The organism is Streptomyces sp. NPDC027189, assembly GCF_055566975.1.
The window spans coordinates 281,324-337,024 of record NZ_JBVHRI010000003.1 but is presented as its reverse complement, the minus strand read 5'-3'; the positions used below and the strand labels follow the sequence as shown (position 1 = coordinate 337,024).

Annotated in this window: 51 protein-coding genes and 3 pseudogenes (1 of these 54 running past the window's edge); 34 read left to right on the top strand and 20 right to left on the bottom strand. The window is 70.8% G+C overall.

The genetic code is table 11. The features are described from left to right. Positions 1-602 carry the 3' portion of a serine hydrolase gene (locus ACZ4RZ_RS09390; protein WP_467743377.1) on the top strand. Its footprint begins 382 nt before the window's first position, so only the last 602 of its 984 coding nucleotides appear in the window; the start codon falls outside the window, past its left edge; its stop codon occupies positions 600-602. On the opposite strand, the gene ACZ4RZ_RS09385 is transcribed toward ACZ4RZ_RS09390, so the two are convergent. Beyond that, positions 523-1,377 carry a DUF4184 family protein gene (locus tag ACZ4RZ_RS09385; protein ID WP_467743376.1) on the bottom strand — a complete coding sequence of 285 codons (855 nt, stop codon included), beginning with the start codon at positions 1,375-1,377 and terminating at the stop codon, positions 523-525. The genes ACZ4RZ_RS09390 and ACZ4RZ_RS09385 overlap by 80 nt on opposite strands. A 290-nt stretch (positions 1,378-1,667) precedes the next feature. Between ACZ4RZ_RS09385 and ACZ4RZ_RS09380 the strand changes: the two genes are divergently transcribed. The 3 genes from ACZ4RZ_RS09380 (at position 1,668) to pgfA (ending at position 4,702) form a co-directional block, all read left to right on the top strand. Further along, positions 1,668-3,347: a lytic transglycosylase domain-containing protein gene (locus tag ACZ4RZ_RS09380; protein ID WP_467743375.1), complete on the top strand. Its 1,680-nt coding sequence runs from the start codon at positions 1,668-1,670 to the stop codon at positions 3,345-3,347. Between the two features lie 143 nt (positions 3,348-3,490). Further along, positions 3,491-3,625, top strand: coding sequence for an SPW_0924 family protein (locus tag ACZ4RZ_RS09375; RefSeq protein WP_369245870.1), 135 nt, complete (start codon positions 3,491-3,493; stop codon positions 3,623-3,625). 84 nt (positions 3,626-3,709) lie between these two features. After that, the gene (gene pgfA / locus ACZ4RZ_RS09370) at positions 3,710-4,702 is read left to right on the top strand and encodes a cell envelope lipid trafficking protein PgfA (protein WP_467743374.1); all 993 of its coding nucleotides are present in this window, start codon (positions 3,710-3,712) and stop codon (positions 4,700-4,702) included. Here the strand turns inward: pgfA and ACZ4RZ_RS09365 are convergent. Continuing rightward, positions 4,692-7,331 carry an ATP-dependent RNA helicase gene (locus ACZ4RZ_RS09365; RefSeq protein WP_467743373.1) on the bottom strand — a complete coding sequence of 880 codons (2,640 nt, stop codon included), beginning with the start codon at positions 7,329-7,331 and terminating at the stop codon, positions 4,692-4,694. The genes pgfA and ACZ4RZ_RS09365 overlap by 11 nt on opposite strands. Positions 7,332-7,458: 127 nt before the next feature. After that, the gene (locus ACZ4RZ_RS09360) at positions 7,459-8,319 is read right to left on the bottom strand and encodes a class I SAM-dependent methyltransferase (RefSeq protein WP_467743372.1); all 861 of its coding nucleotides are present in this window, start codon (positions 8,317-8,319) and stop codon (positions 7,459-7,461) included. A gap of 337 nt (positions 8,320-8,656) precedes the next feature. Between ACZ4RZ_RS09360 and rpsA the strand changes: the two genes are divergently transcribed. Beyond that, entirely contained in the window at positions 8,657-10,153 is a 1,497-nt protein-coding gene (gene rpsA, locus ACZ4RZ_RS09355; protein WP_189187642.1) for a 30S ribosomal protein S1, read from the top strand. 137 nt (positions 10,154-10,290) lie between these two features. On the opposite strand, the gene ACZ4RZ_RS09350 is transcribed toward rpsA, so the two are convergent. After that, positions 10,291-11,253 carry a right-handed parallel beta-helix repeat-containing protein gene (locus tag ACZ4RZ_RS09350; RefSeq protein WP_467743371.1) on the bottom strand — a complete coding sequence of 321 codons (963 nt, stop codon included), beginning with the start codon at positions 11,251-11,253 and terminating at the stop codon, positions 10,291-10,293. Positions 11,254-11,553: 300 nt separating this feature from the next. Here ACZ4RZ_RS09350 and ACZ4RZ_RS09345 point away from each other — a divergent pair, with 300 nt between their 5' ends. The 4 genes from ACZ4RZ_RS09345 (at position 11,554) to ACZ4RZ_RS09330 (ending at position 15,346) form a co-directional block, all read left to right on the top strand. Next, entirely contained in the window at positions 11,554-13,080 is a 1,527-nt protein-coding gene (locus ACZ4RZ_RS09345) for a flavin monoamine oxidase family protein (RefSeq protein WP_467743675.1), read from the top strand. A gap of 199 nt (positions 13,081-13,279) precedes the next feature. Further along, positions 13,280-14,218, top strand: a complete 939-nt coding sequence (locus ACZ4RZ_RS09340) for a PAC2 family protein (RefSeq protein ID WP_467743370.1) — start codon at positions 13,280-13,282, stop codon at positions 14,216-14,218. A gap of 88 nt (positions 14,219-14,306) precedes the next feature. After that, a complete protein-coding gene (coaE, locus tag ACZ4RZ_RS09335) occupies positions 14,307-14,915 on the top strand; it encodes a dephospho-CoA kinase (RefSeq protein WP_467743369.1) in 609 nt (202 codons plus the stop codon). Between the two features lie 50 nt (positions 14,916-14,965). Then, the gene (locus ACZ4RZ_RS09330; protein ID WP_467743368.1) at positions 14,966-15,346 is read left to right on the top strand and encodes a tetratricopeptide repeat protein; all 381 of its coding nucleotides are present in this window, start codon (positions 14,966-14,968) and stop codon (positions 15,344-15,346) included. Positions 15,347-15,353: 7 nt separating this feature from the next. On the opposite strand, the gene ACZ4RZ_RS09325 is transcribed toward ACZ4RZ_RS09330, so the two are convergent. After that, positions 15,354-15,650: a DUF6343 family protein gene (locus ACZ4RZ_RS09325; RefSeq protein ID WP_467743367.1), complete on the bottom strand. Its 297-nt coding sequence runs from the start codon at positions 15,648-15,650 to the stop codon at positions 15,354-15,356. A gap of 51 nt (positions 15,651-15,701) precedes the next feature. Between ACZ4RZ_RS09325 and ACZ4RZ_RS09320 the strand changes: the two genes are divergently transcribed. From ACZ4RZ_RS09320 to ACZ4RZ_RS09310, 3 genes are all read left to right on the top strand, one after another. Then, positions 15,702-16,730 (top strand): acyltransferase domain-containing protein, encoded by a 1,029-nt coding sequence (locus ACZ4RZ_RS09320; RefSeq protein WP_467743366.1) that lies wholly within the window; start codon positions 15,702-15,704, stop codon positions 16,728-16,730. Positions 16,731-16,799: 69 nt separating this feature from the next. Next, positions 16,800-17,489 (top strand): class I SAM-dependent methyltransferase, encoded by a 690-nt coding sequence (locus ACZ4RZ_RS09315; protein WP_467743365.1) that lies wholly within the window; start codon positions 16,800-16,802, stop codon positions 17,487-17,489. Positions 17,490-17,750: 261 nt separating this feature from the next. Beyond that, entirely contained in the window at positions 17,751-18,191 is a 441-nt protein-coding gene (locus ACZ4RZ_RS09310; RefSeq protein WP_467743364.1) for a DoxX family protein, read from the top strand. Between the two features lie 116 nt (positions 18,192-18,307). On the opposite strand, the gene ACZ4RZ_RS09305 is transcribed toward ACZ4RZ_RS09310, so the two are convergent. After that, entirely contained in the window at positions 18,308-18,883 is a 576-nt protein-coding gene (locus tag ACZ4RZ_RS09305; RefSeq protein WP_467743363.1) for an RNA-binding S4 domain-containing protein, read from the bottom strand. Positions 18,884-19,193: 310 nt separating this feature from the next. Here ACZ4RZ_RS09305 and ACZ4RZ_RS09300 point away from each other — a divergent pair, with 310 nt between their 5' ends. Continuing rightward, positions 19,194-20,024, top strand: a complete 831-nt coding sequence (locus ACZ4RZ_RS09300) for a uracil-DNA glycosylase (RefSeq protein WP_467743362.1) — start codon at positions 19,194-19,196, stop codon at positions 20,022-20,024. A gap of 9 nt (positions 20,025-20,033) precedes the next feature. Further along, positions 20,034-20,996: a prolyl aminopeptidase gene (gene pip, locus ACZ4RZ_RS09295; RefSeq protein WP_467743361.1), complete on the top strand. Its 963-nt coding sequence runs from the start codon at positions 20,034-20,036 to the stop codon at positions 20,994-20,996. 149 nt (positions 20,997-21,145) lie between these two features. Here pip and ACZ4RZ_RS09290 read toward each other — a convergent pair whose 3' ends face one another. Next, a complete protein-coding gene (locus ACZ4RZ_RS09290; protein ID WP_467743360.1) occupies positions 21,146-21,823 on the bottom strand; it encodes a GntR family transcriptional regulator in 678 nt (225 codons plus the stop codon). A gap of 152 nt (positions 21,824-21,975) precedes the next feature. On the opposite strand from ACZ4RZ_RS09290, the gene ACZ4RZ_RS09285 reads away from it, so the two are divergent. After that, a complete protein-coding gene (locus tag ACZ4RZ_RS09285; protein WP_467743359.1) occupies positions 21,976-23,448 on the top strand; it encodes an NCS1 family nucleobase:cation symporter-1 in 1,473 nt (490 codons plus the stop codon). Between the two features lie 2 nt (positions 23,449-23,450). Continuing rightward, positions 23,451-24,188 carry an aspartate/glutamate racemase family protein gene (locus tag ACZ4RZ_RS09280; RefSeq protein WP_467743358.1) on the top strand — a complete coding sequence of 246 codons (738 nt, stop codon included), beginning with the start codon at positions 23,451-23,453 and terminating at the stop codon, positions 24,186-24,188. Between the two features lie 103 nt (positions 24,189-24,291). Here the strand turns inward: ACZ4RZ_RS09280 and ACZ4RZ_RS09275 are convergent, their stop codons facing one another. Then, positions 24,292-24,843 (bottom strand): HdeD family acid-resistance protein, encoded by a 552-nt coding sequence (locus ACZ4RZ_RS09275; RefSeq protein WP_467743357.1) that lies wholly within the window; start codon positions 24,841-24,843, stop codon positions 24,292-24,294. Positions 24,844-25,115: 272 nt separating this feature from the next. Between ACZ4RZ_RS09275 and ACZ4RZ_RS09270 the strand changes: the two genes are divergently transcribed. Then, positions 25,116-27,629: a flippase-like domain-containing protein gene (locus ACZ4RZ_RS09270; protein WP_467743356.1), complete on the top strand. Its 2,514-nt coding sequence runs from the start codon at positions 25,116-25,118 to the stop codon at positions 27,627-27,629. Positions 27,630-27,796: 167 nt separating this feature from the next. Here the strand turns inward: ACZ4RZ_RS09270 and ACZ4RZ_RS09265 are convergent, their stop codons facing one another. Further along, positions 27,797-28,090 (bottom strand): NAD(P)H-binding protein, encoded by a 294-nt coding sequence (locus ACZ4RZ_RS09265; RefSeq protein WP_467743355.1) that lies wholly within the window; start codon positions 28,088-28,090, stop codon positions 27,797-27,799. Positions 28,091-28,339: 249 nt separating this feature from the next. On the opposite strand from ACZ4RZ_RS09265, the gene ACZ4RZ_RS09260 reads away from it, so the two are divergent. Both ACZ4RZ_RS09260 and ACZ4RZ_RS09255 read left to right on the top strand, forming a co-directional pair. Continuing rightward, a complete protein-coding gene (locus ACZ4RZ_RS09260; RefSeq protein ID WP_467743354.1) occupies positions 28,340-29,293 on the top strand; it encodes an SDR family NAD(P)-dependent oxidoreductase in 954 nt (317 codons plus the stop codon). A gap of 142 nt (positions 29,294-29,435) precedes the next feature. Further along, the gene (locus ACZ4RZ_RS09255; RefSeq protein ID WP_467743353.1) at positions 29,436-29,777 is read left to right on the top strand and encodes a DUF6228 family protein; all 342 of its coding nucleotides are present in this window, start codon (positions 29,436-29,438) and stop codon (positions 29,775-29,777) included. A 56-nt stretch (positions 29,778-29,833) separates the two neighbouring features. On the opposite strand, the gene ACZ4RZ_RS09250 is transcribed toward ACZ4RZ_RS09255, so the two are convergent. Then, complete coding sequence (locus ACZ4RZ_RS09250) at positions 29,834-30,289, bottom strand: RidA family protein (RefSeq protein ID WP_467743352.1); 456 nt, start codon at positions 30,287-30,289, stop codon at positions 29,834-29,836. A gap of 819 nt (positions 30,290-31,108) precedes the next feature. Here ACZ4RZ_RS09250 and ACZ4RZ_RS09245 point away from each other — a divergent pair. Both ACZ4RZ_RS09245 and ACZ4RZ_RS09240 read left to right on the top strand, forming a co-directional pair. Then, the gene (locus tag ACZ4RZ_RS09245) at positions 31,109-32,293 is read left to right on the top strand and encodes an amidase domain-containing protein (protein ID WP_467743351.1); all 1,185 of its coding nucleotides are present in this window, start codon (positions 31,109-31,111) and stop codon (positions 32,291-32,293) included. A gap of 49 nt (positions 32,294-32,342) precedes the next feature. Beyond that, positions 32,343-32,798 carry a hypothetical protein gene (locus ACZ4RZ_RS09240; RefSeq protein ID WP_467743687.1) on the top strand — a complete coding sequence of 152 codons (456 nt, stop codon included), beginning with the start codon at positions 32,343-32,345 and terminating at the stop codon, positions 32,796-32,798. An 81-nt stretch (positions 32,799-32,879) separates the two neighbouring features. Here the strand turns inward: ACZ4RZ_RS09240 and ACZ4RZ_RS09235 are convergent. Continuing rightward, a pseudogene (locus ACZ4RZ_RS09235) lies at positions 32,880-33,230 on the bottom strand (ATP-binding protein); the annotation flags it as partial. 234 nt (positions 33,231-33,464) lie between these two features. Here ACZ4RZ_RS09235 and ACZ4RZ_RS09230 point away from each other — a divergent pair. Beyond that, positions 33,465-35,336: an FUSC family protein gene (locus tag ACZ4RZ_RS09230; RefSeq protein ID WP_467743350.1), complete on the top strand. Its 1,872-nt coding sequence runs from the start codon at positions 33,465-33,467 to the stop codon at positions 35,334-35,336. Between the two features lie 30 nt (positions 35,337-35,366). On the opposite strand, the gene ACZ4RZ_RS09225 is transcribed toward ACZ4RZ_RS09230, so the two are convergent. Continuing rightward, positions 35,367-36,320, bottom strand: coding sequence for an endonuclease/exonuclease/phosphatase family protein (locus tag ACZ4RZ_RS09225; protein WP_467743349.1), 954 nt, complete (start codon positions 36,318-36,320; stop codon positions 35,367-35,369). 148 nt (positions 36,321-36,468) lie between these two features. On the opposite strand from ACZ4RZ_RS09225, the gene ACZ4RZ_RS09220 reads away from it, so the two are divergent. From ACZ4RZ_RS09220 to ACZ4RZ_RS09205, 4 genes are all read left to right on the top strand, one after another. After that, positions 36,469-37,812, top strand: a complete 1,344-nt coding sequence (locus tag ACZ4RZ_RS09220; RefSeq protein ID WP_467743348.1) for an amidohydrolase — start codon at positions 36,469-36,471, stop codon at positions 37,810-37,812. A 24-nt stretch (positions 37,813-37,836) separates the two neighbouring features. Then, a complete protein-coding gene (locus ACZ4RZ_RS09215) occupies positions 37,837-39,114 on the top strand; it encodes a cytochrome P450 family protein (RefSeq protein WP_467743347.1) in 1,278 nt (425 codons plus the stop codon). An 82-nt stretch (positions 39,115-39,196) separates the two neighbouring features. Next, positions 39,197-39,910 carry a DUF899 domain-containing protein gene (locus ACZ4RZ_RS09210; RefSeq protein WP_467743346.1) on the top strand — a complete coding sequence of 238 codons (714 nt, stop codon included), beginning with the start codon at positions 39,197-39,199 and terminating at the stop codon, positions 39,908-39,910. 116 nt (positions 39,911-40,026) lie between these two features. Then, the gene (locus tag ACZ4RZ_RS09205; protein ID WP_467743345.1) at positions 40,027-40,230 is read left to right on the top strand and encodes a hypothetical protein; all 204 of its coding nucleotides are present in this window, start codon (positions 40,027-40,029) and stop codon (positions 40,228-40,230) included. Between the two features lie 71 nt (positions 40,231-40,301). Here the strand turns inward: ACZ4RZ_RS09205 and ACZ4RZ_RS09200 are convergent, their stop codons facing one another. The 3 genes from ACZ4RZ_RS09200 to ACZ4RZ_RS09190 form a co-directional block, all read right to left on the bottom strand. Beyond that, positions 40,302-42,164 carry an ABC transporter ATP-binding protein gene (locus ACZ4RZ_RS09200; RefSeq protein ID WP_467743674.1) on the bottom strand — a complete coding sequence of 621 codons (1,863 nt, stop codon included), beginning with the start codon at positions 42,162-42,164 and terminating at the stop codon, positions 40,302-40,304. A 283-nt stretch (positions 42,165-42,447) separates the two neighbouring features. Then, complete coding sequence (locus ACZ4RZ_RS09195; protein WP_467743673.1) at positions 42,448-42,813, bottom strand: hypothetical protein; 366 nt, start codon at positions 42,811-42,813, stop codon at positions 42,448-42,450. Between the two features lie 77 nt (positions 42,814-42,890). Then, the gene (locus tag ACZ4RZ_RS09190) at positions 42,891-43,571 is read right to left on the bottom strand and encodes an ATP-binding protein (protein WP_467743344.1); all 681 of its coding nucleotides are present in this window, start codon (positions 43,569-43,571) and stop codon (positions 42,891-42,893) included. Between the two features lie 179 nt (positions 43,572-43,750). Here ACZ4RZ_RS09190 and ACZ4RZ_RS09185 point away from each other — a divergent pair, with 179 nt between their 5' ends. The 3 genes and pseudogenes from ACZ4RZ_RS09185 (at position 43,751) to ACZ4RZ_RS09175 (ending at position 45,793) form a co-directional block, all read left to right on the top strand. After that, positions 43,751-44,611 carry a helix-turn-helix domain-containing protein gene (locus ACZ4RZ_RS09185; RefSeq protein WP_467743343.1) on the top strand — a complete coding sequence of 287 codons (861 nt, stop codon included), beginning with the start codon at positions 43,751-43,753 and terminating at the stop codon, positions 44,609-44,611. Further along, positions 44,612-44,875, top strand: a complete 264-nt coding sequence (locus ACZ4RZ_RS09180) for a DUF397 domain-containing protein (protein WP_467743342.1) — start codon at positions 44,612-44,614, stop codon at positions 44,873-44,875. Between the two features lie 84 nt (positions 44,876-44,959). Continuing rightward, positions 44,960-45,793: pseudogene (locus ACZ4RZ_RS09175) on the top strand (SAM-dependent methyltransferase). A 138-nt stretch (positions 45,794-45,931) separates the two neighbouring features. Here the strand turns inward: ACZ4RZ_RS09175 and pdxR are convergent. Next, positions 45,932-47,341 (bottom strand): MocR-like pyridoxine biosynthesis transcription factor PdxR, encoded by a 1,410-nt coding sequence (gene pdxR / locus ACZ4RZ_RS09170; RefSeq protein ID WP_467743341.1) that lies wholly within the window; start codon positions 47,339-47,341, stop codon positions 45,932-45,934. 41 nt (positions 47,342-47,382) lie between these two features. On the opposite strand from pdxR, the gene ACZ4RZ_RS09165 reads away from it, so the two are divergent. After that, entirely contained in the window at positions 47,383-47,916 is a 534-nt protein-coding gene (locus ACZ4RZ_RS09165) for a carboxymuconolactone decarboxylase family protein (protein ID WP_467743340.1), read from the top strand. A 158-nt stretch (positions 47,917-48,074) separates the two neighbouring features. Here the strand turns inward: ACZ4RZ_RS09165 and ACZ4RZ_RS09160 are convergent, their stop codons facing one another. The 3 genes and pseudogenes from ACZ4RZ_RS09160 to ACZ4RZ_RS09150 all read right to left on the bottom strand — a co-directional run bounded on the left by ACZ4RZ_RS09160 (position 48,075) and on the right by ACZ4RZ_RS09150 (position 51,419). Continuing rightward, positions 48,075-49,562, bottom strand: coding sequence for a glutamate synthase subunit beta (locus ACZ4RZ_RS09160; protein ID WP_467743339.1), 1,488 nt, complete (start codon positions 49,560-49,562; stop codon positions 48,075-48,077). Between the two features lie 236 nt (positions 49,563-49,798). Next, the gene (locus ACZ4RZ_RS09155; RefSeq protein ID WP_467743672.1) at positions 49,799-50,278 is read right to left on the bottom strand and encodes an anthrone oxygenase family protein; all 480 of its coding nucleotides are present in this window, start codon (positions 50,276-50,278) and stop codon (positions 49,799-49,801) included. A 447-nt stretch (positions 50,279-50,725) separates the two neighbouring features. Continuing rightward, positions 50,726-51,419 (bottom strand): annotated as a pseudogene (locus ACZ4RZ_RS09150) (DUF2293 domain-containing protein). A 165-nt stretch (positions 51,420-51,584) separates the two neighbouring features. On the opposite strand from ACZ4RZ_RS09150, the gene ACZ4RZ_RS09145 reads away from it, so the two are divergent. From ACZ4RZ_RS09145 to ACZ4RZ_RS09135, 3 genes are all read left to right on the top strand, one after another. Continuing rightward, complete coding sequence (locus ACZ4RZ_RS09145; protein WP_467743338.1) at positions 51,585-52,217, top strand: nucleoside/nucleotide kinase family protein; 633 nt, start codon at positions 51,585-51,587, stop codon at positions 52,215-52,217. Positions 52,218-52,275: 58 nt separating this feature from the next. Next, positions 52,276-52,689, top strand: coding sequence for a PPOX class F420-dependent oxidoreductase (locus tag ACZ4RZ_RS09140; RefSeq protein ID WP_467743337.1), 414 nt, complete (start codon positions 52,276-52,278; stop codon positions 52,687-52,689). A gap of 144 nt (positions 52,690-52,833) precedes the next feature. Next, a complete protein-coding gene (locus tag ACZ4RZ_RS09135; protein WP_467743336.1) occupies positions 52,834-53,262 on the top strand; it encodes a CBS domain-containing protein in 429 nt (142 codons plus the stop codon). A 99-nt stretch (positions 53,263-53,361) separates the two neighbouring features. On the opposite strand, the gene corA is transcribed toward ACZ4RZ_RS09135, so the two are convergent. Further along, positions 53,362-54,489: a magnesium/cobalt transporter CorA gene (corA, locus tag ACZ4RZ_RS09130; RefSeq protein WP_467743335.1), complete on the bottom strand. Its 1,128-nt coding sequence runs from the start codon at positions 54,487-54,489 to the stop codon at positions 53,362-53,364. 263 nt (positions 54,490-54,752) lie between these two features. Between corA and ACZ4RZ_RS09125 the strand changes: the two genes are divergently transcribed. Next, entirely contained in the window at positions 54,753-55,547 is a 795-nt protein-coding gene (locus ACZ4RZ_RS09125) for a methyltransferase domain-containing protein (protein ID WP_467743334.1), read from the top strand. The last annotated feature ends 154 nt before the right edge of the window (positions 55,548-55,701 follow it).

The window sequence follows — 55,701 nt, the reverse complement described above, 5'->3', positions numbered from 1 at the left end:
TCCGCCCCATGATCACCGAGTCGGACAACACGTCCGCCGCGCGGCTGTGGACCGGTCTCGGGCACGCCTACCTCAATCGCCTCCTCGCCCGCGTCGGGACGTCCCGCACCTCGCTGGGCCCGGACGGCTACTGGGGCCTGACCCGCACCACGGCCGCCGACCAGATGCGGCTGCTGGACGTACTCACCAACGCCCGCTCGTTCCTGAAGACCCGCGCCTACGGCCTGAAGCTGATGAGGCAGGTCCGCAGCGACCAGCGCTGGGGCGTGCCCGCCGGCATGCCGAAAGGCCTCACGGCCCAGGTGAAGAACGGCTGGCTGCCCCGGGCGACGCACGGCTGGCGGGTGCACAGCGTCGGGGCGTTCACGGGCCCCCACCGCACGTACCGCATCGTCGTCCTGTCGCACGACAACCCGACGATGGCGTACGGGGTGCGCACCATCGAGCGCATCGCGCGGGCCGTGCACCGCGGCCTGAACCCGGGACGCGGCGCGATCCAGAGTCCCACCCCGGAGGGCGTGATCAGCGAGGAGCCGGACGGCTCGGCTCCGTATGAGCCGCTGCCGGGCTGGGACGAGCCGGAGCCGGACGCCACACCCTGACTGCTACGGCGTACAGCCCGAGGCCGAGCGCCAGGCCCGCGCCCGCGCCGAAGCACAGCGGCGGCATCAACTCCCAGGGCTTCGCGCGGGAGCCCCAGTAGGCCCACCAGCGCGAAGCCCGCTGCACCGCGCCCACGAGCGCGCAGCACCCGAGAACTGCAGCCGCAAGCCATCGGTCGGAAGCGGACAGCACCGGCACCCCCACGGGTTCGCCGGAGGGCGTCCGGCGCAGCGCGACGACCACGAAGACCGCGATCGCGACGGCCCCCACCGCCGAACTCCCGTACTGCGCGTACAAGGACATCGGCGTGCCCCCGATGTTCCGCCCCAGGGCGGGGAGCAGCCGCACTCCCCACCGCTCGTGATGCGTGAACGCGTCCCACACGACATGTGTCAGCGCGCCGAGCACGGCGGAGCCGTACCACCACAAGGCCGTCGACCTACGGGGGCGTTGGGGTGGCGTCCCGCAGCGCAGCAGCCGAGCCGGACGCCCCTGCCGGGCGGGCGGCAGCAGTGCCACCAGGGGCTCGCGCAGCACCAGCCAGGCGCCCACGAGTGCCCACGCGACGAGCACGTCGATGGTGAACACGCCGGTGAAGGAGTGCGTGAAGGTGCCGAACTCCATCGCCCCGGGCAGCACACTCGCCGCGTAATAGGTCATGTCAGGAGCGAACGAACCGGCGACGAGAACGGCGGGAACCAGCCGGCCACGACCGCTTCCGTCACCGCGCACGGCGGGCAGCACGGCCGCCGCATGGCTGAGAGTGAAGGGCAAGTCGTCCCCCTGCGGCTGATGTCGGGTGGTTATGTCCGCTCCGCTGATCGCTGACGCCCAGTATGAGGGACGTGTGAAAGCAGCCGAGTGAGCCACTCGGAGGCGGCATTCCGCGCACCATCACACATGGCCAACCGGTGAATATCGGGCGCGAACGGGTGACCGCGCGACGGAAGTTGTCGTAGGGTCACACGGGTTACCGTGCCGGGGAGCATGGTCGAACACGAGCAGGAAACGCACGAAGAAGCGCAGAAGCGCAGAAGCGGTCGTCCACGGGAGGGGTTCACTCAATGGCGGCGCATTTCGGCAGGAGGCTGCGCAAGGGGGCGGCTACCACCGCCGTGGCCGCGGCCGCGGTCGCGGCTCTGTCCGCGTCCCAGGCCCCGGGAGTGACCACCGACGACCACGGCAGACAGACGACCGGCGCCGAAGCCACACCGGACGCGAGCGGCGACGACACCGCGACCGGCAACTCGCGCTACTACACGGACCTGCCGCCGCTCGACAGCCCGAGCCCGTCGCCGACCATAGGTACGCCCGTTTCCAGGGGTGACGCCGAGGCGGGCATTCCGGCGTCCGTCCTCGACGCCTACAAGAAGGCCGAGGCGTCCCTGCGCGAGTCCAAGCCGGGCTGCAACCTGCCCTGGCAGCTCCTCGCCGCCATCGGCAAGGTCGAGTCGGGCCAGGCCCGCGGCGGCCGTGTCGACGCGAGCGGCACGACGTACTCGCCGATCCTCGGCCCGGTCCTCAACGGCAACGGCTTCGCGAACATCAGCGACACCGACAACGGCGTGTACGACGGCGACTCCACGCACGACCGCGCGGTGGGGCCGATGCAGTTCATCCCCTCCACCTGGGAGTGGGCGGGCCGCGACGGCAATGGCGACGGCAAGAAGGACCCCAACAACATCTACGACGCCGCGCTCTCGGCCGGCCACTACCTCTGCCGGTTCGGCCACGACATGTCGGTCCAGTCGCAGATGAACGCCTCGATCCTCAGTTACAACAACTCGACGGCGTACCTGAACACGGTCCTGTCGTGGCTGGAGTACTACCGCAAGGGCACCCACGAGGTGCCGGACGGCACGGGCACGCTGCCCTCGCACAACAGCGACGACACCTCCGACCCGAGCCCCAGTCCCACGCCGCCGTCGACCTCCAAGCCCAACACCCCCAAGCCGGGCGGTGGTTCGACGAGCCCCAGCCCGGCCCCGTCCACGCCCTCGACGCCCTCCACACCGCCTTCGACGAGCCCGCCGCCCACCCAGACGCCCACCGAGACCGTGGACCACCTGGAGGACGCGGGCACCGGGAAGCTCACGGCGACGGCAGGCGACACCTTCGCCGAGAAGGTCGCCGTACGGACCGAGACCCGGGCCGGCAAGGCGGTGGCGAAGGTCCGGGTGCGGTTCACGATCGTCGGTGACGGCACGGATGCCACCTTCACCGGGGGCGAGACCGTCGCCACGGTCGTCACCGACAGCGCGGGTACGGCCACCGCGCCCGCCCTCGTCGCGGGCGAGAAGACCGGCGACTTCACGGTGCGCGCCACCGTCGTCGGCCGCGTCATGGCCGGCCTCGACTACACGGCGGCCGTCACCCCGCGCCAGGCCGACACCCTCACCCGCACCAGCGACACCGCGCTGACCTGTGTGCCGGGCGGCGAGTTCGCCGACCAGGTCGAGGTGAAGGCCACCTACAAGGGTGCTGTCGCGGACAAGGTCGCGGCCACCGCGACGCTCATCAAGTCGGCGGACGACGCGACCGAGAACGACAAGGGCCCGTATTTCAAGGACGCGGACGGCAAGACCGTACGCACCCTCACGGACCTCACCACGGACGCCGACGGTGTGCTCAAGCTCCCGAAGCTGTACGCGGACGACACCACCGGCACGTTCCTGCTCCGCATCAACACCACGGGCGGCGCGACGCTGACCGTGGAGCTGAAGGTGGCGGCGGCCACCTCGTAGTCCGTACGCGCGTCCAGGGCGCTCCTCCGCTTCCGGGCGGAGGGGCGCCCTCGTCTATGTGTGCAACGTGTTCTCATCTCGCCCCGCCGTTGCTACGGTGCCGGACCTGACGACCTATCAGCTCCTGGCCCTCGGGAGGCCGCATGCGTGCCCTCATCGCCGCCGCGATCGGTCTCGCCGTGGCGCTCGCCCTGGTGCTGACCATCACGGCCATGGGCTCACCGGCAGGGAAGACATCACCGAAGCCGCTGCTGACCACCGTGCCCAAACACCCGTAGACCGTGCCCCCGCACCCGTAGACCGTGCCCCCGCACCCGTACACCGTGCCCGCACACCCGTAACTCCCAGGGAGGGACGCCGAGATGCGCCGCAAGGCAAGCCTGATCCTGCTCGCCTTCGCCGTGTTCTTCACGGCGCTGTCCCCACTGCTGCGCTGGTACGCCTTCCCGCGCCTGGCGAAGATCCCCGCCAACCAGTACCAGGACATGGTGCTGGAGGCGAAGGACGCGACCCTCCTCGACTACGGCACCATGAAGGCCAGGAAGGTCCCCAAGGTCACCATCGTGCAGACCCTCAAGGGCAACGTCGAGGCCTCCGAGAAGATCGAGAAGACCGCGGGCCGCGACGTCGTCGTCTGGGACTCCCTCTCCTACGTGCAGGGCCCCGACGGCAAGATGGTCTCCAAGATCCCCGAGCGCTACATCTTCGACGCTCACAGCCAAGACCCTGTCCATGCCACCGGCGAGATGGTCGACGGCGACCCCGTCACACGCGAGGGCATCGAGTTCAAGTGGCCCTTCATGACGGAGAAGCGGGACTACGAGTACTTCGACGCGCAGACCCGCACCACCAACCCCATCCACTACAAGGGCACCCAGAACTTCCGGGGAGTCGAGGTCTACTACTTCGAGCAGACCATTCCCTGGACCAAGGTCCACTTCCCCAAGACCATGCCGGTCAAGGGCATCACCCAGGAGTCGCTCGCCAAGACGGGAACGACCATCTGGTACACCACGGTCCGTAAGTTCTGGGTGGAGCCGGTCACCGGAGCGCCCGTCTACGGCGAGGAGCTCCACAAGGAGGAACTCCGCGGCGGGACTCTGCTGGGCGGCCGTGACAAAGTGACCGCCTTCTCCGGGCACGTGAAAATGCGCGAGGACTACATCAAGTACACGGTCGACCTGGTCAAGTCGAACCGCACCCTGGTCCTCCTGATGACCTCGTACCTCCCCTGGGGCTTCCTGCTTCTGGGTGCCGGTCTGCTGTCGCTGTCCTTGTACCTGGAGGCCCGCAGCCGCCGCCCCGGCGACCCGGCGCCGACGGAGGCTGCGGAACCCGAGCCGATCAACGCCTGAGCCGGGCGTTGGTGTGCCGGGTGGGCTCGGCGGTTGCCGGGTCCTCGGGCCACGGGTGCTTGGGATAGCGCCCGCGCAGTTCGGCCCGCACGGCCTTGTAGCCGTCCCTCCAGAACGAGGCGAGGTCGGCGGTGACGGCGGCGGGCCGTCCTGCGGGGGAGAGCAGATGCACGAGCACCGGCACTCCGGCGACGCGAGGGGTCTCGGCCAGCCCGAACATCTCCTGCAGCTTCACCGCCAGCACGGGCCGTTCCGGATCCTGGTAGTCGATCCGGATTCTGGACCCACTGGGCACCTCGATCCGCTCCGGTGCGAGCCCGTCGAGCCGCGCGGCATCGCCGGTGGCCCACGGAAGCAGCCGGCCGAGCCCCTGACCGGCATCGATCCTCCCCAGGTCGGACCGCCGACGCGCCCGCCCGAGCTCCGGCTCCAACCACTCCTCCACGCGCGTGTGGAGGGCGTCGTCACGAACGTCGGGCCAAGGAGCACCGAGCTGCTGGTACAGAAAGGCGAGCCGCTGCCGCAGCAGCTCCGCGTCCCGCGTCCACCGCAGCAGCCCGAGCCCCTCCTCCCGTAGACCCTCCACAAGAGCCTCTCGTACGAGCCCTGAGTCGGCGTCCTTCATCGGGCGCACCGCCAGCTCCACGGCCCCCAGCCGCTCGACCCGCCGCGCGACGACGTCCCCGTCGGCCCAGTGGACCTCGTCCTCCTCGGCATACAGGCTCCCCGCGGCCCGCCGCGCCGTCTCCTCGTCGATGACGGCCCCGAGCCGCACACGCGCGTGCCCGGCGCCCACGGGCCGATCCGCCACCGCGACAGCGAGCCAGGGAGCTCCCCGCAACCCAGTGCCGTCCCCGAGCTCGGCCCGGGTACCGGAAGCCATCAGGTAGGAGCCCCCTTGAGGCCGTGCGACCCGCTCCGGGAAGGCGAGGGCAGCGACGAGACCCACGACGCGGTCGTCCCCGGCGCTTGCCCGCCCACTCGCCCTGGACGTGGCGGAGGCGGGCGTGGAAGGCGCGTTGCCGGTCTGTGGGCCACGGGTGGCGGTGGTGCCGGGGTGCGGTTCGACGGTGGCTGTTGCCGAAAGAGAGTCACCGGTGGGCGGGTGCGAAGAGTCCGTACCGGTGGAGGCACCGGCCCGCAGGCGCCGGGCCTCCGCGCGCCAGCGCCCGGCGTAGGCGTCGCCCCCGCGCCGGGCGGTACGCCACGCCGCGGCGAGGTCGTCGCCGTACTCCCGAGGCGGCTCCTCGCTCAAGAGGGCGACGACCTCGGAGGCCCGCTCCGCACCGACCGAGGGGGCCGCGTCCAGCAGCGCCCGGGCCAGCCGCGGGTGCAGCCCGAGCCGGGACATGCGCGCACCCCGTTCCGTGGCCCGCCCCGCGGAATCCACCGCACCGATGGCCGACAGAACCGAGCGCGCCGCCGCCATCGCCCCACCCGGCGGCGGGTCGAGGAGCGCGAGCCCCGTCGCGTCCGGGTCGCCCCAGCAGGCCGCCTGGAGGGCGAACGCCGTCAGGTCGGCCACCTTGATCTCCGGCGCGGGGAAACGGGCCAGACGCGCGTTCTCGGCCTCCGCCCAGCATCGGTACACCGCTCCTGGCGCCTCGCGCCCGGCGCGCCCCGCCCGCTGCCGCCCCGCCGCCTGCGAGGCCCGTACGGTCGTCAGCGCGCTCAGCCCGCGCGCGTGGTCCACCCGCGGCTCCCGCGCGAGCCCGGAGTCGACGACCACCCGTACCCCGGGAACCGTCAGCGACGACTCGGCCACCGAGGTCGCGAGGACCACCCGGCGCCGTACACCCGGCGACAGCACCGCATCCTGCACGGCGGCCGGCGCCCGCCCGTGCACCTGAAGCACGTCCACCTCGCCTAGGTCCCCCAGCTGCCCGGCGACCCGCGCGATCTCCCCGACGCCGGGCAGGAAGCACAGGACGTCCCCCTCGCGCTCGGCCAGCGCCCGCCGCACCACCGACGCCACATGCGTCAGCAGCGCCGGGTCCACCCGCATCCCGTGCGGCGGCCGTACCGGGCGTACCGGCGGCGCCCACACCACCTCGACCGGATACGAGACTCCCCGCGCCTCGACCACCGGCGCGTCGCCCAGCAGCCGGGCCCACCCCTCGGCGTCCGTGGTGGCGGACGCGGCCAGCAGTCGCAGCTCGGGGCGGAGAGCGGCCCGTACGTCCAGCAGAAAGGCGGCCACCGTGTCGGCGTCCAGATGCCGCTCGTGGCACTCGTCGAGCACGACGACGTCGACGTCCGCCAGCTCCTGGTCCCGCTGGAGCCGCTGCAGCAGGACACCGGTCGTGACGACCTCCACGCGCGCGTGCCGGCCCACCACCCGCTCCCCGCGCACGGTGTAGCCGACGCTCTCGCCGACCTTCTCGCCCAGCAGCCACGCCATCCGCCGCGCGGCGGCCCGGGCGGCGATACGCCGTGGCTCGGCGACGACGACCCGGCGTACCGGCCGCCCGTCCTCCAGCAGACCGGCGAGCGCCAGCGGGACGAGGGTCGTCTTGCCGGTGCCGGGCGGCGCCACGAGCACCGCGCTGCCGCCGCCCTCCAGGGCGTCGTTCAGACCGGGCAGCGCGCCGCGTACGGGCAGCAGGTCCAGGGCGTCGTAACGGATCACGCCCCCAGTCTCGTACGAGCGTCAAACCCGTCCTGTACGCCCGTCGAACTGCCCTCCACGTGCGCGGTGGCCCCTCCACGCGGCGAAGGGGTGCCCACGCACGCGTGGGCACCCCTTCGTCGCGCGATCAGTCCCGCTCGCACACGAAGATTGCCGTCCCGGGGATCAGATTCCCGCGCAGCGGGGACCAGCCGCCCCACTCCTGGGTGTTCCAGTCGGGCCACTCCGGCTCGACCAGGTCGACCAGGCGGAACCCGCCGGCCACCACGTCGCGGACGCGGTCGCCGATCGTCCTGTGGTGCTCGACGTACACCGCGCGGCCCTCTTCGTCCTGCTCCACATAAGGAGTGCGGTCGAAGTAGGAGGCGGAGACGCTCAGCCCCTCGGGGCCCGGCTCGTCCGGGAACGCCCAGCGGATCGGATGCGTCACGGAGAAGACGAAGCGGCCCCCGGGGCGCAGCACCCGGCGCACCTCCCGCAGGACGCGGACCGGGTCGGCGACGAACGGCAGCGCGCCGTAGGCCGAGCACGCGAGGTCGAAGGAGCCGTCGGCGAACGGCAGGGCGCCCGCGTCGGCCTCCACGAGGGGCACGGAATCGCCGATGCGCAGCGCGTGCTGGAGCTGGCGGTGGGAGAGGTCCAGGGCAACCGGACGCGCCCCCTGGCCGGCCAGCCAGCGCGAGCACTGGGCCGCCCCGGCGCCGATCTCCAGGATGTCCTTGCCCTTCAGGTCCTCCGGCGGGCCGAGCAGCTCGGCCTCCACCTCGTCGAGGCCCTCGGGCCCCCACACGAAACGGTCGTCTCCGAGGAACGTGCCGTGCTCGATCTGGTACTCGTCCGCGTTCCGGTCCCACCAGCCGCGATTGGCGCGGGAACTCTCCGTGACGCCCGCGTCGCGTCGGGTGGCTTCGGGCTCGAACGGTTCGGGCTCTTGGATGATCGGCTCCCTCGTCGTACTCTTCCGTCCAACCCGTCTCGGGCGTGTCACGACAGAGGCGCCCTATGGCCTGCGTGGCCTTATGAGACAGGTCTTGTGCCGGGTATGCGGCGATCCGCCCCGGGTGTGCGCCTTCGCGCATTGACCCTGCCCGGCTGCCCCCGTATGCTACAAGTTGCGCTGCGGGCCTGCGCTCCTCAGACGTAGCAGGCTGCGCTCGCATCTGTATGTATGTCCCCTCGGTTTTCGAGGCGCCACTGGGATGTGTTTGTAAAAACACCGTCCAGGCTGGGCGCTTCCTTGGCTGTCCGGCCTTCTGCAGAGCGAAACGGGCTCCCGGCGTAAGCAGTACCTACGACTCACTGTCCGTACCGGAGCCCTTTCCCACATGACGAGCAGCACCGAGACCACCGCCACCACCCCGCAGGTTGCGGTCAACGACATCGGTAACGAGGAAGCCTTCCTCGCCGCGATCGACGAGACGATCAAGTACTTCAACGACGGCGACATCGTCGACGGCGTCATCGTGAAGGTCGACCGGGACGAGGTCCTGCTCGACATCGGTTACAAGACCGAAGGTGTCATCCCGAGCCGCGAGCTCTCGATCAAGCACGACGTCGACCCGAACGAGGTCGTGGCCGTCGGCGACGAGATCGAAGCCCTTGTTCTCCAGAAGGAGGACAAGGAAGGCCGCCTGATCCTCTCGAAGAAGCGCGCCCAGTACGAGCGCGCCTGGGGCACCATCGAGAAGATCAAGGAAGAGGACGGCATCGTCACCGGTACCGTCATCGAGGTCGTCAAGGGTGGTCTCATCCTCGACATCGGCCTCCGTGGCTTCCTGCCGGCTTCTCTCGTCGAGATGCGCCGTGTCCGCGACCTCCAGCCCTACGTGGGCAAGGAGCTCGAGGCGAAGATCATCGAGCTGGACAAGAACCGCAACAACGTGGTCCTGTCCCGCCGCGCCTGGCTGGAGCAGACCCAGTCCGAGGTTCGCCAGACGTTCCTCACCACCCTGCAGAAGGGTCAGGTCCGCTCCGGCGTCGTGTCCTCGATCGTCAACTTCGGTGCCTTCGTGGACCTGGGCGGCGTCGATGGTCTCGTGCACGTCTCCGAGCTCTCCTGGAAGCACATCGACCACCCCTCCGAGGTTGTCGAGGTCGGCCAGGAAGTCACCGTCGAGGTCCTCGACGTCGACATGGACCGCGAGCGCGTCTCCCTGTCGCTCAAGGCGACGCAGGAAGACCCGTGGCAGCAGTTCGCCCGTACGCACCAGATCGGTCAGGTCGTCCCGGGTAAGGTCACCAAGCTCGTTCCGTTCGGTGCGTTCGTCCGCGTGGACGAGGGCATCGAGGGTCTGGTCCACATCTCCGAGCTGGCCGAGCGCCACGTGGAGATCCCGGAGCAGGTCGTCCAGGTCAACGACGAGATCTTCGTCAAGGTCATCGACATCGACCTGGAGCGTCGCCGGATCTCGCTGTCCCTGAAGCAGGCCAACGAGTCCTTCGGTGCCGACCCGGCCTCGGTCGAGTTCGACCCGACGCTGTACGGCATGGCCGCGTCGTACGACGACCAGGGCAACTACATCTACCCCGAGGGCTTCGACCCCGAGACCAACGACTGGCTCGAGGGCTACGAGACCCAGCGCGAGGCGTGGGAGCACCAGTACGCCGAGGCGCAGCAGCGCTTCGAGCAGCACCAGGCGCAGGTCATCAAGTCCCGCGAGGCCGACGCCCAGGCGGCGGCCGAGGGCGGCGACGCGGGTGCGGCTCCGGCCGCCGCCGGCGGCGGTTCGTACTCCTCGGAGTCGGACGACACCTCCGGCGCCCTGGCGTCGGACGAGGCCCTCGCCGCGCTTCGCGAGAAGCTCGCGGGCGGCCAGAGCTGAACCGTGTAGGTTCCGCCAGGCAGTAGCTGGTCGGCGGCCCGCACCCCGTTTGGGGTGCGGGCCGCCGGTCTTTTATGCCGTTGGTGGGGGCTGATCGCGCAGCCCCGCGCCCCTGCGGGGCGCTGCCCCGGATGGCGCTATTGGGTGACCGTGATGTTGGTGAGGCCCCTGCCTCCGGTCACCGTGTTCGCCGCGTAAACGGTCGTCTTGCAGCTCGTGCTGTAGTTGGCCACGTTGATCGCGAGCTGTTTGTCGCCCGTCGCGCCCGTCAGGTCCGAGGTGTTGGAGCGGAACACCGTGCCGCAGCCCCAGCCGGACTGCTGGGTGTGGGTTTCGTAGCCGTCGTTCGTCGTGGACTTGCCCCTGTTGTTCTCCACGAGGACGTCGTTGCCCTTCACGTCGACCCAGGAGTCGTCGTAGTTGGCGCCGGTGAGGCCGCTGCCGTCGAAGGTGTTGCCGGTGATGCGGGCGCCGGTGGTGCCCTCCTTGATGTCGACGTTCTCCCCGCCCACGTCCGGGCCGATCGTGTTGCCGGTGATCTGGATGCGGTCGCTCTTGTCGGAGGTTCCGCCGGCCGTTCCGACGTACACGCCCTCGCCCATGCCGCGCCCGTCGTTGCCGGTGTCGTAGATCTTCGAGTTCTTGATCACGCCGTCCGTGCTGGAGCTGCGGAAGTGGACGCCCTCCATGTCGAGTCCGTGGACGGTGACCGTGTCGACGACGACGCCCTTCGCCGAGTCGATCATGATGCCTTTCTGTCCACCGGTGACGGTGAGGCCCTGGACGGTCCAGTACGAGGCGCCGTTGAGATGGAGACCGTAGCCGCCGCTCGCCTTGAGGACGGCCTTCGAGGACCCGGTGAGGGTGATGCGGGCGCCGGAACTCGCCGCCGTCGACGTCTTGAAGTTGCCCGTGTACGTGCCGTCGGCGAGGCGGATCGTGTCGCCGGGGGATGCCGAGCTGAGCGCGGACTTCAGCTGGGCGGCGGTGGAGACCTCGATGACCTCGGCGGCCTCGGCCGGGGGAGCGGTCAGGGCCGTGCCGACCGTGGCTGCCGTCGCGGCGAGCAGAGGGGTGAGGAGTGTGCGTCGGATACGCATGTGGGGGGACCTTCCCGTCGGTTCGCAGAGAAGCGTGTTCTTGTACGTGAACTTTGGGTGTCCATGTGAACGTAGGGGTGCTGCATGCTCGCGTCAAGGTCTGGACCAGTCCGAGTGTGCGGGGAGGGAAACGTGGCAGATACACGAGTAACTCCCGTGCTGTAACAGGGCGTTGCCAGGATCCCCAGATCATTCAAGATCGTGAGGGGAGCCGAAGTCATGGCAGCACAGCGGCGATCTACCGACGCGAGCCGGCGCGCCTTTCTCCGCAATGTGGGTCTCACCGGTGGGGCGGGCGCGATGTTCGCCACCATGGGCGCCCTCGGCCTCGCGCCCACCGCGCAGGCCGCAGGACGTGAACAGCCCTTCCGTGCACTGAAGTCGAGCGATTTCACACTCACCGGACGCGGTGCCGCCAAGGTCGTCATCGTCGGCGGCGGCATCGCCGGACTCGCGTCCGCGTACGAGCTCGGCAAGGCGGGCTACGACTGTACGGTCCTGGAGGCCAGGGACCGCACCGGTGGCCGCAACTTCACCGTGCGCGGCGGCGATACGACCACCGATCTCTACGGCAACACGCAGACGGCCCGCTTCGGCGAGGGCCACTACATGAACGCGGGCCCCGCCCGCCTTCCGCAGTGGATGATCACTCTCGACTACTGCCGCGAACTCGGCGTCCCGATCGAGGTGTTCACGAACACGAACGCGGACGCGTACATCTACAACGAGTCGACCGGCATGACCAAGCCGATGCGGTACCGCACCGCCAAGGCCGATGTCTACGGCTACGTCTCCGAGTTGCTCGCCAAAGCCACCGACAAGGGTGCTCTCGACAAGGAGCTGACCGCCACCGACCAGGAGAAACTCGTGGAGTTCCTCAAGGACTTCGGCGAACTGGGCGACAAGCTGACGTACGAAGGCGGTGAGCGCCGCGGCTACACCACCGTCCCCGCCGCGGCGGGAACCCCCGGTGCGCTCCTCGGCGACATCCCCACCGCCTCCGAGGTGTTCGCCAGCGGCGTCGGCCGCTACTTCTCCTTCGAGTTCGGCTTCGACCAGGCGATGCTGATGTTCCAACCGGTGGGCGGCATGGACCAGATACCGAAGGCACTGACGAAGGCGATCGGGGCCCATCGCATCCGTACCGGCGCCGCGGTCTCCAAAATCACCGACAAGGGGAGTGGCGTCACCGTCACTTACACCCAGGGCGGCCGTACGAAGTCCATCGACGCCGACTACTGCATCGGTGCCCTGCCGCCCAACATCCTCGCCAAGATCCCGCACAACCTCGGCTCCGGAGTGCAGAGCGCCCTGGAGGCGATCACTCCCTCGTCGGCGGCCAAGATCGGTCTGGAGTACCGTTCGCGCTGGTGGGAGCTTGATCACAACATCTACGGCGGTATCACCGAGACCGACCAGGACGTCACCCACATCTGGCACCCCTCGTACGGCTTCCACGGCGAGCGCGGTGTGCTGATCGGCTACTACAACTACGGCGACAACGCCGACTCGTACGCGAAACTCACCCCTGAGGAGCGCGAGAAGCGTGCGGTGGCCGCGGGCGTGAAGATCTACGGCGAGAAGTACCGCACCGAACTCGCGTCCTCCTTCTCGCATCACTGGCGCCAGACACCCCACCTGGAGGCCGCCTGGCACGAAACCCCCGGCGGGCCCGACGACGCCCGCTACAAGCCGCTGAACGAGCCCGCCGGGCGGGTCTACTTCGCCGGCGACTGGCTCAGCTACACCGACGCCTGGCAGCACGGTGCCTTCACCTCCGCCCGCAAGGCGGTCACCGCGCTGCACGCGCGCGTGCTGTCCTCGTAACACGCGCGTGCTGTCCTGGTAGCCGTCGGTGAATGCCTGGACAGCCCTCTGTGGACGACTCGGCAACTGTCCGCGGATGTCCTTCCAGCCGCTCGTGGCGGCTGAGAAGTCGGCAGGAGGCGGCGGTGCGGAGCGCGGGCGGGAATGCCCGCGCTCCGCACCACGTTGTGCAGTACGAACACGAGGAGGAGCGGTCACAGTGCTTGATCCGCAGGGTTTGTACGCATGGGAGCCGAAGGGCTTGGCCGTTGTCGACATGGCGCTCGCCCAGGAGTCGGCCGGTCTTGTCATGCTCTACCACTTCGACGGATACATCGACGCGGGCGAAACCGGCGACCAGATCGTCGACCGGCTGCTCGACTCGCTGCCCCACCAGGTCGTGGCACGCTTCGACCACGACCGGCTCGTGGACTACCGGGCCCGGCGCCCGCTGCTGACGTTCAAGCGCGACCGCTGGACCGACTACGAAGAGCCCACGCTCGACGTACGCCTCGTGCAGGACGCGACGGGAGCGCCCTTCCTGTTGCTGTCCGGCCCCGAGCCGGACGTGGAGTGGGAGCGCTTCGCCGCCGCAGTCCAGCAGATCGTGGAGCGGCTCGGCGTCCGCCTTTCCGTGAACTTCCACGGCATCCCCATGGGCGTCCCGCACACGCGCCCCGTGGGCCTCACCCCGCACGGCAACCGCACCGAGCTGGTGCCCGGCCACCGCAGCCCCTTCGACGAGGCGCAGGTCCCCGGAAGCGCCGAGTCCCTAGTCGAGTACCGCCTCATGGAGGCCGGACACGACGTCCTCGGCGTCGCCGCGCACGTGCCGCACTACATCGCCCGTTCCCCGTACCCGGACGCCGCGCTGACCGTTCTGGAGTCCATTACGGCCGCGACTGGCCTGGTTCTCCCCGCCATCGCGCACTCGCTGCGCACGGAGGCGCACCGGACGCAGACGGAGATCGACCGCCAGATCCAGGAGGGCGACGAAGAGCTCGTCGCCCTCGTCCAGGGCCTTGAGCACCAGTACGACGCCGCGGCGGGCGCCGAGACGCGGGGCAACATGCTCGCTGAACCGGTGGACATCCCGTCGGCGGACGAGATCGGCCTGGAGTTCGAGCGGTTCCTGGCGGAGCGGGAGGGCGACGCCTAGCCCTGTTCCAGGGCAGGGCGACGCCTAGCCCTTGTTCCAGGGCTCCCTGTCGAAGGGCCTGTCAGTGGCAGGCCCTAAGCTGCTGGGCATGCTGAAGGTGGGCCTGACCGGTGGTATCGGCGCCGGCAAGAGCGAAGTGTCGCGGCTGCTTGTCGGGCACGGCGCGGTGCTGATCGACGCGGACAGGATCGCACGGGAGGTCGTCGCGCCCGGAACTCCCGGGCTCGCGGCGGTCGTCGACGCCTTCGGCGAGGACGTGCTCGCGCCGGACGGCAGCCTGGACCGGCCCAAGCTGGGCTCGATCGTCTTCGCCGACCCTCAAAAGCTCGCCGTCCTCAACTCGATCGTGCACCCTCTGGTGGGCGCCCGCTCCCGCGAACTCGAAGACGCCGCCTCCGACGAGGCCGTCGTCGTACACGACGTGCCCCTGCTCGCCGAGAACGGCCTCGCCCCGCTGTACGACCTCGTGATCGTCGTCGACGCAAGCCCCGAAACGCAGCTCGAGCGCCTCGTAGGGCTGCGCGGCATGACCGAGGACGACGTCCGTGCCCGTATGGCCGCCCAGGCCCCGCGCGAGAAGCGCCTGGAGATCGCGGACATCGTCATCGACAACGACGTACCCCTGGAGGAGTTGGAGCGGCGCGTACGGGATGTATGGGCCGATCTCGTCCGTAAGGCCCACCGGCCCCAGGAATAGCGGCCCCCTGTGGGGGCGTTGAACCCTTGGAGTGAGGGAAGGAGTCTGCCGTGCCCGAGACCAGCGGTTCGACCGGACGTACTCCGGAGACGCATGTCATCGACTTCCGCGCCGCCGAGCGACTGCTCGCCGCGCGGGATCCGCGGGGCGCGGTGAAGCTGCTCGACTCAGTCATCGCCGCGCATCCGGAGAACACGGCAGCCCGGCTGCTGCGCGCGCGTGCCTTCTTCGCCGCCGCGCAACTGCGCCCCGCCGAGCTGGAGTTCACGATCGTCCTGGAGCGCGAGCCGGACAACGCGTTCGCGCACTTCGCGCTCGCCCGCACCTATGAGCGCCAGCGCCGCCCCGAGCAGGCGAAGCGGCACTTCAGGCTGGCGGCGGCGCTCGACCCGAAACCGCAGTATCTGGAAGCGGCGCGTTTCGAGACGTGACGCTCGGTTAAGGAAGCCGGTGCTGCCTCGGCCGGTACGGCGGGGGGCGGCTGTCCGGCGGCGAGTAGGGCGGGACGTCGGGGCCCGGCTGGTAGTGCGGCCCCTGGTGGATGTGCCGCAGGATCATGGTCATGTCCACGGTGACGATGAGCCACAGCACGCCGCACGCGGCCGCCCATCCGGGCCGCCCGGCCAGGGCGAACGCGGTCGTCCCGAAGATCGCCCAGATCAGACCCCAGAGGCTCAGCCAGAAACGCAGCCGCAGAGCACTGCGCGCTGTCGTCGGTTCACTGCCGGTACGCATCGGGATCACTACTCCTACTGGGAAACGTACTCTTCGTGGTGCACGTTCACCATGGGAGAGCGGTCGGACCGACGACCGACGGGGGAGGCGACGGTGCTGCTGGAGGCACTGCGGGCGGACGCGAGGCTCGCGGAGTGGCTGAGGGACCTGGAGAGCGAGGGCGCGCCCCGGGTGGAAGCGGTGCTTCCGGCCGCGGACGAGCTGCCCGACGTCCTGCTCGACCTGACCGTGGCCCACGAGCACATCAATGAACTTGTCGCGCTGCGCGCCCGGTTCGCGGCGGACCCGGAGGCGATGACGCTCCTCTCGCGCTGCGTCGGACGCTTCGTACGGGACATGGGAGAGATAGGAAAGGGCTGGGAGCCGCCCGCGTTCCCCGCGTCGACGGGGGCGCTGGGGCGCTGCTTCCATGTGTACGTCTTCATCGCGGCGCTTCCGTATGTGCGCGCCTATCACCGGGAGCGCGGCGTCCCGGAGGACGTGTCCCGACGCACCCTCGCCGACCTCGGCCGGCATGTGGCCGTGCACTACAGACGGGTCGGTTCGCCGGGGTTGCTGTTCCCCTGGTGGATCGCCCTGCACTTCCATGGCGAGCTCTTCCAGCTGGGCCGACTGCAGTTCCAGCGGGCGCGACTGGGCCGGCACACGGGTGCGGCCGTCGTGGCGGCGGGCCTGGGCCTGGGCCCCGGCGACCCCTGCCTGAGCCTGCACATCACCGACTTCCGCGGCCCGCTGTCACCCGCCGCCTGCGACCGGTCGCTCGCGCTGGCACGGGAGTTCTTCGCCCGCCACTACCCCGACGAGCGCTACGACGTCGCCGTGTGCCACTCCTGGCTGCTCGACCCGCAGCTCAAGCGGTATCTGTCGGCCGAGTCCAACATCATCCGCTTCCAGGACCGCTTCGAGGCCGCGTACGGGGAGAAGACCCCGGACGACGGGGTGCCGGTCGGTTTCGTCTTCGGTGATCCTGAGCTGCCGGTGGACGAGCTGCCCCGGCGCAACAGCGTCGAGCGGGCGGTGGGGGACCATCTGCGCGCGGGCGGGCACTGGTACGGCGGGCAGGGATGGTTCGCACTGTAGCTCGCCACTCGAACGGGTGAATGGCTGTGGGATGGGAACGGGCCGAAGAGGGCGGTCCGTTGGACGGATATGAGGATCGAGAAGCGTCAGGGACACGAGGGAACCGGACCCGGTGCCATCACACCGGACGGCTGCGCGGTCGAGCTCTACGCGCGCCTGCCCATCGGGGACGAGCCGGACATCATCACTGCGGCAGTGCCCGCGGGCGCGCGCATCCTGGAACTGGGCAGCGGGGTGGGACGGATGACCCACCCACTCCTGGAGCGCGGGTTCACGATCACCGCCGTGGACGAGTCCGCCGAGATGCTGGAGAGGGTCCGCGGAGCGCGCACGATACGCAGCACGATCGAGGACCTCGATCTGGGCGAGACGTTCGACGTCGTGATGCTCGCGTCGTTCCTCGTCCACACCGCAGACACCGCGGTACGGCGGGCGTTGCTGGAGACGTGCGCCCGCTATGTGGCCGAGGACGGCTGCGTGTTGATCCAGCGTGAGGGGGCGGACTATCACACGAACGTGCCCCGCGAGCGGGTCGACCCCTCCGGTTTCACCGTACGGATCGTGTCGGCGGAGCCGGTGGACGACGGGGTGAACTCGGTCCGCGCGGAGTACGAGTTCCCCGATGCCACGTGGACCCAGACCTTCCAGGCCCGGCCCTTGACGAAGGACGAGTTCGAGGAGGCGCTGGGGGAAGCGGGGCTGAGGGTGGATCGGTACTTGACGGAGGACGGGGTGTGGGTGAGGGCGGTGAGGGGGTGAGCTGTGTGGTGACGGGCTGACTGGCGCGGTGAAGGCGGTGCGTGGACGGGCCGAACCATTGAGCCAGGGCTGGGATCATCGAGCCCGTCCGGCGTTTGAGGACGAGCGCGAAGCGCGAGGGGGGTTCGGGGGCCCCTCCAGGTACGGGACGGGTAGGGGCGGAGGGCGCGAAACAAATCCCGCCCCGCACCGATGAGTTCCGCCGGCCCGCCCGGTCTACCTCTGTGAAAGCAACAGTTACCGCTCACACAGGAGACCCCCATGTCCGACACCACCGCCCCCGTCACCGCCGTCTCCCCCGCCACCGGCACCCCCCGCATCCGCCGCGCCCGCATCTCCCTGACCGCGCTGCAGATCGTCCTCGGTCTCTTCTACGCGATCGCGAGCGCGCTGCCCAAGCTGATCGCGCACCCGTCGGCCGTCGAGTCCTTCGACAAGCTCGGCTGGGGCCACACGGGCATGTACATCATTGGCGCACTCGAACTCGCCGGAGGCATCGCCCTGCTGGTCCCGCTGCTGGACTCCGTGGCGGCGGTGGCGCTCAGCGCGCTGATGGTCGGCGCGTTCATCGTGAACGTCACCGTCATCCACGGCCCGTACGTGGCGACCCCGCTGATCCTGATCCTGCCGCTCGCCCTGATCGCGTGGGCCCGGCGGAGTCACACCACGGAACTGCTCCGCCTGGTACGCCGACGGGCGTGACGGCCGTAGGCAGTGCAGGCCGGAGGGCTCCCCCCGTATCGATCAGGGGGAGCCCTCGACGTCGTACGGCTGCGGAATCGGCGCTCCGGCGCCTCGACGTCCCGGCCGCCCGTACTTCAGGCGCCGCCGGGACCACGCTCGCGGCCGGAGGAGCGAGACGAGCCGGAGGAGCTAGAGGACCCAGAGACGCCGGGCGGGCCGGCGGACCCGGAGAAGCCGGAGGACCCGGCGGCCAGCCCCCGCAAGCGTTCCAGCTCACGCCGGTCCCGCTTGGTCGGGCGCCCCGCACCCCGGTCGCGGATACCGGCAGGGGCGACGGCCTCGCGCGGCGGGGGCGGCGGGCTGTTGTCGACGTAGCACTCGGCGGCGATGGGCGCGCCGACCCGCTTGCGGATCACCCGCTTCACGACGACGACCCGTTCCCGGCCGTCGTGCCGCAGCCGTACCTCGTCCCCGACGCGCACGGCGTACGCGGGCTTGACGCGCTCGCCGTTCACCCGGACATGACCGCCCCGGCAGGCGGTGGCGCCCATCGAGCGGGTCTTGACGAGACGGACGGACCAGATCCAGCTGTCGACGCGCACGCTCTCGCCGCCCGCCGGACCGGCGGCCTCGGCCACCGCGTCACCAGAGCTACGCGCACCTCCGGCACCCGTGCCCTTCTTCTCCCCGTCAGCACCCTGAGAAGCCATGCCCTCGACTTTAGTCCCCGCGGCCCGGGACGCCGGGTGGATTTTCCCTCGCACGAAGCACGGCAGGGATCGCCGCACGGCCCCCCCGCACGGACCACCGCGGACGCGACGGCCCTCGGAGCCCTGAGACTGTCCCGACGACAGCGGTGACCGTCGCCGGTGTGGTTTTGGCCAAGGTCGGCTACGACAAGTACCTGAGCTTCATCTGGCCGCTCCTCGCGATCCGCTTCCTGCTGATCTGCGGGTTCGTGGCGGCGGGGGCGGTGATGACGTAGTCGTGCCCGTGGCTGTCCGGTCGTACGGTGAAGCCATGGACAGCAGGGGTCTGGACGGCAGCGGCCTGGAGGGCAGGGGTCTGGACGGCAGCGGCCCGGAGGGCAGGGGTCTGGACGGCAGCGGCCCGGAGCGCAGGGGTCTGGACGGCAATGGTCCGAACGGCAGGGGCCTCGCCGAACTGGACGCGCGGATCACCGGGTGCCGGGCCTGTCCGCGCCTCGTCGCATGGCGCGAGGAGGTGGCCCGCACCAAGCGCGCCGCCTTCGCCGACCAGACGTACTGGGGCCGCCCGGTCCCGGGCTTCGGACCGGCCGACGCCTCGCTGCTCATCGTCGGACTCGCACCCGCCGCGCACGGCGGAAACCGGACCGGGCGGATGTTCACGGGGGACCGGTCCGGAGCCGTGCTCTACGCGGCGCTGCACGACGTGGGTCTCGCGTCGCAGCCCACGTCGGTGGCCGCCGACGACGGCCTTGAACTGTACGGCGTACGCGTCAGCTCGCCCGTGCACTGCGCCCCGCCCGCCAACAGGCCGACGCCCGCGGAACGGGACACCTGTCGGCCCTGGCTCGTACGGGAGCTGGAGCTGCTGAGGCCCACGTTGCGGGCGGTGGTGGTGCTCGGGGCCTTCGGGTGGCAGGCCGCGTTGCCCGCGCTCGCCGAAGCGGGATGGACCGTGCCCCGGCCACGGCCCGCCTTCGCGCACGGAGCCCATGTGTCCCTGGACGGGCTCGAACTCTTCGGGTGCTTTCACGTGAGCCAGCGGAACACCTTCACCGGGCGGCTGACTCCCGCCATGCTGCGGGACGTACTGAGTACGGCGGCTCGGGCGGCCGGGCTGACGACACGGACGTGCGCGGGCTAGCCTCGCGCGATGGGCCTCTATCCGGAGATCGAACCGTACGACCACGGAATGCTCGACGTCGGCGACGGCAACCGCGTGTACTGGGAGGTCTGCGGCAACCCGCGCGGCAAGCCCGCGGTGATGCTGCACGGCGGCCCCGGCTCGGGGTGCGGTGCCTGGTACCGGCGGTACTGCGACCCGGAGGCGTACCGCATCGTCCTGCTCGACCAGCGCGGAGCCGGCCGCTCCACACCCAGCGCGAGCGCGTACGAGACGGACATGAGCGTCAATACGACGGCCCATGTGATCCGGGACCTGGAGCTGCTGCGTGGCCACTTGGGCATCGACCGGTGGCTGGTGTGGGGGGTCTCGTGGGGGTCGGCGCTGGGGCTGCGGTACGCGCAGACGCATCCGGGCGCCGTGTCCGAACTGGTGCTGACCGGGGTCACCACCGGTTCGAACGCCGAAGTTGCCCTGCTGACCAGGGGACTTGGCCAGATCTTCCCCGAGGCCTTCGAGCGGTTCCTCGCCGAGCTGCCCGAGGACGAGCGCGACGGGAACCTCGCGGCCGCGTACAGCAGGCTGATCGAGTCGCCCGACCCGGAGGTGCGGGCCCGGGCGGCACGCGCCTGGACCGACTGGGAGACGGCGATCGTTCCCGCGCCGCCGCGGTCCGTACAGCGCTACGAGGACCCGGCTTTCCGCATGGGCTTCGCCCGCACGGTCACGCACTACTGGGGCAACGACCACTTCCTGGGGGACGGCAACGACGAGGGCGTGGTCCTGCGCGACGCACCCCTGCTCAAGGGCATCCCCGGCACGCTGGTCCAGGGCAGCCTCGACTTCGGAAATCTGCTGGGCATCGTCTGGCGCCTCCACCATGCCTGGCCCGGCAGTGAGTTGGTCGTCGTCGACGACGTGGGCCACAACGCGGGGGCTCCGGGGGTGGTGGACGTGCTCGTGGCGGCTACGGACAAGTACGCGGCTCGTTGACGAGGGCGTATGCGCGGCTCTCCGACGAGGGCACGTGAGCAGCTCTCTGACCTAGGCATGTGCACCGCGGCTTGCTGACCAAGGCCTGTGCGGGGCTCGCTGACGAGCACATACGCGATCCGCTGACGGGAGCAGGTGCGCGCGACCCATCAGGGGAGTTGTGCGTCCCCGAAGAGGTGTCGCACCGTCGAGCGGTAGTTGGCCTGGACGTGCGCGAGCGCGTGCGCGCGGGCCCGCTCCGGGTCGCCGGACGCGATGGACTCGTACAACTCTCGGTGTTCGGTGAGAAGTTGGGGCCACTCCTCGTTCTGCCGGGTGAGCCAGCGCAGTCGGCCGTCGACCGGCTCCATGACGGAGATCAGCAGGTTGTTGCCCGCCATGGCCAGGATGCGGTCGTGGAAGCGGGTGTTGATGTCGGTGATCGCCTCCGCGTCGTCCGCGTGGGTGGCGGTCGCCGCACGGTCGAGCAGCTCTTCCAGTTCCGCGAGGGCTTCCGCCGTGGCGCGGGACGCGGCGAGTCCGGCCGCGTAGACCTCCAGGGCCTCGCGCAGTTCGAAGAGTTCCTTGACGTCGGTCGGAGTCAGGCGGCGTACGACGGTGCGACGCGGCGTCTCGAAGAGAACGAATCCCTCGGCGACCAGCGCACGGATCGCCTCGCGGACCGGTACCCGGGAGACCCCGTAACGCTCGGCCAGCTCGCGCTCCACCAGGCGGTCGCCGGGGCGCAGCCGCCCGGCGATGATCTCCTGCCGCAGCGCGGCCAGGACGCGCTCACGCACTGCGCCGAGGGGCTCCCGTTCCGCGCCGAGGGGTTCGATCTTCGTCATGGGGCCATCTTCGCCGACTCCGGGGGTGTTTTACGGAGCCGTAACTGCACGGACATCGGTCAGAACGGTTGACGGAGGGACCATGAGAGCAGTTTGGTATACCAAACACGCTCCATAAGGCCGCCCCCCGTCCCCTCGCCCATGGAGGCCCCGTGTCCCTCGCCGACAGTGCCGAAGCCACCGGCGCACCAGCGTTCGTCCCCGACCCCCGGCTCACCAACGAAGACCTCGCGCCCGCCGAGAAGCGCAACTGGAAGGTCTTCGACCTCTTCGCCATGTGGATGTCCGACGTCCACAACCTCGGCAACTACACCTTCGCCGCAGGTCTGTTGGTCCTCGGCATGAACGTCTGGCAGATCTTCACCTCGCTCCTCGTCGGCTTCGTGCTCATCTACGGCGGCATGAACCTGATGGGCCGCATCGGACAGCGCACCGGCGTGCCCTTCCCCGTCGTGAGCCGCATCAGCTTCGGCGTCTGGGGCGCCAACATCCCCGCGCTGATCAGGGCGATCATCGCCATCATGTGGTACGGCATCCAGACCTATCTGGCCTCGGTCGCCGTCAACGTCATGCTGCTCGCCGCCTGGCCGGGCCTGGAGTCGTGGACCCACCACTCCTTCCTCGGCCTGGACGCGCTCGGCTGGACGTCCTTCCTCGCGCTGTGGCTGATCCAGGCGATGATCATCAGCCAGGGCATGGAGTCGGTCCGCAAGTTCCAGGACTTCTGCGGTCCGGCCATCTGGCTCGTGATGATCGCGCTGGCCATCTGGGTCCTCGCCAAGGCCGGCTGGAGCATCTCGCTCACCTCGACCCCGCACCCGGTTTCGGTGGGGGAGCAGTGGCGGCAGTGGTTCGGCGCGGTCGGGCTCATCCTCGCCACCTACGGCACGCTGATGCTCAACTTCTGCGACTTCTCGCGGTTCGCGCCCAGCTACAAGACGGTCAAGCGCGGCAATTTCTGGGGCCTGCCCATCAACTCCACGGCCTTCGTGATCGTGTCGGTCATCGTCACCGCGGGCTCCATCGAGGCGTTCGGCGAGGCCATCACCGACCCGGCACTGCTCGTCGCCAAGGTCGGCAACACCTGGATCCTGGTCCTCGGCGCCCTGACCTTCGCCATCGCCACCATGGGCGTCAACATCGTCGCCAACTTCGTCTCCCCGGCGTACGACCTCGCCAACGTCTGGCCGCAGAAGATCACCTTCAAGGTCGGCGGCATGATCAGCACGGTCGCCGCACTGGTCGTGACCCCCTGGAACCTCTTCTCCAACCCCACCGTCGTCAACTACTTCCTCGGCGGCCTCGGCGCCTTCCTGGGACCGCTGTTCGGCGTGATCATGCTGGACTACTACTGGGTCAAGCGTGGCCGCGTCGACGTGGAGCAGCTCTTCAACGCCCAGCCGGGATCGCGGTACTACTACCGCAAGGGCGTCAACCCCAAGGCGCTGTGGGCCTTCCTGCCCTCCGCGGCGGTGGCCGCGGTCCTCGCCCTGGTGAAGGCCTTCAGCGACGTGGCCCCGTACTCCTGGTTCATCGGGACGGCGCTGGCGGCCGGACTGTACGCGGTGCTGTGCCGCGCAGAGCGTGCCGCCCTGCAACCGGTCCCCGTCCCTGTGGAGGGCTGAGCGTGCGCATCGTCGTCACCAACTGCAATACGACGCAGGGGATGACCGAGGAGATCGTACGAGGTGCCCGGGCCGCCGCAGGCCCGGGCACCACCGTGCTCGGACTCACCCCGGCCTGGGGACCGGAGTCCGCGGAGGGCTGGCTCGACAGCTATCTCTCGGCGGCGGCCGTCCTCGACACCCTGCGGACGTACGAGGGTCCGTACGACGCCGTGGTCATGGCCGGGTTCGGAGAACACGGACGCGAGGGCGCACGGGAGTTGGTGGACGTCCCCGTCGTCGACATCACCGAGGCGGCGGCTCACCTCGCGTGCCTCCTCGGCCGCCGGTACGGCGTCGTCACCACGCTGGAGCGGTCGTGCGGGCAGATCGAGGACAGCCTGGAGTCGGCCGGGGTGGCTCGCAACTGCGCCGCCGTCGTCGGCACCGGCCTCGGCGTCCTCGACCTCGGCGACGCGCAACGCACGGAGGAGGCGTTCGTCGCGGCTGCCGAACGCGCGGTGGAGGCCGGCTCCGAGGTGCTCGTCCTGGGCTGCGCGGGGATGACCGGGCTGCAGCGGGCGGTGGGGGAGAAGCTGGGGCTGCCCGTCGTCGACGGGGTGGCCGCGGCAGTCAAGCTCGCGGAGTCGCTGGTGTCGCTGAGGCTGACGACGAGTCGGGCGGGGGGGTATGCGCGGCCGTTGGCCAAGCGGCGGACTTGGGGTTCCCTCGGGGCCGGGCGCTCACCCCGGTCGGGGTGATGCGACCGGGGGATCGCCTCCGTCGGGAAGCCTGGCCGGACCTCACGTGAGGTCCGGCCAGGTGTGGCAGGCGCGTCGCGGGCCGCGTGCCGTGTCGTCCGGTTCAGACGCTCACAGGACCGGTACCGCCGACGTCCTTGAGGACGCGCCGCGCCTGGAAGGACGCGAAGATGCCCGAGATGCCGTAGACGATGCTGAACAGCCCGAAGACGGTGGCCAGGGAGACCGCGCCTATGTCGGGCCGGACGAACAGCACGAAGGCCAGCGCGACCGACACCAGGCCGCTCAGCACGAACAAGGCGCGCTCGCCCGGCTTCTCCCCTCGCTGGAACGCCAGACCGATCTCCATGGCACCGGTCGCCAGCGCCCACGCACCGATCCAGATCGTGAGGGCGAGGGCCGTGACGCCGGGCCAGGCCAGCGCGCCCACGCCGGCCGCGACCGACAGCAGGGCCAGCAGTAGCCAGCCGAGGACCGGGCCCACCCGGTCACTGCTGAAGGCCCGCGCACCGTCCGTGGCAGCGGCGATGAACGCGTAGACGGCGAAGAGGATGACGACGGCACCGATGGTGATGCCAGGCCACGCGACGGTGACCATTCCGATGGCGACCGCCAGCAGACCTTGCCAGAGCAGCGTGTTGGGCGAACTGAGCATGATGACCTTCCGCAGGTGGGTGGCGCCTCGTGCCTGACACGAGGCGAGGGATGCGCGGTGGCGTGCCCGACCTTGTCCGATGGCCGTGTTGTGCGACTCGAACGCTAGAGCCGCCGTCCGGAACCGCGATCCGTCATCCGACTGCCTTCCGTACCTCAGCTGCGGGACGCCGCCCCGCGGTCCGGGTCGCTGGCGTGCCCAGGCACGGTCTGTAGAGCGATGCAGTCATCTGACGCAAGCCCGGACCGTGCCGTCGCGGGAGGATGGATGCTGTGAGGGAACGACTGGGCATCCCCCTGCCCTCGGACGCCGTCGACACAGTGGCAGACGCGGCGGCGCCGGTGATCGATGCGCCGCCTGCGCGTGACGTGCGCAGGGCGGCCGACCTGTGGTGGCTGCTGGTGTCCACCGCCGTGCTGGTGGTGACGGTTCTGCTGGCGGTGGCGACGCGCCAGTTCGCGCGGACCGTGCAGCAGGGGCTGCTCACCGCGGCGACCGCGCTGCCGGGGGGCCTGCGGGACGGCCTCGTCGGGACGGTGCAGGTTGTCGCCGTGCTCGCACCAGCGGTGGCCCTGGTCGTCCTGGTCGTACAGCGGCGGATCGACGCGATATTGCGGATCGTGCCCGGGACGGTCCTGGGCGCGCTGATCGCGTGGTTGCTCACCCATGTGGCCTTCGCACACAGCAGGCCGGAGCTGTGGCCGGAGGTGCTGGCCGGCCGGGGCGGGCTGGTACACGCAGGCTGGCCGTCGGCGGTGTACCTGGCGGCATGCACGGCGGCGGTCGTCACCGCCGGTCCCTGGCTGGGACCGCGGTGGCGGCCGGCGTTGTGGTGGCTGATCGCCGCGTGCGCGGGATTGAGCGTCGCGGCCGCCGCCCTGGTGCCGCTGGACGCGGTCGCCGCGCTGGCCATGGGCGGCGTGGCGGGTTCGGCCGTGCTGGTGCTGGCCGGAGGCCCGGCGGACCGCCCGGTGCCCCAGGCGGTCGCCGACGCGCTGGTCGCCTGCGGGATTCCGGTCGCCGCCTTGCGTGAGATGTCCTCGGCCGAGCAGCTTCCCGGCGAGGGGATCCTCTACGCCGCCGAGACCACTGCCGGTGCGCGGCTCACGGTACGGGTTCTCGCTGCCGAGGACCGGGGCCGCGATCTGTTCCACCGGCTCGCCGGGCGGATTTTGCTGCGGCACCCGGCCGACGCGGGTGCGCAGTCACCGCTCGGGGCGGTCGAACACGAACTGCTCATGCTCGTCTTCGCGGCCCGCACCGGCGCCTGGGTCGCCGAGCCGGTGATCGCGTACCCGGTGGCCGGGAGCGGCGCGCTCCTGGTCACCATCGAGCGGGACGCCCGGCCCCTGTCCGCGTTCGCGGATGAGGAGATCACCGACCAGGTGCTCACCGGAATGTGGACCTCCGTGGCCCGCCTCCAGGAGCACCGGCTGGGACATCGGGCGCTGCGCCCGGAGCACGTCCTCGTCGAACCGGACGGTGCCTCCCGGCTCACCGCTTTCGCAAGTGCCCGGCTGGGCGCCCCGCCCGACGTGCTCGGTGGTGACATCGCTCAGCTGCTGGCCACGACCGCGACACGCGTCGGCCCGCACCGCGCCACCGAGAGCGCGCTGGCCGGCCTCGGCCCGCAGCTGCTGGCGACCGCCCTGCCCTACCTGCAACCGCTCGCGCTGCTCGGCCCCGCCCGACGCCAGGTCGCACGGTACGACCAGGCCGCCGCGCGGGCGGCGCAGCAGGAGGGCAAGCGGCGCACGCTCCGCCCCGGCGGCCGGCCGAGCCTGTTGCGCGATCTGGCCGCCGAGGTCACGACGGCCGGTGGCGCACCACCGACTCCGCCGGCGCACCTCGCGCGCTTCACCTGGAAGAGCGTCCTGGGCCTCGTCGGAGCGTTCCTCGTGCTCCATCTCGTGCTTCCGCAGCTCGCCGGCTTCCCGGCGGCGGTCGATGCGTTGCGCGACGCCAACTGGTGGTGGGTGCTCGCCGTGCTGCCCGTCACCTTCATCTCCCAGGCGTTCTCGACCTGCCTGCAACTGGGCACGATCCCCGGCCGGCTCCCGTTCCGGCCCACGTACGTGGTGCAGTTCGCCAGCTCGTTCCTCAACCGGATCACCCCGAGCAATGTCGGCGGCATGGCGCTCGACCTGCGGTATTTGCAGAAGACGGGGATCGAGACCGGGGCTGCGACGGCCTCCGTCGGGCTCCAGAGTCTGGCCGGTGCGGTCTCCAACGTCATTGTCGCCGCCGTGTTCTTCGCGTGGGCGGGACAGCACCATGCCGGAGTGCATCTGCACCTGCCCACGGGCCGGTATGTGCTGCCGACCATCACCCTGACGCTCGCGGCAGGGGGGCTGCTCGGACTCACCCCGCCCGGCCGGCGCTTCCTGCGCGACAAGGTGTGGCCATTCCTGCGCGCGGCCGCGTCGACCGTGGCCGGGATCGCGTCCGACCCCGCCAAGCTCACCGTCGGTGTCATCGGCGCGCTGGGCCTGCCCCTCATCCAGATCGTCGGTCTCGCGCTGAGCGTCCACGCGCTGGGCGGCGAGCTTCCCTTCGTCCAGGTCGGCGCCGTCTACATGGCGGCCCGCCTCGTCGCCAACGCGGCTCCCGTCCCCGGTGGACTCGGTGCCCTCGAAGCCGGCCTCATCGCCGCCCTGACCGCGCTCGGCGTCGCAGCGGGCGCGGCCACCTCGGCCGTACTGGTCTACCGGCTACTCACCTTCTGGCTGAATGTCCCGCTGGGCGCCCTGGCCCTGGGCTTCGTGCAGCGCCGGGGTTATGTGTGATGCCATGGCCGCCCACGTCGGCCCGGTGCAATCTTGGCCTGCCACGGCCGGCCTGACCGGCGGTGGCAGGCCGTGTCCGAGAGTGCCGCACCGCCCAGCGGTGCCCGACTCAATGGCAGGTGAATGACTTGTGGGCGGGGTCCGTGCTCAGCGTGCAGGTTGGCCCTTTACCTTGCCGTTCTTCTCATGGAAGGCGACGCTCCAAGTCCCGTCAGATCGGGCTTGCCGGCGATCGCGGTCATCTGGTGCACGATCGCGTCCGGCCGGGCCACGGCCACGGCCTCACCGACCGACACCGCATCGAGCCCGTCCATCACGACAGCCTCCGCGCCCAGCTGCTTCAGCAAGTCCACCTTGGCCGCGCTCGTCGTTGTAGCCGTCACCTGGTGGCCCCTGGCCACGAGCTGCGGCACCAGCCGCCGCCCCAGGACCCCGGTCCCGCCTGCCACAAACACCCGCACAACCATCACCTTCCTGATTCCAGAATCGACTCTCACCCTTGAGACGAGACGGCCCCGGACATTTGTGACATGCGGAAGAACGCACCCACCCGCCGGGTTGTCGACGGACTGTCGGGGCTGTCGGCGAGTTGTAGGTGATCTGTCGATCGCCGCTGCGACCTTGGGCGAGGGGTTGAGGCGGGGCGCACGCCCGAGGAGCGCGTGGGCGCCGTTCACCCGTCCCGTCGTCCCGTGCACCAGGAGCCGCGCATGTCGTCATCGGTATCCCAGCCTCCGTCGTGGGACGTTCATCGTCTGCCGCGTGCTGATGCCAGTACCTTCCTGGTCACCGGCGGCAACGCGGGCATCGGCTATTTCGTCGCGGAGCAGCTCGCCGGGTCCGGTGCCACGGTCGTACTGGGCAGCCGGGATCCGGCGAAGGCCCAGGCCGCCATGGCCTCGATCCGGTCCCGCGTCCCCGATGCCCGAGTACGTCATCTTCAGCTGGACCTCGCCGACCTGGCGTCCCTCAGAACCGCGGTGGACTCGCTGGGGCTGGACCGCCTGGACGCCGTGGTCCACAACGCCGGGGTGGCCCTCGACGACCCACCGCGGCGTGAGACCAAGGACGGCCACGAGGTCATGTTCGGGACGAACCATCTCGGCCACTTCGCGCTGACCGGGTGGCTGGCGCCTCTGCTGTCGGCCTCACCGGCGGGCCGCATCGTGACGGTCGGCAGCTTCGCGGCGCGTTCCGAGCGACTGGACCTGAACGACCTGCAGTCCACCCGGGACTACCAGCCCAAGCGCACCTACGGGCGCTCGAAACTGGCGCAGATGTCCTTCGGATTCGAGCTCGACCGCCGCCTGCGAGTGGCCGGCAGCACCGTGGTGAGTCTGGTGGCGCATCCTGGCGGCGCGCTGGACTCTCTTACCCCCTCCCGGCTGCCGGTGCACGTGCGAAGTGCCGCCGACCGCCTGTGCGGCCTGCCTGCCGGCCTGCTGGTTCAGGGCAAGGACGCCGGTGCATGGCCCGTGGTGCGGGCCGTCCTCGACCCGGGGGTGAGGGGAGGGCAGCTGTGGGGACCGCAGGTCCTCGGCCTGCGCGGCAAGCCGCGGCTCGAGCCCGTCCGGGGACACTTCGCCGACGCCGTCACCGCGGCACACCTGTGGGGTGCCAGCTGCGAGATGACGGGCGTCCACCCGAGCTTCGAGCCACGGTAGAGCCACGCTGGCCTAGCATTTCCGCCCATGAGTTCCCCAGAACACGGCATTGACGATGAGCCTGGCGTGACCATCCGTTGCCGGGACAACTCGTCCGTCGGCGTGAGATTCTGCCGACCGCTTCAGCTTTGACGAAGACTCTGTGCACTGTGCCGTCGAACTGCGGGCTCCTGGCCTGACCGCTCGCGCCGGCGAGGTGGTGGCCTGGGCCCGGGGCAGCAGTCTCGCCCGGTTCCTGGAAGAACTGGCTTCGGACTACCGGGGATGGGACGGCGAACGGAGCTGGGAGACCGACGACAGGGACCCGGCGGTGTCGGCCGTCTTCCGGTCAGGCGGTTACATCGGGCTGACGTGGATGCTGCGTCCCTGGCCAAGCGCCGCCGGGGGTTGGGCCGCCTCGGTAACCAACTGGCTGGAGGCAGGTGAGCAAATGACTTCCCTCGCGGCCGATGTCCGTCACTTCCTCAGCGGGGAGCCGCGGTGACGACCGACATGCGCGTGACCGACCTCTGGTCCGCCCGATGAGCCAAACGAAACTGCCTAGGCGCGGTCGGGCGCGGACACGTGCGCGAGCTCGGACACGTGCGCCGGCTCGGGCACCGGCACGACGGCGGTTGCCGTGATCTCCACGAGCTGACCGGTGTACCCGAGGCAGGCCACCCCGATCAGCGTCGACGAGTGCGGGCCGATGCTGAGCCCTGACGCCTCGACGACATCCCAGACCGCGGAGAGGACCGCCGGCTCACTGCCGACGACGTACACGTCCGTCGACACGACGTGCGCCATGTCGCTGCCGACCGCCCGCAGTTGCTCGTCGAGATTGGCCAGCACCTGCTCGGCCTGCCGTACGGGATCGCCCTCGCCGACTATCTTCCCGTCGGCGTCGAGGGGCACGGACCCGGCGAGGAACGCCAGCTTGGTACCGGCCTCGACGACGGACGCATGGGAGTAGACGGGCGGAGTGAAGAGGCTGGGGACGGTGACGCGCTGGACCATGACGGCTCCTGGGGGTCTTCGACTTCGGGCCTGGCTGCAACCTGCTGATGATGCGGGTGGGGTGACTGGCCCTGCATCTGAATTTCGCACCGAGCGCGCCGAGCAGGCCAAGGACGCCGAGCGCGCGCCGAGCACGCTGAGCACGCCGAGCGCGCGTCGAGCGCGTCGAGCGCGTCGAGCGCGTCGAGCGCGCCGAGCGCGCCGAGGACGGACGCCGAGCGCGCCTAGCGCGTGTAATGCTGCCGGGGCGTCGGTGAGTCCGAAGAATCGCCGTCGGGGGTCGGTGGACATTGACTCGACACCGCCGCCGCCCACCCCCATCCTCACCCCCTGCGTACCAAGCACTGAGGACGTTTCAGCGCCGCGGACTTCTACCGGGCCACGCCGGAAATTCCGGCGGCCCCGCGGAGGTTCGTCGTGTCCCGCACCGTCCACCACGTCGCTAACCGACATCGCATCACGCCCCTTACTGGTCATCGGGCCTGCCGGGCCCCGTCACCGCCCACACCCGCACCGAACTCCGGTGCAGCGAAGCCGGGCACCCTCCTCGACGCGGCCGACGCCCTGGATCACACGCCGACCCGTCACCGCCACCGCAACCAGGGCGGTCCTGCGCGCGGCGGTGCTGGTCCGGGCGGTCGGCAGAGCCAAAGCGGGCGCTTCTCGATGCTCATTCGGAACTGCTGACCGCCGCGGCTCGACTACAGGGAATCGGACATTCCGGGATCAAGAAACCGCCACACGGGAACGCCTCGTTCGAGTGGGATCTCTGACACGCAGGCTGACCCGACCAGTCGGCTCGTGAGCACAGGGGGTTCCATGCGCATCGCGCACCACAGACACGTCGTCGTCGCGGCCACAGCCGCGGCGACTCTCGCGCTCGTCGGTATACCGGCCGGCGCCCAGCCCGCTTCCGCTGCCGTGCCGGCCTCGGCGAGCGCGGACACCTCGGCACTGGCCGGGCTCGTCGAGGGCTATCTGCAACAGCGGGCCGACATGCTGACCACGTCTCCGCCCACGGCTCGGGCCGCGCTCGCCCACGTCCGGGCCACTGGGGCCATGGCCGCCCAGACGCGGGACGACCTCGCCGCGCTCGCCGAGAAGGGCAGGCGGTACAAGGAGGTCGACGGCGGCTACACGCAGGCGCAGGTCGACGTGAAGGTCGACGACACGACCGTCGACGGCGGGACGGCGACGCTTCGGCTGACCGAACACACCCGTCTCCGGTTGCCGTTCACGGCCCAGGAGGTCGAAGAGGGCGCGCCGGAGTACGAGGAACTCTCGCTCCCGCACACCGTGAAGTTCACCCAGGGATCCGACGGCGCGTGGCTGCTGTCGTCGGACAACGCCGACGTGGAGGGCGGGCCTACTCCGACGACGCAGGTGGCCGACACGGACGCCGAGTCCGCCGCCGACGACGGGGGCGGCGCACCGGATGAGGACGAGGGCGGCAAGGACGACGCGGCCGACACCACCCCGCTGCCCGACAGCGGCGCGTCCGACACCGTCAAGCCGGGGATCTCGGCCGCCTACAGCTACAACAAGATGGTGGCCTACGCCGACAAGTACTGGGACCACCACAACGGCGCGTACCGGACCTACGGCAACGACTGCACGAACTTCATCTCCCAGGCGATGCTGGCCGGCGGTTGGGGCCCCAAGGGGGGCGCCCTCATCCAGCGGACCAGTAACAAGTACTGGTTCTACGGGCCGGCGAAGGTCTTCACCAGCTACACCTGGGCGGGCGCCGAGAACTGGTACTGGTTCGCGAAGAAGCACGCGAAGAGAACCAAGATCCTGGGCAACGTGTGGCAGCTGGCCAAGTCGGACGTGCTCCAGGCGGACTGGACCCGCAACAACAACATCGACCACTCGATGATCGTCACGAAGAAGTACCAGGGCACGCCGTACCTGACCTACCACACCGGCGACACCCACAACAAAAGCCTGCGCAAGCTCCTGTCCGACCACCCTCGTGCCTGGTGGTACGCACACCGCACCTGACAGGCTGCCACCCCCACAGGAGAACCCGCAGATGAACAAGGAGCGCGCTGTGGAACGTCGACGACTCTTGGCCGTGCTGGCCGCCCTGGCCGTCGCCACCGGCTGCTCGACCCATGACGACAAGGCCGAACCCTCCCACTCGGCATCCTCCGACGGGGCACGCGACGCCGTCGAGGCCTACGTGGACGCCCTCAACTCCCGCAGCGCCACCGGTCTGATCAAGGTTGGCGGGGTCAAGGACGAGGGCTGGTCGCGACAGGAGGCCGCGCAGATCCTCGCGGACAGGGGCGGGCGGGAATGGAAGATCAAGGACGTCCAGATCGACCACGACATGGGTCCTGACACCGGGTCGGCCCGCCTTCTCGCCGAGGGCAAGGCGGGCAAGTCCCTGCGCGACACCTTCACGGTGACACGGGAGAAGGGGGTGTGGCACCTGGCCGTCTTCACCCACCAGCCGAACGGGAAGGGCAAGGAGTCCTCCTCGACCGACAAGCCCGCTTCCTGACACCACGGAAGCAGCCTCCCCGCGCCGTGTTGAGGCTGTGCCCGCCGGCGCGGGGAGGCGCACCTCCGCCCACACGGTCTTGCCGGGGGCGGCGCGGCGCGGGGCGACACCCCAGTCGTCGGCGAGGGCGTCGACGAGGAGGAGGCCGCGGCCGGACTCCCCGTCCGGGCTCGGCGCGCCCGGGGCGGTGAGTCGCTCGGCCAGCGTGTCGGTGACTTCGACCCGTAAGACGCCGCCGGTCGCGGCGAGGCGGAGGTGGAAGTCGCGACCGGGGACATGGCCGTGCCGGACGGTGTTCGCGGTGAGCTCCGCCGTGATCAGGGTGACGGTCCCGTTGGCGGGTGACGTGTACGGGTGGCCCCACTCGTGCAGGCGGTGCGCGATGAGGCGGCGGGCGAGTCGTGCGCCGCGTGGGGTCGATGTGAACCGCATCGCGATTTCGTGGGCGACCACTGTGCGTTGCGGCTGAGGGACACCCGGCCCCGGTCCTGCCTGATCGGGCACGCCCTTGATTGCGTTCATAAAGAAAGCGGCATCCCTGCCAAGCGTCACACCGCCGAAATACACACGCCCCGTTTTCTCCAGATCCTCGATCTAACGTGGACACCACAGCCCGGCCGACGTCGCCCGAAGGCACTCCGCCCGCCCTCGTCCGACTGGAGCCCCGTGTCACTCCCCAGCGTCGCCGTACCGCCCTGGCTCGCCCATGCCCTGCGCGCGCAGCGCGGGCCTGTGCCCTGGAGTGCGGTGGTGCGCGGTGCGCTGGCCGCCGGGCCGTTGCTTCTCGCGGCTGTGCTGAGCGGTCGTACCTCCCTCGGAGTCGTCGCCGCGCTCGGTGCCATGCTCGCCGGGATCAACGACCGGCCGGGGAGTCGGCGGGCTGCCGTCCGGAGGCTGGGGGTGCCCGCCCTCGCCGGGGCCGCCGGGCTGCTCGTCGGGGCGTATGCCGGACAGCATGTCACTGCCGTGGTGCTCACCCTCCTCCTCACCGGACTCGGGCTCGTCGCCGGAGCCGTCAGCGCCGTCGGGCCCGTCGCCTCCGGGGCCGGGACGCAGTTGCTGGTCGCCTCGGCCATTGGGGCAGGGATGCCGCTTCCCGAACCGGGCTGGCAGCGTGCGGTCTTCTTTCTCTCAGGGGCGAGCTGGCTCCTTGCGCTGCGGCTCGCGCTGCCGACGACCGGGGTCACCGCCGGGGACTATCGGTTCGACGGGGAGCGGGACGCCGTCGGGGCCGTGTACGACGCCATCGCCGAGTTGCTGGTAGCCGCCGGGGGGCCGGACGCGAGTGTGCGGCGCGTCGCGCTGACCGCCGCGCTCGATCACGCGCAGGACGCGCTCGCCGGGCCCCGGCTGCGGCGGTACGCCAGTTCCGCCGCCGAGCGGCGGCTGCACGCGCAGTACGCCGCCGCGTTGCCGCTCGCCGAGGCCGCGACGGCGCTCGCCTGGGCGGGCGAGGCGGTGCCCGCGCGGGCGGCGGAAGGGCCGCGGCGACTGGCGGTCGCCGTCCGCACCGGCACCCACACGGGGCCGGTGCCCGCGCCCTCCCGGTCCGCCCCCGCGCTGCGCGCCCTCGACGACGCGCTGCTGCACGCAGCCGACACCTTCGACCGGGGCGGCGCCTCGGACGCCCTGCACACCCGGCGCCGTACCGCCGCATCCCTCATACGTACCGCGCTCGGCTCCGGAGGGCGCGAGTACGGGCTTCGGGTCGCGCTGTGCTTCGGCGCCAGCGCGGCCGTGGCGCAGGCCCTGCATCAGGCCCGCTGGTACGGGAACCACTCGCACTGGTACTGGCTCCCCGCCACCGCCGTCTTCCTCGTCAAGCCCGATCTCGGGCCGCTCGCTTCGCGTGTGCTCTGCCGGGCGGCGGGGACCGTGCTCGGCGCGGTCGTCTTCGCGGGGCTCGCGGCGCTGCTGCCGCGGCCGGCCGGACTCATCGCGCTGGTGGCGGTCTGCGGCGCCCTGATCCCCGTGGCCACGCGGCACTTCGCCGCGCAGACCGCCGTCGTCACCGTCCTCGTGCTCGCGCTCGTCATGGTGGGAGGGGAGCCGCAGGCCTCCTGGAGCCGGATCGGCGAGACGCTGCTGGCCTGCGGGATCGTGCTGCTCGTGGGGCATCTGCCGGCGCTCGGGCAGCCTGGCGGGACGGTGCGGGCGCGGCTCGTGCGTGCCGCGGAGGCCGCGGACGCCTATCTCGCACATGTGCTGAGCGACGGTACGGCGGAGGACCGGGCCGGCCGCTGGTTGCTGCGTCGCGAGGCCTATCGGGCGCTGGCCGAGGCCCGCGCCGCGATCGACCTCGCCGCCGCCGAACTCCCCTCCCTGGCAAGGCATGCCGAGGGCACGGGCGAGGTCGCGGCCACCCTCGAAAGGCTCGTGGACACGACCACCGCGTGCGCCGTCCAGCTCGACGACACCGGGCGGCTCACACCCCACCACACCGAGCGGATCGCCGAACTCCTCGACGAGCTCGCCGAGCGCCGGGAGCGGGCGGGGCTGATGATGTCCAGGTCGCCCCAACTCCCCATCGCCGTCTGACCCGCACGGGCTCGCCCGCACCAACGGAATCTACGGCTGCACTCGCACCCACACCGGCGCATGGTCCGACCCCGCCGCCCCGCGCCGCTCGCCCGGATCCGCACCGACCGACGGCAGCGTCAGCTGCTCCGCGCCCGGCAGGCCCGTACCTGCTGCGGTGACGCGGTGGACCAGACGATGGCTGACCAGGATGTGGTCGATCAGTTCGCGGCGCCCCGAGTTGACACGGGAGTAGCGCTGGTCGGCCGGGATGAGCGGGGCCACGTCCCACAGGCGCATCGCGTCGCCGGAGTCGGGGCGGTCGTACCCGGGCGTGCCGATCTCGGAGCCGGGCGGGCCGAGGAGGATCTGGGTGGTCGCGGCCTGCACCTCGTCGTTGAGGTCGCCGAGCACCGCCACGTCACGGGTGCGGCCCTCGCCGGCCAGGAGGTCGTCGGCCAGCGCGCGCAGCGCCGTGGCCTCTGCGGCCCGCCGGTACAGGGCGTACGCGCCGTAGCGGGCCCGCTCGCCCTCGTCGCGCGGCTGGAAGCGGCCGCCGGGGTACGACAGCAGCTTCGACTTCAGGTGGCAGACGGCCACCTCGAGAGTCAGCGCCCGGGTGGATATCTCCACGGCCAGGAAGCCGCGGCCCGCGTGCGACACGGTGGTCCCGGTGTCGTCGGCCTGTACGGGGCGCAGCAGCTCAGGGAAGACGTTCGTGTCGGCGAGTATCCGCGGCACCACTCGGCTGAGGAAGCCGACCCTGATCCCGCGGTCGTCCGGATGACCGGAGAGCGTGACCTGCCAGTCGCCGTCCAGCATTCCGGCCAGGTCCGCGAGCGCGTCCGGGTCCCCGACCTCCTGCACGCCCAGCAGCGTCGGGTCGAGTTCCGTGATGACGGCGGCCAGGGCGGCGAGCTTGGTCTCGTACGCGGCCTTGTCCTTCGGCCCGAAGGGGCCGCCGGGCCGGTACAGGTTCTCCAGGTTCCAGGTGCCGAGGAGCATGCCGGCTCCTTCCAGAAGGCGGGTCGGTGACGTCGGAAGGCGCGCTTCGTGACGCCAGGGTGCTCGCGCAACCGGCCCGGCGACAGGGCTGGGACGGGATGCGCGGTTCACCTCCCCCCGCGGCACGACACCGTCGTACGGTGACGCAATGACGCAGTCTCCCGCTGATCTCATCATCACCGGATGCACCGCCCTCGTGCACGACGGTCATGAGGAGATCGGGTTCGTCGAGGACGCCTCGATCGTCGTACGAGGCGGGGTCATCGAAGCGATCACCGAAGACGTCCGAGACCTGGACGCCGTCGAGCGCATCGACGCCCGCGGTCAGGTGGCGATGCCCGGACTGATCAACTGTCACACCCACTCGCCGATGGTCGCCCTGCGCGGTATCGCCGAGGATCTGCCCGCCGAGGAGTGGTTCAACGACTTCATCTGGCCCATCGAGTCCAACCTCACCGAAAAGGACGTGGAGTTGGGCGCGCGGCTCGCCTGCGCCGAGATGATCCGCGGTGGCGTCACCTGCTTCGCCGACCACTACTTCTCCATGGACACCGTCGCCGCCGTGACGGCCGAGAGCGGGCTGCGCGCGCACCTGGGGGAGGCCTTCTTCTCCTCGCAGGGCGCCGCAGGGAGGGAAAAGTCCCTGGAGTTCGCGTTGCGGCACCGGGGCGGTGCCGGCGGGCGCATCACCACCGCTCTCGCCCCGCACGCCCCGTACACCGTGGCCGACGCCGACCTGTCCGCGACCGCCGAACTCGCCCGCGAGCACGGACTTCCCGTGCACCTGCACGCCTCCGAGAGCCGCGCCCAGACCGACAACAGCCTTGCCCGCCACGGCCGTACGCCGATCGAGATCCTGGAGCGCACCGGACTCCTCGACACGGAGATCCTCATCGCGCACGGCACCGGAATCATCGAACGCGACCTGCCCGTACTGGAGCGCGCGACGGGACATGTGGCGGTCGCGACCGCACCGCGCGGGTACTTGAAGTTCGCCTGGGGCCCGACACCGGTGCGAGCCCTGCGCGAGATCGGCGTCCCCGTCGGGCTCGCCACGGACGGAGCGGCGTCGAACAACTCCCTGGACGTGTGGGAGTCCATGGCTCTCACCTCCCTCGTGCAGAAGTCGGCCGAGGGCGACCCGCGTTGGCTGACGTCCCGTCAAGCCCTGCACCACGCGACGCTCCAGAGTGCCAGGGCGGTCGGCCTGGGCGAGCGGATCGGCAGTCTCGCGCCGGGGCGGCGGGCGGACATCATCCTGGTCGACCTCACCGGCCCGCACACCCAGCCGGTCCACGACCTCGCCGCCACGCTCGTGCACAGCGCCCGCGCCGGCGACGTACGGACGACGATCGTCGACGGGCGGGTGCTGATGCGGGACCGGCGCCTGCTGACCCTTGATCTGCCGTCCACCGTAAGGGAGTTGGGGGAGCGGCTGCCCGCGCTCGTCGACCGTGGCCACGGGCGGCGGATCCAGGAGTACGACACCTGATCCACTCTGCCTAGGGTGGAGCCCATGCCCTTGGACCACGAATCCGCAGAAGGCCTCCAGGACCCTACAGATGACCTCCAGCACCCGGCGGCAGGCCGACAGGCCCCCGCGGCAGGCCCGGAGGACCCCGCAGCCGGCCTCATCGACGACCCGTACGCCGTCTACGCCCGTCTCCGCGACACCGCGCCCGTGCATCGCGTCGCCGGACCCGACGGCAGCCCCGCCTGGCTGGTCACGCGGTACGACGACGTGCGCGAGGCCCTGACGAACCCGCTGCTCTCGCTGGACAAGAGGCGTGCGCTGCCCGGGAGTTACCAGGGCTTCGCCCTTCCGCCGGCCCTCGACGCCAACCTGCTGAACATGGATCCCCCCGACCACACCCGCATCCGGCGGCTGGTCGGTCGGGCCTTCACACCGCGCCGCATCGAGCAACTGCGGGCGCCCGTCCGGGAGACCGCCGACCGGCTTCTCGACGCGCTCGGTGCGCACGGCCGTACGGATCTGATCGCCTCGTACGCCGCGCCCCTGCCGATCACCGTCATCTGTGACCTGCTCGGCGTTCCGGACGAGCACCGGCGGGACTTCCGGGCCTGGACGGACGCGCTCGTCGCCCCCGATCCGGCACGTCCCGGTGCCGCGAAGGAGGCGATCGTGGCGATGGTCGGGTTCTTCACCGGGCTCCTCGCGGCCAAGCGCAAGGAGCCCGCGGACGATCTGCTCTCCGACCTGATCGCGGTGCGCGCGGCGGAGGGCGACCGGCTCGCCGAGGACGACCGGCTCACCGAGGACGAGTTGATGTCGCTCGCCTTCCTCATCCTCTTCGCGGGGTACGAGAACACGGTGCAGCTCATCGGGAACGCCGTCCTGGGGCTGCTCACCCACCCTGGCCTGCTGTCCCATCCCGACCAACTCTCCGCGGCAATAGAGGAGTTCGCCCGTCTCGACGGTCCCGCGCTGCTCGCCATCCGGCGCTTTCCCGTCGAGGACGTGACCATCGGCGGGGTCGCCGTGCCCGCGGGCGAGACCGTCCTGCTGTCCCTCGCCGCCGCCAACCGCGACCCGCGCCGTTTCCCCGACCCCGACCGCCTCGACCTCGGCCGCGACGCCTCGGGGCATCTCGCGCTCGGCCACGGCATCCACTACTGCCTGGGCGCTCCGCTGGCCCGCCTGGAGACCGAGACCGCCCTGTCCGCGCTGATGGAACGCCTCCCGGACCTCGCGCTCGACGTGGACCCGGCCGAGCTGCGGTGGCGGCCCTCCCTGCGCGCCCGCGGCCTGCTTGCGCTTCCGGTGACGTACTGAGAAGAATCTCGCCGATACGCCGATGAGTTCTGCTTCTGCGGCCGGTCACCACACAGAAGGCACCATTCCGTAGGAGGAGCACATGACGCTTCCGCAGATCGTCTCGCGTGAGGAGTGGCGCGCCGCGCGCGAGGAACTGCTGGCCAAGGAGAAGGCCGCCACGCGCGCGCGTGACGCGCTCAACGCGGAGCGGCGCGGGCTGCCGATGGTCGAGATCGACAAGGAGTACCTGTTCGAGGGCGGCGGCGGGAAGGCGACGCTGCTCGACCTTTTCCGGGGGCGGAACCAACTCGTCGTCTACCACTTCATGTTCGCGCCCGAATGGGATGCCGGCTGCCGCAGCTGCTCGGCGTTCCTCGACCAGATCGGGCACCTCGCGCATCTGCGGGCCCGCGGGACCGAGTTCGCCGCCGTGTCCCGGGCGCCGTACACGAAAATCCTGCCCTTCAAGGCGCGCATGGGCTGGACGGTGCCCTGGTACTCGTCGTACGACAGCGACTTCAACTTCGACTTCCAGGTGTCCTTCATGGGGAGCGACGAGGGTGACGAAGAGGGCGGCGGCGAGCCCTACGAGCGTCCGGGCGTCAGTTGCTTCCTGCGGGACCGCGACCGGGTCTTCCACACGTACTCCACGTACGAACGCGGCCTCGACGGCCTCGGTTCGACGACCAGCCTCCTCGACCTCACCGCACTCGGCCGGCAGGAGGAGTGGGAGGAGCCCACGGGACGCGCATCCGCGCTGGGGGCGCCCGCGGGCAGCGAGCGGATCCGGTACCACGACGAGTACGAGGACTGACACGGTGGGTAACCGGAGCTGAGAGTTCCCTCACAGCGAACCCGCGGCCAAGTGTCGACTACGTCTCAGTACCGTCACTTCGCGAGCCGTTCACCCCATGGAGGGCGTTTAACTCTATGAGAGCAAGTGCTACATGGAGGTGCAGGGTGAACGGGCGAACGGTGCTGGAGCGCTTTCCCGCCGGTGGGCCGCGCGGTTCGTGGCCCGCGGAGGAGTTCGCACAGGCGCGCCGCCAGGAGGGCCAGGCCGCTGAGGTCGTCATGGACCTCTCCACGGACGCGTTCCTTGTGGTCGTACGCGGTGTCGACGTCGTCGAGTGACACTCGGGCGAACGGTCGGGTGAGACTCGGGGTACTGCCGAGCGGCACAGGGTGCGAACCGCCGAATGAGGTCAACTCGCCTTCGGCGACGGCGGATGCGTCGTGAACTGCTCCGCCTGCAGTGAGTACAGCTCCGCGTAGATGCCGCCCGTGGCCAGGAGCTCGTCCGGGCTCCCGGATTCCATGAGGCGGCCCTGGTCGAGGACGTGCACGAGATCGGCGTGGCGTACGGACGCCAGCCGGTGCGTGATGAGGATGACCGTCTGGCCGGTGCCCGCCAGGGCCCTTATCTTCTCGAAGACCTCCAGCTCGGCCCGGGCGTCGAGCGCGGCCGTCGGCTCGTCCACGATCAGGATGGCCCCGCGCCGGTACGCGGCCCGTGCGATGCCCAGGCGCTGCCACTGGCCGCCCGACAGCTCGTGCCCGCCGCTGAAGCCGCGGGCGAGGAGGGTGTCCAGGCCACGCGGGAGATCCGCCACGACGTCCTCCGCCCCGGCCTCGGCGACCGACGAGGTGAGGCGTTCGTCCGTCAACGGAGCCGAGGTGCGGCCGACCGCGACGTTCACGCGTGCCGTGAACGGCCACCGTTTGAAGTCCTGGGCCACCATCGCGATGCGCTCGGCGAGTTGATGCCGGTCCGCGGTCGCCGCGTCGACGTCGTCCCACAGGATCCGGCCGCGTTCGGGCGCGTAGAGGCCCGCGAGCAGTTTCACCAGGGTCGTCTTGCCCGAGCCGTTCTCGCCGACCAGCGCCACGATCTTGCCGAGTGGCACGCTGAGGGTGACGTCCGCGAGCGCGGGCCTGGTCGAGGTGCCCGGATAGGTGAACGTGACGTTCTCGAAGCGGATTTCACTCGGGTCGTCGGGGAGCGGATCGCCGCCCACCGGGATCGCGCGCTCGGCGGCCTCGACGTACAGGCGCTGCAGGTCGCCGACGAACAGGGCTTCCTCGTGCAGGGAGTTGACCTCCAGGACGAGCGTGTCGAGGCTCGCGGAGCCGGTGCGGATCGCGATCACGGCCGTACCGGCGACGGAGAGCGCCATCGCGCCGGCCAGCAGCAGTCCGCCGAGAGTCGCGTACGTAGCCACGGTGGCAAGTCCCGTCCAGGCGGCGGCGATCAGACCCGTGCGGGCGGAGAGCCGGGCCAGCCGGGCCTGTTCCGCCTCGGCGGTCTCCGACATCGAGCGGAAGTGGCGCAACAGGAAGGGCCCGACGCCGTGCACGCGGATCTCCGGGGCCGCGGCGGGCTCGGTGAGCAGACTGCTGATCAGATGCCCGGCGCGGGCGTGCTGCACCCAGGTGTGGAACGACTCGTAGCGGCGCCGCGCGATCGTCAGCGCGCTCCAGGCGCTGGGCAGTGTCATCGTGACGAGCAGCGGCAGCAGTGCGGGGTGCAGCACCGTCAGGACGCCCGCCGCCGCGCACAGTGAGATCATCGCGTTCACGACACGGGTGGCGATGGTGATCATGCGCCGGGCCGACTGGGCGCCGTACTGGGCGGTGTCGAGCAGTTTGTGAAAGGCGTCGTCCTCGATCGCGGCCAGCTCCACGGCCGCCGCCCGCTCCAGGTACAGCTCGGTCGCCACCCGCTCCACCTTCGGCTCCAGGCGTCCGGTGGCGTACGTCGACGCGGCCCGCAGCAACGCGCCGACCAGCATCACGGCGGCGACGGTGACCAGCGCCGGGAGCGCGCCGCGTAACCGGTCCTCGACCGGGCCGCTCGTCATCAGCCGCCCGAGCACGCTGTTGACCGCCAGCAGGCTGACCGCCTGGGCTGCGCCGCGGGCCAGCTCGGAGACCAGCACGACACGGGCGGCGCGCGGGTCCGCCTTCCAGGCGAGGCGGAAACTGGACGCGAGCAGTGACGGCAGCCGGGTCACCATCGCGCGAAAGTTCAACTCCAGGAAGGCGTCGGCGTGTTGGGACCAGCCCATGTCGTAGCGGAGCGGGCCGCCGAAGAGCAGGTGTTCCGAATCGGATGGCGGCGGCCTGTCGTCGCCGCGCTTCTTCCCCACCGATTTTCGTGCGGTCGTCCCCGCCGGCTTTCGTGCGGTCTTCCCCACCGTTGGCCTCCCCCAGGAATGGACGAACGGTCCATTCCCCAGGAACGCGGCGCTCCACGCGTGGCGGCAGCGGGGATTTGCGGCGACCGGCGCACCGACGGGCTCACTTCGGGCACTCCTGCGGCGCCGTCGGCCCCGCCCCCGACCGGAGGCCCTATGCGCTGATGGGACGCGACCAAGCGGGTGTGGTGCCGGTGACCCGGCACAGGGCCAGGTAGAGAGGGATCGGCGGGGTGTACGGAAGCGTGCCGTCCGGTTTGTGGATGAGTCCGGGTGCGTCGGGCGCGTCCGGTACGACCGCCCCCGTCGCGTAGCGCGCGGGCGCCGGCCACTCCAGGGCGACGTCGGAGTCGGAGGGCACGATCCACCACCAGTGCGCCCCGTCGGCGTAGACACAGCCCACGCGGGGCAGCCGCGGCAGCAGCAGCGGTCCGAACCGGGCGGGCACCGACACCGCGTCGCAGCCCAGCGGCACGGTCATGCCCTCGGGTACGAGGAGACGCCTCAACGGCCCCGGCATCCGCTGCCCGCGCTTCAGACGGACCAGCCTGTCGAGGCTCAGGACCTGCGCTCCAGGTCCCGCCGCCGGCGTACCCCTCACACCCTTCCCCGATCCCGGCCCCGCTGGGCCGGGGGGACCCCGGTGGTCCGCGTTCCCCAGAACGCCTCTGTCCCGGCGCCCCGGCCGTCGGCCGGTGGCTTCTTCGCGCTCCATCCCAGGTCGGACCGTGCTTCGGTGTCCGTCGCGCTCCAGACCGGGTCCGAATGGGTTCCGGTGTCCGAGTCGGGCCCGCCGGCTGCGCGCTCCAGCTCCGCCCAGACCAGCAGACCGGGCCCGGTGTCCTGGGCCCCCCAGGCCCTGGACACGGCCGCGACGAGGAGCAATCCCCTCCCGTGCTCCTCCTCGGGCCGCTGCGGCGAGGGGTGCGGCTCACCCGGAGCGCATCCCTCGTCACGTACGGCTATCCGTACGACGTCGTCGCGGTCGCGCAGCTCGCACACGACGCGCTCGCCCGCGGCGTGCACGATCGCGTTGGTGACCAGCTCGGAGATGACGAGGGCCGCCGTGTCGCAGGTGTCCTCGCACACCGCCCAGCCGGACAGCCGGCCACGCGCCAGACGTCTTGCCTGAGCGACGGATCCCGGGTGTGCGGCCAGCTCGAAGCGGAACCGGCGCTCGGCGGCCGCGCCGGGGCGGAGCCCTGCGGCGGCACGGAGACCAATCCGGTCTTCGGCGGCGTCTGTTCCTAACGGCGCGGACGGAGTCACGCTTGCCACTATCGCCCCGCCGTGAACACTTGGCAAGTGTCACTCTGAAAAATGCAGAGTGCCGTGTGACTCCGTGAGGGCGCGTGGCACACTGCTCGCAACAGCCCGTCGAGCGGCGCCAGTTGGGACAGTCGAAAGAGACCCCGAACGGCGCCGCGCGGGCTGTCCGGACTCAGTGGAGGTGGGACGTGAGCGAACCGCGGTCCGCGCCGACGGTCGGCCAGGTCGTCCTCGGCCGGCGCCTGCTGGACCTGCGGGAACGCGCGGGTCTCAAGCGTGAGGAGGCCGCGCGTATCCTGCGTGTCGCGCCCGCCACGGTCCGCCGTATGGAGATGGCCGAGGTCTCCCTCAAAATCCCCTACCTCCAACTGCTGCTGAAGTCGTACGGCGTCAGCGACGAGGAGGCCGAGGCCTTCGTCCAACTGGCCGAGGAGGCCAACAAACCCGGCTGGTGGCAGCGGTTCCACGACATCCTGCCGGACTGGTTCTCGATGCACGTGAGTCTGGAGGGCGCGGCCGCGCTCATCCGCTCGTACGAGCCCCACTTCGTGCCCGGGCTGCTGCAGACCGAGGACTATGCCCGCGGCGTCCTGAAGGCGGGCGCCATCGGCCAGACCAGGCCCGAGGACATCGAGCGGCATGTGGCACTGCGCATGCAACGCCAGAATCTGCTCACCCGTGAGGGCGCGCCCCGGATCTGGGCTGTGATGGACGAGACGGCCCTGCGCCGCCCCATCGGCGGTCCCGAGGTGATGCGGGCCCAGATCGACAAGCTGCTCCAGGCCACGAAGTTGCCCAATGTGACGCTGCAGGTGATCCCGTTCTCCTCGGGTCCGCACCCCGGCACGTACGGGCCCTTCGTGCTGTTCCGCTTTGCCGTGCCGGAACTCCCGGACATGGTCTACAGCGAGTACCTGACCGGCGCCGTCTACCTGGACGCGCGCTCGGAGGTGGCGACCCACCTCGAGGTCATGGACCGCATGGCGGCTCAGGCCGCTACGGCACATCGCACGAAGGAGATCCTCCGGGATCTCCGCAAGGAGCTGTGAATGGAACGCATCAAGCCGCGGATACGCAATGTGCACATCTACAACGGAATGCCTGCCCGCGAGCTGGGCAACGAGGGCTGGCACAAGCCGTGGAGCGGCGGAAACGGCGGCAACTGCCTGGAGGCGATGAAGCTCGCCGACGGGCGCATCGCGGTCCGCCAGTCGGCGGATCCGGACGGACCCGCCCTCATCTACACACCGGGCGAGATGACCGCGTTCATCCAGGGCGCGAAGGCGGGAGAGGCGGACTTCCTGCTCTCCTGACCCACTTGCGCTTCCTTTTTCCCACTTCCCTGATTTTGGCAGTGACTTGAACACTTACCGCGGCACGGACTTACGGAGACGGTCATGACCGGCCAGCCCCCCACCGAGATCGACACGAGCAAGCCGCATCCGGCGCGGATGTACGACTGGTATCTCGGCGGCAAGGACAACTACCCCGTCGACGAGGAGATGGGGCGGCAGATGCTCGACCTCGACCCGAGGGTGCCTGTGATGGCACAGGTCAACCGCGCGTTCATGCACCGTGCCACACTCCCCCAGCGCTGAACGCCTGGGGGGACCGCCAGGCCGGCCGAGAACGGCGTACGGCAGTTCCTGGACACCGGCACCGGCATCCCGACCGAGCCCAGCCTGCACCAGATCGCCCAGCGCGTCGCGCCCGACGCGCGCGTCGTGTACTGCGACAACGACCCGATCGTGCCGGCCCACGCGGCGGCCCTGCTGCGCAGCACGCCCGAGGGGGCGACCGAGTACCTGCAGGCCGACGTGCGGGACCCGAACGCCATCGTCGACGGGGCGAAGAAGGTCCTGGACTTCAGCCGGCCGGTGGCGCTCTCCCTCGTCGCGCTGCCGCACTTCGTCTCCGACGAGGACGGCGCGCACACCCTGGTCGACCGGCTGCTGTCCGAACTTCCCTCCGGCAGCTATCTGATGATGACCCACGCCACCGCCGACTTCACACCGCAGGAGTCGGCAGCCGCCATCGAGAAGCTCAAGGCGGTCGGCGTCACACCGGCACTGCGCTCGCGCGAGGAGTTCGCCCGCTTCTTCGACGGCCTCGACCAGGTCGAGCCGGGCGTCGGGGTGCCTCATCAGTGGCACCCCGAGCTGGGCGAGCCGGTTCCCGGGCAGGACGACGGGGTCATTCCCGGGTACGGGGCGGTGGGTCGCAAGGCCTGACCGGTCAGAACCAGGACCACATGCGCCGGGGGGAGGGTCCACCAGGCGGCTCACGGCCACCGCCGGAATCGGCGGCTGCTCCCGCCAGTGATGCGCGATGCCGACGGGTTGTGCCGACGTTCGACGAACGTCAGACGGTCAGCCCGGTGGCAGCACCCCGCACAGCGCGTCGAGCGCCGCCCCGTAGGCATGCTCCGTGGGCGTCGCATAGCCGACCACCAGCCCGTCGGGCGCGGCCATCACCGCCGCCGGGTGCCGGAACTCGGCGAGCCCGTCGAGCGCTACGCCCTGCCACGCGGCGGCCTTGACCGCCGACTGCTCGGTCCCGGGCGGCAGCCGCAGCACCGCGTGCAGCCCGGCCGCGATCCCGGTGACCTCGATGTGCGGTGCCCGCGCGGCGAGCGCGGCGACGAGCCGGTCCCGCCGCCCCCGGTACCGCTGCCGCATGCGCCGCACGTGGCGGTCGTACGACCCGGAGACGATGAAGTCCGCGAGCGTCAGCTGGTCCAACACACCGGCCCAGGCCTCCCGTTCGCCCTTGACGGCGAGTACGCCGTCGACGTACCGCTCCGGAAGGACCATCCAGCCCAGCCGCAGCGCGGGCGACAGGCTCTTGCTGACCGACCCGATGTGGATGACCCGCTCGGGGTCGAGGCCCTGCACGGCACCGACGGGCTTGCGGTCGTAGCGGAACTCCCCGTCGTAGTCGTCCTCCAGAATCACCCCGCCACGCGCGCGTGCCCAGTCGATCACCGCGGCGCGGCGCTCGGGATGCAGCGGACCACCGGTCGGAAACTGGTGCGCGGGCGTGAGCAGTACGGCCCGCTCCCTGCCCAACTCGGCCACTTGGGCGCCGTCGTCGTCCAGAGGCAGCGGTACGGTGCGTACGGACGCGGCGGCCAGCAGCTCGCGGTGGAAGCCGAGGCCGTACGACTCGACAGCCAGCGGGCCCCGCAGGACGGCGGGGAAGAGCAGCCGCAAGGCGTGTGCGAAGCCGGAGCAGATCACGATCCGTCCGGGCGCCGTGCGTACGCCACGCGCGCGTGCCAAGTACTCGGCGAGCGCCTCGCGCAGTTCGACCCGCCCCGCCGGATCGCCGGGCCCGAAGGCCTCGTTGGGCGCCTGCTGGAGGGCCCGGCGGTACGACGTGAGCCAGGCGGCGCGCGGGAACGAGGCGGCGTCCGGAGTGCCCTGCCGCAGGTCGTGCCGGGGTCCACGCGCGCCTGGTGGCGCCTTTTTGGGTACGGGCGCGGGGGCGCCGGGCGGCGCGACCCGCTCGGCGACCCGCGTGCCCGAGCCCTGGCGGGCGGTCAGCCAGCCCTCGGCGACGAGTTCGGCGTACGCGTCGGCGACGGTGTTGCGCGCGACGCCCAGGTCGGCAGCGAGTGAGCGGTACGGCGGCAGCCGGGTGCCGGGCGCGAGCCTGCCGCTGCGTACGGCCTCGCGCAGCGCGCGGATCAGCGCGGCCCGCCGCCCGCCCGAACCCGACAGCTCCAGGTGCAGGTCGGCGCCGATGCGCTCCGCGTAATTGACCCATGATTCCGCCACAGAAATGCACCCTACAGCCGGTCTTTCCGGCCCGTAGATTCATGGTCATGACGATGCACACGATGCACACGACGGCTGGTACCTCCTCCTCCGCCTCCGCTGCTGCGGGCGTGACGGCCGTGGCGGAAAACCCCCGTCTCGACTTCGCGAAGTCCGCCCCGAAGGTCTTCCGGGCCCTCATCGGCTTCGACGCGGCGGCCCGCGAGGGGCTCGACCCGGCCCTCGTCGAACTGATCCAGATCCGCGCCTCGCACCTCAACCACTGCGCGTACTGCCTCCACATGCACACCAACGACGCCCGCAAGGCCGGCGAGAGCGAGGACCGGCTGCACATGGTCGCGGTGTGGCGCGAGGCCCGGCACTTCTTCACTCCCCGGGAGCAGGCGGCCCTCGCGCTGACGGAGGCGGTCACGCGTGTCGCCGACGCGGGCGTGTCCGACGACGTGTACGCGCAGGCCGCCGCGGTCTTCGACGACCAGGAACTGGCTCACGTCCTGGCCCTGATCTTCACGATCAACACGTGGAACCGCGTGGCGCTGTCGACGGCCAAGGTGGCGGGCACGGACGAGCGCTAGACCACGCTGCGCGCCGAGATCTGCGACCGGGACCGACGGGGCGGCAACTACGTTCCGACGCAACGGCGAGGCACCACGGCGGACCGGTTCGGCGGTGCCGATCCGGTCCGCAATCGCCGGCATCCCGTGGCATCCGGTGGCATTCGGCGGCGGGATTCCTAAACCCTCATGGGGCGGTCGTACGGCCCGATCGGCGCCGGCAGGCGAGACACTCCCGAAAGGGCGCGGTCCACCGCGGCGGCCACCGCGCGGCCCTCGGCGATGGCCCAGACGATCAAGGACTGGCCGCGGGCCGCGTCCCCGGCGGCGTACACCCCGGGAACGTTGGTCGCGAAGTCCGCGTCGCGGGCGATCGTGCCGCGCGGTTCGAGGGTGAGGCCGAGCTGGTCGATCAGGCCGTCATGGCGGTCGGGGCCCGAGAAGCCGAGGGCGAGCAGCACGAGGTCGGCGGGGAGGGTCCGCCCGGAGTCGGGGACCGGCCGGCGCCGCTCGTCGACCTCGACGAGGTGCAGTGAGCGCACATGCCCGTCCGCGTCCCCGGTGAAGCGGAGCGTGGACGCCGCGAAGAGCCGGGCGTCCGCATCTGCCGCGGGCGCCGTGCCCAGCACGCCGGCCTCCTCGTGCGCGGCCGAGAGCCGATAGATCTTCGGGTACGTCGGCCACGGCTCGACGTCCTCGTCGCGCTCCGCCTCCGGCTGGGCATAGATGTCCAGCTGGGTCACGGACGCCGCGCGCTCCCGTACGGCCGTCCCCAGACAGTCGGCGCCGGTGTCACCGCCGCCGACGATCACGACGTGCCGGCCGGCCGCGGACAGCGGCGAGACCTCCAGATCCCCCTCGCACACCCGGTCGGCCAGCGGCAGATATTCCATCGCCTGATGGATGCCGGCCAACTCCCGCCCAGGTACGTCGAGTTCACGCCACGCCGTGGCGCCTACGGCGAGTATGACCGCGTCGTAGCGCGCTTTGAGGTCGGCGGCCCGGATGTCCGTGCCGATGGCCGTCGACGTGCGGAACTTCGTTCCCTCCGCCCGCATTTGCTCGAGCCGCCGGTCCAGGTGCCGCTTCTCCATCTTGAACGCGGGGATCCCGTACCGCAGCAGCCCGCCGATCCGGTCGGCCCGCTCGTACACCGCGACGGTGTGTCCGGCCCGCGTCAGCTGCTGGGCCGCGGCGAGCCCGGTGGGCCCCGACCCGATCACCGCGACGGTCCGTCCGGAGAGCCGGTCCGGGGGGCGCGGTGGCGTGAAACCGTCCTCCCAGGCGCGGTCCGCGATGGCCACCTCGACGTTCTTGATGGTGACCGCGGGCTGGTTGATCGCGAGCACACAGCCTGCCTCGCAGGGCGCCGGACACAACCGCCCGGTGAACTCGGGGAAGTTGTTCGTGGCGTGCAGCCGGTCGCTCGCCGCCCGCCAGTCGTCCCGCGAGACGAGATCGTTCCACTCGGGGATCAGATTGCCCAGCGGACAGGCGTCGTGGCAGAAGGGGATCCCGCAGTCCATGCAGCGATCGGCCTGTCTGTTGATGATCGGCAGCAGCGCCCCGGGGACGTACACCTCGTTCCAGTCCCGTACGCGTTCCTCGACGGGCCGGCGCGGGTACTCCTCGCGCGGTGTGGTCATGAATCCCTTGGGATCGGCCATGGCCGTCTCCCTTGCGTACGCGACGGGCAGGGGGCCGCGCGGCCGTCGGACGTCATCGGGCCACGGCCGTCGGGCGACACTCCTTTCCCGCCACGATACGTCGCCTCCGTGGGCGTCGCCGCTCAGCTGAGGGGTCGCTTCCGCGGAATGTGCTCGTCGCGGATGCGCCGCCCTCAAGTGAGGCGAGTGTGCGCCCCGGGTGTTCCAGCTCCGCGCCCTCGGGGCGGTCGTGTGCCTCAGATGAGGGCGAGCGTGTACGAGATCGCCGCGGCGGCCGACGCGACCGTGCGGACATGGTTCCACGTCGTCCACTCGCGCACGTACCTACGCCAGTACACGGCGGTCTCCGGTGTCCCGGGGTCCATCTTGAGCAGCGCCTCGTTGCGCGGCACGTTCGCGACGACCGTCACCCCGAACGACCCGACCAGATACAGCGCGCTACCCAGCAGCAGCTCCACCGTCCCGTCGTCTGGCAACAGTACGAACGTCACCACGGCGAGCACCGCGCACAACCCCGCCGAGCCGACGAACACCAGCATGAACGCCGGGCGCAACGCGGCGACATTGATCGCGTTCATCGCGGCGACCCCCTGCGCGGGCGGCAGCTCGGCGAGACCCCTCATCACGAACGTCGAGAACCCGCAGAACACCCCGGCCACCAGCCCGCAGCCGAGCACCCCCAGCAACGTCAGCACGAAATACGGCCCATCGATCATGACAACCCCCGCATCGATCCCCGAGATCAAAGATCCTGCACGGCGCCCTACCGTCACCACAAGTGAAATCCCGTACGGGGACAGTGACCATGGTCGAGGGGCGCTGGTGCATACGCGAGCGTCCAGCCGGGCGTGTCCGGGCGATGCCGACCCCGCCGTGGTCGGGCGACGCCGGCATGATGCGGCCGGGTGATGCCGCCCCCGGCGTGGCCCGGCGCTGCCGCCCCGGCAGGTCGGCGCGGCCGAAGCGGCCGACGGCGCCCGGTCACGTAGGTGTCGGGTGATGCCGCCCCCGGCGCGGCCCGGCGCTGCCGCCCCGGCAGGTCGGTGCGGCCGAAGTAGCCGACGGCGCCCGGTCACGTAGGTGTCGGGTGATGCCGCCCCCGGCGCGGCCCGGCGCTGCCGCGCCGGCAGGTCGGTGCGGCCGAAGTAGCCGACGGCGCCCGGTCACGTCAGCGCACGCCCGGCGTACCACCCCCGCAGTGCGGCGTCCACCGCCCCGGCGATCCGCCGCCGCGCCTCGTGCCGCGGCACACCGCTCATCAGCAGCTGGTCGTACGGAGTGTCCGTGTGCCGTACGGAGGCGCGGACCGCCGAGGTCACCGCGGCCTCGGACAGCGCACGACCCGCGGCGCTGCGCCCGACCCGCCCGCTGCCGCGCACCGAGGCGTGCGCGGCGATCGCCCGTGCCCGGTCGGCCGGGCAACCGGGAAACAGCCGGCGTATCTCCCGCGCGAACGCGTCCGTGAACCCGCAGATCCTCCGCCTCCCGCCGCCGCGCGTCCCGCACCCGGCGTCGCCGTCGCGCCTCCGCGTCCGCCAGGCAGCGCTCCTCGGCCCGGGCGAGCGCCGCCTCCTCGACAAGAACACCCTGCCGCTCGTACCTGCTCCGCCGCCGGTTGAACCGCACCACCACCGCCGACAGCGCACTGCCCTCCCTCGACCTCCGCGTCAGCGCCGTGTCACCGCGCGGCAGGAACACCAGATGCCCCAGATCCGCGCAGTCCAGACACCGTGGCAACCCCTCCTCCAGCGCCAGCAGCGCCAGCGGCCCGGTCCGGCACTCGGCACAGTGCCGCTTCTTGAGCGGCTGGATGACGAGAAGTCCGGTGCGGTGCGGGGGAGTTGCGATCGGTGCCATACGCGGTTCTTTCCCCCGTCCGCTCCGGGATCTACGCCGCCGGTGAACCGAGCGCGTCAGCCGTCGTCGGCAGTCGTCCTCGGGGGCAGCCGGCTGCGAGCCTCCTGAGCTCCTCGCGCCCGCCACCCCCACGAGAACGCCTCGCGATCGCGGCATCATGGGCCCGTGCGACTCGAAGCGATCACCTGGGAACGGCTCGGCGACCTCCTCGCCGAGCGTCTGCTCGACCTGAAACCGGACGACGGCAGCCCCTGGCCGCGCATCGCCTTCGACGGAGCCCCGGCCGCCCGCCCCGGCGAGCTCGCGCACCGGGTCTCGGAGGCGCTGCGCATACGCGGCCGGTCCTCGCTCGTGGTCGGTGCGGAGGACTTCCTGCGTCCCGCGTCGCTCCGGCTGGAGTACGGCCACCAGGACGTCGAGGCCTATTACGACGGCTGGGTCGACACCGGCGGCCTCTGGCGCGAGGTCTTCGGTCCCCTCGAAGCGGGCGGCAACGGCCGCGTCCTGCCCGACCTCTGGGACCCGGTCACCGATCGGGCCACCCGCAGCCCCTACGTCCAACTCCCGCCCGGCGGCCTCCTGTTGCTGCACGGCCCCCTCCTTCTGCGCCACTGGTTCCCCTTCGACCTCAGCGTCCACGTGCTGCTCTCCCCAGGTGCCCTCCGCCGCCGTACCCCCGAGGCCGAGCACTGGACACTCCCCGCGTTCGAGCGCTACGAGGCCGAGGTGGACCCGGGTGGCACGGCCGACGTCCTGGTGCGTGCCGACGATCCCCGCCACCCGGCGTGGAACGGCTGACTGAAAGTGCCGCTCCCCAGAGGTTTTATATGCACGCGCATGTAGTTAGCCTGAGTTCATGACGATCTCCGCCGACAACCCGGCCGCCTTCGACGACTCCGTCCGCACCCTCCTCGACGGCAAGAACTTCGCCAGTGTCGCCACCCTCGGCCCCGGCGGCGCTCCCCAGAACTCGGTGGTCTGGATCAAGCGCGAGGGCGACACCGTCCTCTTCTCCTCGACCGCCGGACGCCAGAAGGTGCGCAACCTCCAGCGGGACCCCCGCATCAGCCTCTCGGTCTTCGACCTTGCCAACCCCTACACCTCGGTCGAGATCCGCGGCACCGCCGAGGTCCTCCCCGACGACGCCAAACGCCTCCCGTACGAGCTCTCGCACAAGTACCTCGGCATCGACCCTCCGGCGGAGAAGGACGACGAGGTCCGCGTGATCATCCGTGTCGTCCCGCAGAAGATCGTCGGGTTCTCGGCCTGACCCCGGGCGGACCGGCGTGGCGGGCAACCTCGGTAACCGCGTACTTCCGGGTGCGCATCCCTGGGGACACGGCAAGAATGTAGGGCGCCGGGACTAGCGGTGTGTTCCGCGCCGCGCCGGCCGTCCGGCACCGGGAGGTACTTCATGACCACCGCCGGAGACATCATGCACCGTGGTGCCCAGTGGATTCCCGCCCACGAAACCCTGGACCGCGCCGCCCAGCTGATGCGCGAGCTCAACGTGGGCGCCCTGCCCATCAGTGACGAGAACGAACGACTCTGCGGCATCCTCACGGACCGCGACATCGTCGTCGGCTGTGTGGCCATGGGCCACGACCCGGCGCGAATCACCGCGGGTGAGATGGCCCAGGGCACACCGCGCTGGATCGACTCGGGCGCCGATGTCGGCGAGGTGCTCCAGGAGATGAAGGGGCACCAGATCCGCCGGCTTCCCGTGATCGAGAACAAGCGACTGGTCGGCATGATCAGCGAGGCCGACCTGGCCCAGCACCTGACGGACGAACAGCTCGCAGCCTGGGTCGAGAGCGTCTACGCGAGGAGCGCGACGAGCTGATCCGGCTCGTCCTTCCTGCCCTCTGGATCCGCCTGTCCCACTGTCCAGCCGTTGTCTGGTACGCGCTCGTCCGGCCGGCCGTGCCGGGCGAGACGCGTGTCAGAGCCAGCCGTTGCGCCTGAATCCCCGGTACAGGACGAGGCAGGCGACGGATATCACGCCTATGACGAGGGGGTAGCCGAACCTCCAGTGCAGTTCCGGCATGTTGTCGAAGTTCATGCCGTACACCCCGCAGACCATGGTCGGGACGGCGATGACCGCCGCCCATGCCGTGATCTTCCGCATGTCCTCGTTCTGCGCCACCGTCACCTGTGCGAGGTGCGCCTGCAGGATCGAGTTGAGCAGCTCGTCGAAGGCGGCGATCTGCTCGGTGACCCGCAGCAGATGGTCGGAGACGTCCCGGAAGTAGGCCTGTATCTCCGGGTCGACCACCCGTATCGGCCGGGTGGAGAGCTCCTGGACCGGGCGGGCGAGCGGGGCCACGGCCCGCTTCAGTTCGAGGAGTTCGCGCTTGAGCTGGTAGATGCGTCCGGCGTCCGTCCGCGCGCCGTTCTCCGCGAACACATCGGCCTCGACCTGGTCGATGTCCGCCTGGACCGAGTCCGTGACGTGCACATAGTCGTCGACCACGTGGTCCGCGATCGCGTGCAGTACCGCGGCCGGTCCCTTGGAGAGCTGTTGCGGGTCGGCCTCCAACTCCTCGCGCAACGGGCCCAGGGAGCCGTGCCGTCCGTGCCGCACGGTGATGACGAAATCGGGACCGACGAAGACCATGATCTCGCCGGTGTTCACCACCTCGCTGTTCGCCGTCAGTTCCTTGTGTTCGACGTAGCAGACCGTCTTGAACACCGCGAACAGCGTCTCGCCGTACCGCTCCAGCTTCGGGCGCTGATGGGCCTCCACCGCGTCCTCGACGGCCAGCGGGTGGAGGTCGAAGAGCTCGGCGATGCCGGCGAACTCCCGGTCCGTCGGCTCGTGCAGGCCGAGCCAGACGAACCCCTGGTCGTTCTTGCGGATCCGCTCCACGGTGTCGACCAGATCGCGGCCGCCCGGGACGCGGGCGCCGTCCTGGTACGCCACGCAGTTCACCACCGCGGAGCCCAGCGGAGACCGGGCGGGGTGACTCAGGTCGACACGGGCGCGCCGCCGCGTCAGCCGCGCCACCTTGCGGAGGCCGCCGACTGCGCCGAGGGCCGTGACCTTCCGCAGATTCCCTGCCATGGACATCTGGATCTCCTTGCGTGGATCCCCTCGCGCCGCACTTTGCGCCTTGGCGCGCCAGTCTGCCAGGCCTGATCGAGCACTGGAAAAGCCTGTGGGAACGGAATATTCCGTTCCGATGTGCGTGTTTGAGCGCGGAGACGGTGCTCGTCCGAGCGTGCGGGCTGCGCTCGCCCGAGTGTGCGGGCCGTGCTCGCCCGATCGCGCGGGTGATGACAACGGGAGCGTCGGCGATTCCGGACAAGCCGGTCAACTGGGATGATCGCCCTATGACGCGATCCGACGGGTATCTCCTCGACAACCAGCAGAACGAGGCGGGACAGCGCTTCGACGCCTTCGCCACTCTCTTCGACCCCACGACCTTCCGGCACATGGAGCGCCTCGGCATCGGCTCCGGCTGGCGCTGCTGGGAGGTCGGCGCGGGCGGCACGTCCGTGGTGTCTTGGCTCGCCAAGAAGGTCGGCCCGACCGGGCGGGTCATCGCGACCGACATCGACACCTCGTGGGCGGACTCCGCCGCCCGCTCGCCGGTCGAGGTCCGCGTCCACGACGTGGGCGCCGAGGAGCCGCCGGGGGAGGGCTTCGACCTCGTGCATGCCAGGCTCGTGCTGGTCCATGTGCCGGACCGGGAGCGGGCGTTGCGGTCGATGGTCAAGGCCCTGCGGTCCGGCGGCCGGCTCCTCGTCGAGGACGCCGACCCCGCGCTGCAGCCCCTGCTCTGCCCCGACGAGTCCGGCCCCGAGCAACAGCTCGCGAATCGGCTGCGCAACGGCTTCCGCAGCCTGCTCGCCGAGCGTGGCGCCGACCTCGCGTACGGCCGTAAACTCCCGCGGCTGCTCCGCCAGGCGGGGTTGTGTGGCGTGGAGGCCGACGCGTACTTCCCCGTCACCTCGCCCGCCTGCGACGCCCTGGAGACCGCGACGATCCGTCAGATCCGCGACCAGCTCGTCACCGCGGGCCTGGCCACCCAGCAGGACATCGACCGCCACCTGGCCAACGTCGCCTCCGGCTCCATGGACCTGGCGACGGCACCGATGATCTCGGCGTGGGGGCGCAAGGGGTAGACCGGTAAGGGGAGTTGGCGCGGGGCGCCATGGGTGATGCCGTCCACCCAGGTGTCGGCCCAGCGGCTGGTGGCGCGGGCCGGCCGGCCCGCCGGCCGATCGGCTGCGGTCGCCGACGCGGCCGCCGCCTCGGCCCTGCTGGCCCACCCGCGTG

What these genes read in the sequence shown, in the direction of transcription:
- ACZ4RZ_RS09380 (WP_467743375.1), top strand. Translation starts at nt 1,668, where the DNA reads ATGGCGGCGCATTTCGGCAGGAGGCTGCGCAAGGGGGCGGCTACCACC.
- ACZ4RZ_RS09375 (WP_369245870.1), top strand. Translation starts at nt 3,491, where the DNA reads ATGCGTGCCCTCATCGCCGCCGCGATCGGTCTCGCCGTGGCGCTCGCC.
- pgfA (WP_467743374.1), top strand. Translation starts at nt 3,710, where the DNA reads ATGCGCCGCAAGGCAAGCCTGATCCTGCTCGCCTTCGCCGTGTTCTTC.
- rpsA (WP_189187642.1), top strand. Translation starts at nt 8,657, where the DNA reads ATGACGAGCAGCACCGAGACCACCGCCACCACCCCGCAGGTTGCGGTC.
- ACZ4RZ_RS09350 (WP_467743371.1), bottom strand. Translation starts at nt 11,253, where the DNA reads ATGCGTATCCGACGCACACTCCTCACCCCTCTGCTCGCCGCGACGGCA.
- ACZ4RZ_RS09345 (WP_467743675.1), top strand. Translation starts at nt 11,554, where the DNA reads ATGTTCGCCACCATGGGCGCCCTCGGCCTCGCGCCCACCGCGCAGGCC.
- coaE (WP_467743369.1), top strand. Translation starts at nt 14,307, where the DNA reads ATGCTGAAGGTGGGCCTGACCGGTGGTATCGGCGCCGGCAAGAGCGAA.
- ACZ4RZ_RS09325 (WP_467743367.1), bottom strand. Translation starts at nt 15,650, where the DNA reads ATGCGTACCGGCAGTGAACCGACGACAGCGCGCAGTGCTCTGCGGCTG.
- ACZ4RZ_RS09320 (WP_467743366.1), top strand. Translation starts at nt 15,702, where the DNA reads ATGGGAGAGCGGTCGGACCGACGACCGACGGGGGAGGCGACGGTGCTG.
- ACZ4RZ_RS09315 (WP_467743365.1), top strand. Translation starts at nt 16,800, where the DNA reads ATGAGGATCGAGAAGCGTCAGGGACACGAGGGAACCGGACCCGGTGCC.
- ACZ4RZ_RS09310 (WP_467743364.1), top strand. Translation starts at nt 17,751, where the DNA reads ATGTCCGACACCACCGCCCCCGTCACCGCCGTCTCCCCCGCCACCGGC.
- ACZ4RZ_RS09305 (WP_467743363.1), bottom strand. Translation starts at nt 18,883, where the DNA reads ATGGCTTCTCAGGGTGCTGACGGGGAGAAGAAGGGCACGGGTGCCGGA.
- ACZ4RZ_RS09300 (WP_467743362.1), top strand. Translation starts at nt 19,194, where the DNA reads ATGGACAGCAGGGGTCTGGACGGCAGCGGCCTGGAGGGCAGGGGTCTG.
- pip (WP_467743361.1), top strand. Translation starts at nt 20,034, where the DNA reads ATGGGCCTCTATCCGGAGATCGAACCGTACGACCACGGAATGCTCGAC.
- ACZ4RZ_RS09290 (WP_467743360.1), bottom strand. Translation starts at nt 21,823, where the DNA reads ATGACGAAGATCGAACCCCTCGGCGCGGAACGGGAGCCCCTCGGCGCA.
- ACZ4RZ_RS09275 (WP_467743357.1), bottom strand. Translation starts at nt 24,843, where the DNA reads ATGCTCAGTTCGCCCAACACGCTGCTCTGGCAAGGTCTGCTGGCGGTC.
- ACZ4RZ_RS09260 (WP_467743354.1), top strand. Translation starts at nt 28,340, where the DNA reads ATGTCGTCATCGGTATCCCAGCCTCCGTCGTGGGACGTTCATCGTCTG.
- ACZ4RZ_RS09250 (WP_467743352.1), bottom strand. Translation starts at nt 30,289, where the DNA reads ATGGTCCAGCGCGTCACCGTCCCCAGCCTCTTCACTCCGCCCGTCTAC.
- ACZ4RZ_RS09245 (WP_467743351.1), top strand. Translation starts at nt 31,109, where the DNA reads ATGCGCATCGCGCACCACAGACACGTCGTCGTCGCGGCCACAGCCGCG.
- ACZ4RZ_RS09225 (WP_467743349.1), bottom strand. Translation starts at nt 36,320, where the DNA reads ATGCTCCTCGGCACCTGGAACCTGGAGAACCTGTACCGGCCCGGCGGC.
- ACZ4RZ_RS09220 (WP_467743348.1), top strand. Translation starts at nt 36,469, where the DNA reads ATGACGCAGTCTCCCGCTGATCTCATCATCACCGGATGCACCGCCCTC.
- ACZ4RZ_RS09215 (WP_467743347.1), top strand. Translation starts at nt 37,837, where the DNA reads ATGCCCTTGGACCACGAATCCGCAGAAGGCCTCCAGGACCCTACAGAT.
- ACZ4RZ_RS09210 (WP_467743346.1), top strand. Translation starts at nt 39,197, where the DNA reads ATGACGCTTCCGCAGATCGTCTCGCGTGAGGAGTGGCGCGCCGCGCGC.
- ACZ4RZ_RS09205 (WP_467743345.1), top strand. Translation starts at nt 40,027, where the DNA reads ATGAGAGCAAGTGCTACATGGAGGTGCAGGGTGAACGGGCGAACGGTG.
- ACZ4RZ_RS09200 (WP_467743674.1), bottom strand. Translation starts at nt 42,164, where the DNA reads ATGGGCTGGTCCCAACACGCCGACGCCTTCCTGGAGTTGAACTTTCGC.
- ACZ4RZ_RS09195 (WP_467743673.1), bottom strand. Translation starts at nt 42,813, where the DNA reads ATGCCGGGGCCGTTGAGGCGTCTCCTCGTACCCGAGGGCATGACCGTG.
- ACZ4RZ_RS09180 (WP_467743342.1), top strand. Translation starts at nt 44,612, where the DNA reads ATGGAACGCATCAAGCCGCGGATACGCAATGTGCACATCTACAACGGA.
- ACZ4RZ_RS09165 (WP_467743340.1), top strand. Translation starts at nt 47,383, where the DNA reads ATGGTCATGACGATGCACACGATGCACACGACGGCTGGTACCTCCTCC.
- ACZ4RZ_RS09160 (WP_467743339.1), bottom strand. Translation starts at nt 49,562, where the DNA reads ATGGCCGATCCCAAGGGATTCATGACCACACCGCGCGAGGAGTACCCG.
- ACZ4RZ_RS09155 (WP_467743672.1), bottom strand. Translation starts at nt 50,278, where the DNA reads ATGATCGATGGGCCGTATTTCGTGCTGACGTTGCTGGGGGTGCTCGGC.
- ACZ4RZ_RS09140 (WP_467743337.1), top strand. Translation starts at nt 52,276, where the DNA reads ATGACGATCTCCGCCGACAACCCGGCCGCCTTCGACGACTCCGTCCGC.
- ACZ4RZ_RS09135 (WP_467743336.1), top strand. Translation starts at nt 52,834, where the DNA reads ATGACCACCGCCGGAGACATCATGCACCGTGGTGCCCAGTGGATTCCC.
- corA (WP_467743335.1), bottom strand. Translation starts at nt 54,489, where the DNA reads ATGTCCATGGCAGGGAATCTGCGGAAGGTCACGGCCCTCGGCGCAGTC.
- ACZ4RZ_RS09125 (WP_467743334.1), top strand. Translation starts at nt 54,753, where the DNA reads ATGACGCGATCCGACGGGTATCTCCTCGACAACCAGCAGAACGAGGCG.